This window comes from Zwartia vadi (assembly GCF_030410375.1).
In the GTDB taxonomy this organism is placed as follows: Bacteria; Pseudomonadota; Gammaproteobacteria; order Burkholderiales; family Burkholderiaceae_B; genus Zwartia; species Zwartia vadi.
In genome coordinates this window covers 1-56661 of sequence record NZ_JAUHHE010000018.1, presented here as the reverse complement: position 1 = coordinate 56661, position 56661 = coordinate 1, and the positions used below count along the sequence as shown (strand labels likewise).

Annotated in this window: 54 protein-coding genes; 22 read left to right on the top strand and 32 right to left on the bottom strand. The window is 51.3% G+C overall.

Going from position 1 to position 56661, the window contains the following annotated elements:
- Positions 1-68 precede the first annotated feature (68 nt).
- Positions 69-1031, top strand: coding sequence for a DUF4238 domain-containing protein (locus tag QWY27_RS14025; RefSeq protein ID WP_290199046.1), 963 nt, complete (start codon positions 69-71; stop codon positions 1029-1031).
- 226 nt (positions 1032-1257) lie between these two features.
- Here QWY27_RS14025 and QWY27_RS14020 read toward each other — a convergent pair whose 3' ends face one another.
- Both QWY27_RS14020 and QWY27_RS14015 read right to left on the bottom strand, forming a co-directional pair.
- On the bottom strand, positions 1258-3552 hold the full coding sequence (locus tag QWY27_RS14020) for an AAA family ATPase (RefSeq protein WP_290199045.1): 2295 nt from the start codon (positions 3550-3552) through the stop codon (positions 1258-1260).
- Positions 3553-4241: 689 nt separating this feature from the next.
- Complete coding sequence (locus QWY27_RS14015; RefSeq protein ID WP_290199044.1) at positions 4242-5072, bottom strand: DUF932 domain-containing protein; 831 nt, start codon at positions 5070-5072, stop codon at positions 4242-4244.
- A gap of 300 nt (positions 5073-5372) precedes the next feature.
- Here QWY27_RS14015 and QWY27_RS14010 point away from each other — a divergent pair, with 300 nt between their 5' ends.
- The gene (locus QWY27_RS14010) at positions 5373-5609 is read left to right on the top strand and encodes a hypothetical protein (protein WP_290199043.1); all 237 of its coding nucleotides are present in this window, start codon (positions 5373-5375) and stop codon (positions 5607-5609) included.
- A 166-nt stretch (positions 5610-5775) separates the two neighbouring features.
- Here QWY27_RS14010 and QWY27_RS14005 read toward each other — a convergent pair whose 3' ends face one another.
- The 12 genes from QWY27_RS14005 to QWY27_RS13950 form a co-directional block, all read right to left on the bottom strand.
- The gene (locus QWY27_RS14005) at positions 5776-6183 is read right to left on the bottom strand and encodes a DUF6573 family protein (RefSeq protein ID WP_290199042.1); all 408 of its coding nucleotides are present in this window, start codon (positions 6181-6183) and stop codon (positions 5776-5778) included.
- A 222-nt stretch (positions 6184-6405) separates the two neighbouring features.
- Complete coding sequence (locus QWY27_RS14000) at positions 6406-6633, bottom strand: DUF4357 domain-containing protein (RefSeq protein WP_494338399.1); 228 nt, start codon at positions 6631-6633, stop codon at positions 6406-6408.
- 3 nt (positions 6634-6636) lie between these two features.
- Complete coding sequence (locus QWY27_RS13995; RefSeq protein ID WP_290199040.1) at positions 6637-6954, bottom strand: hypothetical protein; 318 nt, start codon at positions 6952-6954, stop codon at positions 6637-6639.
- A gap of 6 nt (positions 6955-6960) precedes the next feature.
- Complete coding sequence (locus QWY27_RS13990) at positions 6961-7293, bottom strand: GIY-YIG nuclease family protein (protein WP_290199039.1); 333 nt, start codon at positions 7291-7293, stop codon at positions 6961-6963.
- 87 nt (positions 7294-7380) lie between these two features.
- Positions 7381-7752, bottom strand: a complete 372-nt coding sequence (locus tag QWY27_RS13985) for a type I restriction endonuclease subunit R, EcoR124 family (RefSeq protein WP_290199038.1) — start codon at positions 7750-7752, stop codon at positions 7381-7383.
- 69 nt (positions 7753-7821) lie between these two features.
- Positions 7822-9135 carry a 5-methylcytosine restriction system specificity protein McrC gene (locus QWY27_RS13980; protein WP_290199037.1) on the bottom strand — a complete coding sequence of 438 codons (1314 nt, stop codon included), beginning with the start codon at positions 9133-9135 and terminating at the stop codon, positions 7822-7824.
- 3 nt (positions 9136-9138) lie between these two features.
- The gene (locus QWY27_RS13975) at positions 9139-10278 is read right to left on the bottom strand and encodes an AAA family ATPase (protein WP_290199036.1); all 1140 of its coding nucleotides are present in this window, start codon (positions 10276-10278) and stop codon (positions 9139-9141) included.
- Entirely contained in the window at positions 10268-10861 is a 594-nt protein-coding gene (locus QWY27_RS13970; protein WP_290199034.1) for a hypothetical protein, read from the bottom strand. Before QWY27_RS13970 ends, QWY27_RS13975 begins: the two co-directional genes overlap by 11 nt.
- Positions 10854-13085, bottom strand: a complete 2232-nt coding sequence (locus QWY27_RS13965; RefSeq protein WP_290199033.1) for an Eco57I restriction-modification methylase domain-containing protein — start codon at positions 13083-13085, stop codon at positions 10854-10856. The genes QWY27_RS13970 and QWY27_RS13965 overlap by 8 nt, the downstream gene beginning before the upstream one ends.
- The gene (locus QWY27_RS13960; protein ID WP_290199032.1) at positions 13063-14175 is read right to left on the bottom strand and encodes a DNA adenine methylase; all 1113 of its coding nucleotides are present in this window, start codon (positions 14173-14175) and stop codon (positions 13063-13065) included. The genes QWY27_RS13965 and QWY27_RS13960 overlap by 23 nt, the downstream gene beginning before the upstream one ends.
- Positions 14172-14408 carry a hypothetical protein gene (locus QWY27_RS13955; RefSeq protein WP_290199031.1) on the bottom strand — a complete coding sequence of 79 codons (237 nt, stop codon included), beginning with the start codon at positions 14406-14408 and terminating at the stop codon, positions 14172-14174. The genes QWY27_RS13960 and QWY27_RS13955 overlap by 4 nt, the downstream gene beginning before the upstream one ends.
- A 127-nt stretch (positions 14409-14535) precedes the next feature.
- A complete protein-coding gene (locus QWY27_RS13950; RefSeq protein WP_290199030.1) occupies positions 14536-15558 on the bottom strand; it encodes a hypothetical protein in 1023 nt (340 codons plus the stop codon).
- A gap of 172 nt (positions 15559-15730) precedes the next feature.
- On the opposite strand from QWY27_RS13950, the gene QWY27_RS13945 reads away from it, so the two are divergent.
- A complete protein-coding gene (locus tag QWY27_RS13945) occupies positions 15731-16381 on the top strand; it encodes a DsbA family protein (RefSeq protein ID WP_290199029.1) in 651 nt (216 codons plus the stop codon).
- A 998-nt stretch (positions 16382-17379) separates the two neighbouring features.
- Here QWY27_RS13945 and QWY27_RS13940 read toward each other — a convergent pair.
- The 3 genes from QWY27_RS13940 to msuE all read right to left on the bottom strand — a co-directional run bounded on the left by QWY27_RS13940 (position 17380) and on the right by msuE (position 20083).
- Positions 17380-18405: a methionine synthase gene (locus QWY27_RS13940; RefSeq protein ID WP_290199028.1), complete on the bottom strand. Its 1026-nt coding sequence runs from the start codon at positions 18403-18405 to the stop codon at positions 17380-17382.
- 62 nt (positions 18406-18467) lie between these two features.
- Positions 18468-19451, bottom strand: a complete 984-nt coding sequence (locus QWY27_RS13935) for a DUF1852 domain-containing protein (RefSeq protein WP_290199027.1) — start codon at positions 19449-19451, stop codon at positions 18468-18470.
- A 65-nt stretch (positions 19452-19516) separates the two neighbouring features.
- Positions 19517-20083 carry an FMN reductase gene (gene msuE, locus QWY27_RS13930; RefSeq protein WP_290199026.1) on the bottom strand — a complete coding sequence of 189 codons (567 nt, stop codon included), beginning with the start codon at positions 20081-20083 and terminating at the stop codon, positions 19517-19519.
- 110 nt (positions 20084-20193) lie between these two features.
- Here msuE and QWY27_RS13925 point away from each other — a divergent pair, with 110 nt between their 5' ends.
- The 6 genes from QWY27_RS13925 (at position 20194) to QWY27_RS13900 (ending at position 28742) form a co-directional block, all read left to right on the top strand.
- A complete protein-coding gene (locus tag QWY27_RS13925) occupies positions 20194-21111 on the top strand; it encodes a LysR family transcriptional regulator (RefSeq protein WP_290199025.1) in 918 nt (305 codons plus the stop codon).
- 578 nt (positions 21112-21689) lie between these two features.
- Positions 21690-22643, top strand: a complete 954-nt coding sequence (locus QWY27_RS13920; protein WP_290199024.1) for an IS30 family transposase — start codon at positions 21690-21692, stop codon at positions 22641-22643.
- 188 nt (positions 22644-22831) lie between these two features.
- Complete coding sequence (locus QWY27_RS13915; protein ID WP_290199023.1) at positions 22832-23671, top strand: sensor domain-containing diguanylate cyclase; 840 nt, start codon at positions 22832-22834, stop codon at positions 23669-23671.
- An 85-nt stretch (positions 23672-23756) separates the two neighbouring features.
- Positions 23757-24200, top strand: a complete 444-nt coding sequence (locus tag QWY27_RS13910; protein ID WP_290199022.1) for a helix-turn-helix domain-containing protein — start codon at positions 23757-23759, stop codon at positions 24198-24200.
- Between the two features lie 802 nt (positions 24201-25002).
- Positions 25003-25971, top strand: coding sequence for an IS5 family transposase (locus QWY27_RS13905; protein WP_290199021.1), 969 nt, complete (start codon positions 25003-25005; stop codon positions 25969-25971).
- Positions 25972-26198: 227 nt separating this feature from the next.
- On the top strand, positions 26199-28742 hold the full coding sequence (locus tag QWY27_RS13900) for an autotransporter outer membrane beta-barrel domain-containing protein (protein ID WP_290199020.1): 2544 nt from the start codon (positions 26199-26201) through the stop codon (positions 28740-28742).
- Positions 28743-29388: 646 nt separating this feature from the next.
- On the opposite strand, the gene QWY27_RS13895 is transcribed toward QWY27_RS13900, so the two are convergent.
- The gene (locus QWY27_RS13895; RefSeq protein ID WP_290199019.1) at positions 29389-29754 is read right to left on the bottom strand and encodes a hypothetical protein; all 366 of its coding nucleotides are present in this window, start codon (positions 29752-29754) and stop codon (positions 29389-29391) included.
- Between the two features lie 15 nt (positions 29755-29769).
- On the opposite strand from QWY27_RS13895, the gene QWY27_RS13890 reads away from it, so the two are divergent.
- Entirely contained in the window at positions 29770-30090 is a 321-nt protein-coding gene (locus QWY27_RS13890; protein WP_290199018.1) for a hypothetical protein, read from the top strand.
- Between the two features lie 54 nt (positions 30091-30144).
- The gene (locus QWY27_RS13885) at positions 30145-30648 is read left to right on the top strand and encodes a hypothetical protein (protein ID WP_290199017.1); all 504 of its coding nucleotides are present in this window, start codon (positions 30145-30147) and stop codon (positions 30646-30648) included.
- Positions 30649-30651: 3 nt separating this feature from the next.
- Here the strand turns inward: QWY27_RS13885 and QWY27_RS13880 are convergent, their stop codons facing one another.
- A complete protein-coding gene (locus QWY27_RS13880) occupies positions 30652-32106 on the bottom strand; it encodes an alginate export family protein (RefSeq protein WP_290199015.1) in 1455 nt (484 codons plus the stop codon).
- Positions 32103-33566 carry a DUF1254 domain-containing protein gene (locus QWY27_RS13875; RefSeq protein WP_290199013.1) on the bottom strand — a complete coding sequence of 488 codons (1464 nt, stop codon included), beginning with the start codon at positions 33564-33566 and terminating at the stop codon, positions 32103-32105. The genes QWY27_RS13880 and QWY27_RS13875 overlap by 4 nt, the downstream gene beginning before the upstream one ends.
- Before the next feature lie 178 nt (positions 33567-33744).
- Here QWY27_RS13875 and QWY27_RS13870 point away from each other — a divergent pair, with 178 nt between their 5' ends.
- The 4 genes from QWY27_RS13870 (at position 33745) to QWY27_RS13855 (ending at position 36313) form a co-directional block, all read left to right on the top strand.
- The gene (locus QWY27_RS13870; protein WP_290199011.1) at positions 33745-34671 is read left to right on the top strand and encodes an SDR family NAD(P)-dependent oxidoreductase; all 927 of its coding nucleotides are present in this window, start codon (positions 33745-33747) and stop codon (positions 34669-34671) included.
- Between the two features lie 22 nt (positions 34672-34693).
- Positions 34694-35467 (top strand): hypothetical protein, encoded by a 774-nt coding sequence (locus tag QWY27_RS13865; RefSeq protein ID WP_290199009.1) that lies wholly within the window; start codon positions 34694-34696, stop codon positions 35465-35467.
- A gap of 192 nt (positions 35468-35659) precedes the next feature.
- Positions 35660-36025: a Rap1a/Tai family immunity protein gene (locus QWY27_RS13860; RefSeq protein ID WP_290199007.1), complete on the top strand. Its 366-nt coding sequence runs from the start codon at positions 35660-35662 to the stop codon at positions 36023-36025.
- 54 nt (positions 36026-36079) lie between these two features.
- Positions 36080-36313, top strand: coding sequence for a YMGG-like glycine zipper-containing protein (locus QWY27_RS13855; protein WP_290199006.1), 234 nt, complete (start codon positions 36080-36082; stop codon positions 36311-36313).
- Positions 36314-36533: 220 nt separating this feature from the next.
- On the opposite strand, the gene bioB is transcribed toward QWY27_RS13855, so the two are convergent.
- From bioB to QWY27_RS13830, 5 genes are all read right to left on the bottom strand, one after another.
- Positions 36534-37556, bottom strand: coding sequence for a biotin synthase BioB (gene bioB / locus QWY27_RS13850; RefSeq protein ID WP_290199005.1), 1023 nt, complete (start codon positions 37554-37556; stop codon positions 36534-36536).
- Positions 37553-38245, bottom strand: a complete 693-nt coding sequence (bioD, locus tag QWY27_RS13845; protein ID WP_290199004.1) for a dethiobiotin synthase — start codon at positions 38243-38245, stop codon at positions 37553-37555. Before bioD ends, bioB begins: the two co-directional genes overlap by 4 nt.
- Complete coding sequence (locus QWY27_RS13840; RefSeq protein ID WP_290199003.1) at positions 38242-39465, bottom strand: aminotransferase class I/II-fold pyridoxal phosphate-dependent enzyme; 1224 nt, start codon at positions 39463-39465, stop codon at positions 38242-38244. Before QWY27_RS13840 ends, bioD begins: the two co-directional genes overlap by 4 nt.
- Positions 39455-40771 carry an adenosylmethionine--8-amino-7-oxononanoate transaminase gene (gene bioA / locus QWY27_RS13835; RefSeq protein ID WP_290199002.1) on the bottom strand — a complete coding sequence of 439 codons (1317 nt, stop codon included), beginning with the start codon at positions 40769-40771 and terminating at the stop codon, positions 39455-39457. The genes QWY27_RS13840 and bioA overlap by 11 nt, the downstream gene beginning before the upstream one ends.
- A gap of 699 nt (positions 40772-41470) precedes the next feature.
- Positions 41471-41674: a hypothetical protein gene (locus QWY27_RS13830; protein ID WP_290199001.1), complete on the bottom strand. Its 204-nt coding sequence runs from the start codon at positions 41672-41674 to the stop codon at positions 41471-41473.
- A gap of 392 nt (positions 41675-42066) precedes the next feature.
- Between QWY27_RS13830 and QWY27_RS13825 the strand changes: the two genes are divergently transcribed.
- On the top strand, positions 42067-43041 hold the full coding sequence (locus tag QWY27_RS13825) for an AAA family ATPase (RefSeq protein ID WP_290199000.1): 975 nt from the start codon (positions 42067-42069) through the stop codon (positions 43039-43041).
- Between the two features lie 23 nt (positions 43042-43064).
- Positions 43065-45620, top strand: coding sequence for a S8 family peptidase (locus tag QWY27_RS13820; RefSeq protein ID WP_290198999.1), 2556 nt, complete (start codon positions 43065-43067; stop codon positions 45618-45620).
- 565 nt (positions 45621-46185) lie between these two features.
- Here QWY27_RS13820 and QWY27_RS13815 read toward each other — a convergent pair.
- Both QWY27_RS13815 and QWY27_RS13810 read right to left on the bottom strand, forming a co-directional pair.
- A complete protein-coding gene (locus QWY27_RS13815) occupies positions 46186-46653 on the bottom strand; it encodes a helix-turn-helix domain-containing protein (protein WP_290198998.1) in 468 nt (155 codons plus the stop codon).
- Positions 46654-46690: 37 nt separating this feature from the next.
- Positions 46691-47811 (bottom strand): IS3 family transposase gene (locus tag QWY27_RS13810; RefSeq protein ID WP_290198997.1). Its coding sequence is split into 2 segments (ribosomal slippage): positions 46691-47550 and positions 47550-47811, totalling 1122 coding nucleotides; the frame shifts between segments, so codons are not numbered across the junction.
- Between the two features lie 243 nt (positions 47812-48054).
- On the opposite strand from QWY27_RS13810, the gene QWY27_RS13805 reads away from it, so the two are divergent.
- The 5 genes from QWY27_RS13805 to QWY27_RS13785 all read left to right on the top strand — a co-directional run bounded on the left by QWY27_RS13805 (position 48055) and on the right by QWY27_RS13785 (position 52736).
- Entirely contained in the window at positions 48055-49119 is a 1065-nt protein-coding gene (locus tag QWY27_RS13805; protein ID WP_290198996.1) for a hypothetical protein, read from the top strand.
- A gap of 99 nt (positions 49120-49218) precedes the next feature.
- Entirely contained in the window at positions 49219-50793 is a 1575-nt protein-coding gene (gene istA / locus QWY27_RS13800; RefSeq protein ID WP_290198995.1) for an IS21 family transposase, read from the top strand.
- Between the two features lie 16 nt (positions 50794-50809).
- On the top strand, positions 50810-51589 hold the full coding sequence (istB, locus tag QWY27_RS13795; protein ID WP_290198994.1) for an IS21-like element helper ATPase IstB: 780 nt from the start codon (positions 50810-50812) through the stop codon (positions 51587-51589).
- A 94-nt stretch (positions 51590-51683) separates the two neighbouring features.
- Complete coding sequence (locus tag QWY27_RS13790; protein WP_290198993.1) at positions 51684-52181, top strand: DUF3141 domain-containing protein; 498 nt, start codon at positions 51684-51686, stop codon at positions 52179-52181.
- Positions 52182-52187: 6 nt separating this feature from the next.
- Positions 52188-52736: a hypothetical protein gene (locus QWY27_RS13785; RefSeq protein WP_290198992.1), complete on the top strand. Its 549-nt coding sequence runs from the start codon at positions 52188-52190 to the stop codon at positions 52734-52736.
- Between the two features lie 228 nt (positions 52737-52964).
- Here QWY27_RS13785 and QWY27_RS13780 read toward each other — a convergent pair whose 3' ends face one another.
- The 5 genes from QWY27_RS13780 to QWY27_RS13760 all read right to left on the bottom strand — a co-directional run.
- A complete protein-coding gene (locus QWY27_RS13780) occupies positions 52965-53612 on the bottom strand; it encodes a M23 family metallopeptidase (protein WP_290198991.1) in 648 nt (215 codons plus the stop codon).
- Between the two features lie 201 nt (positions 53613-53813).
- Positions 53814-54230 carry a DUF411 domain-containing protein gene (locus QWY27_RS13775; protein ID WP_290198990.1) on the bottom strand — a complete coding sequence of 139 codons (417 nt, stop codon included), beginning with the start codon at positions 54228-54230 and terminating at the stop codon, positions 53814-53816.
- Between the two features lie 360 nt (positions 54231-54590).
- Positions 54591-55754: a cytochrome D1 domain-containing protein gene (locus QWY27_RS13770; RefSeq protein WP_290198989.1), complete on the bottom strand. Its 1164-nt coding sequence runs from the start codon at positions 55752-55754 to the stop codon at positions 54591-54593.
- On the bottom strand, positions 55741-56001 hold the full coding sequence (locus tag QWY27_RS13765; protein WP_290198988.1) for a DUF2933 domain-containing protein: 261 nt from the start codon (positions 55999-56001) through the stop codon (positions 55741-55743). The genes QWY27_RS13770 and QWY27_RS13765 overlap by 14 nt, the downstream gene beginning before the upstream one ends.
- A 456-nt stretch (positions 56002-56457) precedes the next feature.
- The coding region (locus QWY27_RS13760) for a hypothetical protein (RefSeq protein WP_290198987.1) at positions 56458-56661 on the bottom strand (204 nt) is incomplete at its 5' end.

The window sequence follows — 56661 nt, the reverse complement described above, 5'->3', positions numbered from 1 at the left end:
GCGTTGTCTTGTACGCAATCGGATTGGGGCTGCCTGATCCATCGTGAACACTTCTCCACTTGTTTTTAGTGGAGACATGTTCACTTAACCCCGACTCAGGGGCAACATGTGTTCGCCAGACGCTTACATTGGAAAGTGCGTACGGTGCAGCGATTCGTTCAATTCGTACCCCAGGTTATTCGTTTCAAGAAGATCACAAGACGTTGCTCCGTAGGTTTTGGCTATTTCAGCATCTCCGGACTGAGGCTGCATCGCGTCGCTCGGTAGTGATGGCAGCAGAGCTTCAAAATCTAGCTCAGATAAGCTCGGAAGCTTTCACACTCGACTTCAGCCAAGCAGTTCAAACCGCTATGCGAGTCTTTGCCGACGAGATGGAGGCTATCGACGGACTGAAGATTTGCCTAGTGCGCAATCGAACCAACCTGCCATTCGTCACTTCAGACGACCCGGCAGTCTTAACGAACCGATGGTATTTGGAGGACAGGAGAGCTACAGGCCAATCATTTGGCATGCAATCGTCAGGTGCCTTAGCGCTTCTGCCGCTTACTCCGAAGATACTCTGTGTTGCATATGACAGTGACGTATACAGTATCGAACATAATCAGGGGTGGGCGGAAACAAAGAGAGAGAACGACGTTCGAGCCTTCAATCAGCATCAACTCCTCAACTGCTTCGCCAACGTCTATTTACATGATGCAGCACATTCTTCGGAACTTTTCACCCAGTACGATATTGTCGCGACAATGCGCTTGCCCGCGCGTCATAGGTTTCACGTTGCGATCCGTGACAGAGCTGAAGGCGAGTACACACGCTACCGTGCTGTTACGCTGGAGGAGGCTCTTTCCGCCGGAGACGATACTCTTATCCACCCTCAGGCTCTGCACTACACACCGACGCTTTGGCCAGCTATCGTTCGGTGGCGATCGCCAGGTTCTGTGTTCACCAACGGCACTGGCGTGAAGTACGTCCGCCGAGAAATCGCAGCAACAATTCATAGTCACCGGCAATTTTGGCGTGAAGATGCAAGATGACCTCGAACGCATTGTTGGTCAGCTCGGCACAGGAATGTGGTGCTACGGTTGGATTTAGTCTAGCGATTGCAATCCCAGTTTTTGCCGGGTATTAGAATCGACTTAGCTAATTTTCGATCTTAGCCTTTGCCAGCCGTCGGTTATCGACCCAATGCCGACACTCAAGAGGTCGAGAGCAACAAATAGGGGCGAACACTGCCACTCTCGAACAGACGTTGTTCTGAGCCTACCGCCTGGTAAAAGCCAAGGTGCGCTGCGCGAAGTTGACGAGCGCCTGGTCATTGATGACCTGGATTGCCCACGCGGGGTTGCTGTCGTGGTGGAACTGGTTGGAGTAGTCCAGCAGCGCCCGAAGCTCCACGATGTCGGCCTCACTTAGGATCTGGCCCGGGGTGTTCACCCGTTGCTCGCAGATGCCGATGAACGGTCCGAGAAGTCCACCTGGCTGGAAGGTATTGGGGTAGGCAACGCGTGCGAATGCCTCAAGAATGGGACGCAAGGCTGCAGCGACCTGTCGTTCGACTGCCGGATTGGCGGCTTGCAGATATCCGGTCACGAGCTCGTGACGCCGATCATGCTCCGTGATGCAGTCCTGACGGACATCCCATGCGGCGAATGTCGAGCCCGCTGCTGCGCGAATCAGCCTGATGGCGGAGCGGTCCGATGTGTTCGCGCCCTCCCACAGGTTACATAAAAAAGGCTTTGAGTGCGAAAGCACAATCACCTGGGCAACTCGAGGAAGCATGCGGCGAATCTCCTGCACGGTAGTCAACGAACGGTGCTCGTCGAGGCTTGTCATGGGGTCGTCGATGACCACTATCTTCTGAGCGAGCTGCTGGTCTTGCTCCAATGATGCGAAGAAGAACGCCAACGCAAGTGCATTGCGATCCCCAGCGCTGAGTGTGTTGCGGAACGAAGGACCTGCATCGGCCGTGTGGGGCACCACTGCATTATTGATCAATACGTTATACGAGCAGGCTGATCCCCCTCGCGTATTGACTGAATCGACTTGGTCAAGGCGAAACCCGGCGTTAAAACGTCCGAGGTAGTCGTTGAGCACTATTTGATAAGCCGGAAAGATATTCTGCCGGTAGTTGTCCAAGGCGATGCGCGCTTGATCTCTCAAGTTTTCTGTTCTGGTCTTCGCTGCCTTTTCTTCTTCGTACGCCGCACATTGCGGAGCGACGTTTTCGGAGTAGCGCGCACGTGTGATTTTCAGCCGCGTTAGATCGGCTGTCAGATCAACGACATTGGCCTCGGCTGCGCGCTCCTTGACGAGTGCGATCTGGCCATTGCTGGCCGTCAAGGACTCGGAACAGGCAGTGACGGCCACCTTGACCGCCTCGTAGTTCGCGATAGCGGCCATTGCAGCCTCAGGCAGGATGCTGCCTTCCAATGGAGCGGCCTGCTTTGCGGTGAGCACTTCTGCTATTGCTTCCCGCGCTTCTCCCCATGCGCGCGTAAGCACCGTGATGTCGACAGTGATCTCGGGCACCTGCACGAAGGCGCCCCAAAAGTTGCGACGCTGTTCCGCTTCTCGTAGTGATCTTTCAAAGGTGAGCGCAGCAGGCGCGCCGTGAGTATCGTTCAGCTCTCGGACCTGCTGCTCCACGTCGCGCTTCAATTGATCGTAGGCCTCGCTGAAGTAAGCACGGTAGTGGCGCAATAGGGGCGAGTTAGCTAAATCTTGAGCACAGAAGGGGCAGATTTCGTGATCCATGCCAGTGGAAGCGGCAGCGATACTCTGCATGCCATCACTGACCCACGTGGCGCCTGCTCCACCGAGCTTGACTAGATGGGCCTGGACTCTGTGGGCAGCTTCCGCCTCAAGATCAGGCAGCGTCCGGGCTAGAAGCGCGTTGATAGCCTGGATGTCGAAGCTGGGCAGGTTGAGTGCGATAAACGTCGCAGCCTGCCGTACCGCATCGGCCGACCTTGCCGCAGCCAAGTCTCGCTCGCCATCCTGGATAGTGACGTCGATGTCGGCTAGCGCAGGCAAAGCGCAAAACGCATCGACCGCCATATTGCCGCGTGCCTCCACCGGTATCGCGTCGCCGAGTGCTCGTAAAGTCCGGTTGTGATCCTCGATACTAGCCACATGGCCTTTTAGAGCGGCATTCAGCGCAACACCCTGCTCGCCGAGGATCAGTTCGTGCAGGTTCTGCCGGTGTGACGTGCCGATCTCAATGCCTGCGCACACGTTCTGAGCGACAAAGTGATCATCGAAGACGGCGATGCCGGGCAGCGTACTTGACCAGACGGCATTCTGGAAAACCACTGGCGGACCCGCCCTCGGGGTCAAGACCAAGTGAGGAGGCTGCTGCGCCCCGAGGCGATGGCGCTCGGTGACGAGATGAGGGTTACCAGTGCCCGCTGATCTCAGAATGGAGGAGAGCGTCGTCTTGCCGCGGCCGTTCTCGGCATAGATCAGTACCAAGCGAGTCAGCGGGAACTGCGCCCCTTCACTTACGGAATCGAATTGCCCCACGTTTCGAAGCAACTTGATGCGATCAAGGCTCATGCTTGGCCCTCCGATCGCCCGATTGCGCCTATCATGCTCGCCTCCCTCGCTTTGTCGAGCGGGCTGCTATTGGCCCGCATTCTGGCTTATTCTAGACCGATGCGCAGAGCCGAGCATCGCTTATGGCATTTGTGCTCACTGACAGCTCTTGGCTGTTATCAGACCTTCAACAGTGCGCTTTGGAAAGAAACTTCGCTCTGGTCGTCAGTCCAGAGGCAGCTACATCCTCAATACTTATCCATTCGTTAATCAGCGGATCCTCAAGCCGTGACGAGAAAGTCTTCAAGTGCACCAACAGAGTATCCAACTGATGCCCAACCCAGGTCAGAATCGTCCCCTCGCACTCGCGCCCGGACTAGCTCGGATAACTTGCTTACACTGCAAACCACAACTGAGCCACAGGAAAGGCTAAACAAATCATCAAGGTAAACCATACCTCAGATTTGCTGAGGCCACAAACATCTGCATCAACAAATCGTCAGATCCTCGCCCTACCTAGGCTATCTCAACCCCACCGGGGTGCGTCATGTGTGACGCCTTTAAGGGATTAAACACGGTTTACGTTTCAGACCGACAAGGCGTCAGCAGGCACACTAGTGACTGCAAGGTCTGGATCCTGGGGCCCGGCATAGCCGGGCAACACTTGATTGCACCACCCATAAAAAAGAGGGGTTACCCCCTCACACGTATTACCCAGTTTTTAATTGCCGCATGCCATCAGCTAGTAACCACAAAGCCCGATTGAGTTTGATGTTTTGATCGATGCCTAGTACTGGCCGTGTCTTTTGACGACTGCCATTAGCGGTACGACCTGACAAACCACCCTTGGTCAGGTTTTCCTGTGTACGGTTAAAGACGCTCCAGAGGTCTGGCTTGGTGTCTTCGGCACGCCTCGATAACAGAATCTGGTTTTCTGTAACGGGTGCTGGCTTTTGTGGATCGTCATATTTCAGTGACAGCGCCGCACGCGCGAACACTTCCGCCTCGCCATCGTCCAGGGTGATTTCCTGCATCAGTTCGCGAGATTCCCTCGCATTGTCAAAGCCACTCAAAACCCTGTATGCGCCTTCGACTACCTGAGCAGTCACGTCCCCCTTGTGAGGCACTCTGACATCGGCCACCGTTTCACCGCAAACAAGCCCATTACTGCATACAAATCGAAACATGCCTGCCAGCATCTGGTAACTGCTGGTGCCGTCATGCGAATTAAGCAAAATAATCTCGTTGGCCTCGCCGCGATCATTGATCTGGCCAGCATGGCGCAAGCGGATCATATGTTTAGTGAAATCGCGCCGGTCTTCATTTCGTACCCGGGTCTGGGTAACCATAAAGGGCTGAAAACCTTCCTTGCGCAACTCATCCAACACAGCCACGGTCGGGATGTAACTGTATCGATGCGAACGGCTTTCATGTGGTGCGTCAGCAAAGATTGACGGGACCACCGCACGGATTTGATCATCGGTCAAAGGTGATGCACTGCGAAGTACTGGGGAACGCGAAGCGAAGCGTGATGCCAACATTTTTTACTCTCCTGTCGTAAATGGTTTATCTGTTCACTGCACACCGGATTCCAAGATTCGGAGCCCGTCCTTTCGGCGGTTCTGTGCAGTTGGCACGAGGAACCCGGCTGGCTTGGTTGCCACCGTCTTTCCTGAGTTCATCGCCCGCGACGGTCAGGAGCCCACGAACGTGGACCGTCAAGGAGATAAGCAGCAGGTAGGTGCGGCCCGCAGGCTTGCCGAGGACACGGCCTGATGCGCCTTGATGGCCCACGGCCACGGGCTACAGTCGGGGAATAGGTGATGAGATCGGGAAAGACAATGGCAACTGCCGCGACCCAAAGCTGTCGACTGCACGCAAGCAAAGCGCGCAGGCCCGGATCACTGTGCCGGGCCGAAGGCGTCAGGGATGGAAAAGGCCGGCAAATAGCCGGTCCCGTCAGGGATGAGCGAACAGCGAACCTGACACAGCCCAGTCCGCATAGCGGAGACGCTCAGGATAAGTTCAATTACGATCAAGCTCAGACAACACAATGCAAGCAGCACTTGGTGTCATGAACAAGTCACATCGGAAGTTCTCAAATATTCAACATGGAGAAGGGCCGCTACTCATGAAGCAGCATGATGCCATTCAAAAACGTGGCAATGATCATGATGCACAAATATCCAAACATCAAAACCCGGCGATCAGTGGTAGACCAACCGGGTTTTGAGCCCTGCTACGCTAGCATTCGCCGGGCAGCGAGATTGTGATGACGGGCTCGCCGGTATCACCCGGACCGATTTGCATGACCAGTGATCTACGACGCGGCTTTAGGCTTTTGCCGGTCACTGGCACACGGTAAAGATCAAACACCGTGCGTGACATGCCCTCACAGTTTCGAGCAGCGAGCATGGCCACATACACCACGGCCCGTAGCCGATCCTTTTCGTCTTGGAATGTCGCTTTACGATCGGCCGTGGCTTTTGACCACTCAACACAATCGGACCAGGCAGTTCTGGTCATGGCCACTGGTGCCTTGAAACCTGCTTTGACGGTAGCCTCGCTGATATCGACAAGCATCCCGTCCGCCATCGCCTGGCTGCGGGTATAGCAGTTGACCAGGTGATCTTCAATGGCGAAGAATTCCATTACAAACTCCTTAATGTTGTTGCTGTTTTGCTCCGGAGCTAATAGTTTTGACACACTGCAACATAAAAGTTCCTCAGTATTTTTCCTGAGAGAACATGCCAACCTGCCAACGGAATCTAACAATGCGAAGTTGTGCTCAATATCGACAAAATATTTCAGAGCACTTGGCCGAGGACGAACGGCCCGCAGAAACTTCATTTCTGGGTGGAATTGAGCACATAGTTACCTCAGCCCCTGTTCGGACACTGACGCCAATTCGGAACTGGCCTCGATATCTTTGAGTGATTTCCCGTCGACGTCTTTCCAAACTGCTGGACCCTGGGCACTGCCACCCATCACAATAGCCGCAGCAGCACTAGGGCTGGAGAATTCAACATCCTGGGCAAACACATAAAAGTTACCCTGCAATACTAGACTCCCAGCTTGGCACAACTTGTCGCGTAGCCTGATGATCTACTTACCACTGTTGTAGGTAGCTTTTTGATAATCCTTAACGACGCTGGACTCTTTGAACACCGTAAAGCCGTTGGCTGATCTGACCCCAGTCGCCTTTGCACCCTTACGTGCACAATAGAGGGCGTTGTGCAGATCAATCGTTGATGCCGCTACAATCGTAGGCGTCAAGAAATTACACCTCAAAACCGGCAACAGCTGGGCCACCCGCGACAGAAAGACCTCCATGTTGTGCAGATCCGATTCCGGCAGCTTGGAGCCGCCACCATTGCCATTGACCAACTTGCACTTACCCACATCCTGAGCAATTTCGATCAACCAGCCTTACAAGTAGCTCATATGTGCCTTGGTCAAGTTTTCGCCTTTGCTGAATACGGCAATGACCGAACTCCAAAACTCTTTCGACAGGTGCTGCTTCAGTCGGTAGGTCACCGATTCAGCTTCGCCGATGTAAAGTAGCGAAACGCCAGACTCTTCATCATCGCCAATCAGAAAATACACACCGGGGGTTTTGATATCCTCGCGTGACATTAAGTGCTTGGGCTCAGATCTAGGCGCCGCGACGGCCTTTCCAGACCAGTTAGAGATCTCTGCCGTGCGGATGCCTTGAGCGTTTCCGAAAGGAGGGAACAGTTTGATGGTGGCTGATTTGTTCATACTTATCCTTCAGACCTGCCCACCCACGCCCTTGAGCTTCTCCACAAAAGCGGCGATTTTCTGAAACATGCTCTGCTTTTTGGTCAGTTACTGCGGGTTCAACGGGCTCATTTTGGGCAAGACGGCATTGAGCTCGGTACCGCTGTCACTGGCAAACTCCCGCTTGAGCGAGGTGGTGATATAACGCCGTGTTGCCTCGGCATTCAGATTCTCGGCGCTGATCGGTTCCTGCGCCTCACGCTGCTGTTCCGCTTGGGCAAAGGTGAAGAAGGCTTCAATCACACCGGCTTTATCACCAATCTGGTCCAGATCGGTCTGATTGATGAAATCCACGAGCAAGCTCTCTTTGGCGCGGTTGCCCAGACTAGCGCGAATCACGCGATGCACTTCATCGACCAAATCTGCTTTGGTCTTGGACTTCTTGTTATGATCGAAGATCAGCTGCAGGATGTAGTCCAAGTTAATTTTAAAATCAACAACTTACAGTTTAATTATTTACTGACACCATGAAAAATACCAGTCAAAAATTTAATACTGCTCGGGATGGCAAGACCGAAGACCGGCGCTGAAATTCGACGAGAACGCCCGCAATCCACCGACTTTTGACACGCCACGGCACTCGATCTGGAGCCCCAAGATCTGCACAGCGTCCACTTGAATCCTTTCAAAGACCGTGCAGGTGCCCACAGATTGTGGATAGTCTCCTGGCTGCGCAGGATAGGCTAGCGCCACCAAGTTGCATTCGGTAGCTTTCGAGAATGCCAAGGCCTCGTAGATGTCTGCCTCACTGATGCGAAGCTGCCCCTTCTCCACGTGGCCCTTGTACTTGGCATCCAGCAGCATCCTTGGGCGTGTGCCTTCGGGCTCAATTACGCAGTCTGGATACACCGAAAGCTTGCTCACAGCACCCGTGCTGATCTTGGTCTTGGTTCCCAAGGGGAAGCCTCGTTGAGGCACTACTGCATTGCGACCAAAGCCCAATCGAGCAGCAACCGTCAACAGGTCTTCCCACACTCGCCACGTATCAACCAAGTAGCCCGGTGCATGCGCCTGGCCCTGCTTGTAGTTGAGGCCCAAGCCTCCAAGCACATCAATGGAGAGATCATGCAGTGGCCTCCACGCTCTGTGTCGTGCAGGAATGGGTTTGCGACGATTGGCAGGGGTGTTTTGGGGCGAGAGGTCTTCGATCAAGCGCACCAAGGAACTTGCAGCCGACGGGTCGCTCACCTCAGGCAGTAGCTCCTTGGCCGCAGCCACGATGTCCCCGTTCCAACCGTTCTTCCGATCAAAGCTGATGAGCTCTTGCTCAAAGCCATCGGGAGACGGAAAGATGAGGTCCACCGGGTCGGGGTCCCCATCAATGAAAAAGTCTGCCTCGCGTACTCTGCGGTAGCTGCGCAGTGGGCGCCGCTTTCGTGCCTCGTACATGCTCGTGATGGAACGCGCCACCAACGTGGAAAGGTCCCGTGGTGTGCCTCCTGAGGCCGAGAGTCGTTCAGAGGCCAATAGGCGCCCATGCCTTGAAAGCGTGGAGAGAAAAAAGAAGTCCTCGCGCCACGCAGCATCGGCGTCATCGAGTCCCAAGAACTTGGGCGCGACTTCCAATTCCAGTGAAGGCGCCATGCGAATGAGGCCCGCAAAGTCGATGGCCCGTGTGCCCTTGGCATCCACACTGATGGGGTTGTAGTTGAGCCGGAGGCTCGATGCAACACGACTCCCAGCCTCCATCAACAGGCTGTTGGCCTTCGTGAGATCTACCCCAATGGCGTCAACAATCTGACGGCTCAGGTCTACGGGTACACCGTACTCAACAAGGGACAGCCGTGTTCGGGTGTGCACCACGCGCTACCCCCGAGGATTGGCAAATGCCCGCAGTGCTACGTAAATGTCGCCCTCAGCAAAATTCGTGGGGCCTTCAAGACGAAACCGCAGGTCATCGGCAAAGGTCGTCTCGGTGAGCTTGAACGGATTGAAAGCTGGGCCATCAAGTGCATTGAGGGTAGCAGCAATGCCACGGGTGTCCCCGAAGAAAACTTCTTCCACGTGCGCTCGCACCTTAGCCCAACCCACGCACAGGGTGCCAAGAGCCTCAGGAAGTGCCAGCGTTTGGGGCTTCACATCCGACATCAACACGCCATGCCCGATCTGGAACTCGGGGCCACGCCCCAAAGCAATTTGGGCATTAACTGCCACCCATGCACGAACCGACGCCTCCAAGGCATCACCCACGTTGGCCGGCACATCAGGCAGTGGATTAGCGCCCTTGGCGCCAAGCCCATAAAAGGCTCGCAGCGCTGCTTCATCGGGCTCCAAACGCAGAGGCTCCCAACGGCGCAAGAACGCCACATCCAAAGGCTCCACCGACGCATCCGCTTGGTTCATCGCCGCCAGGATGTAGAGGTCATGGGGCAACGCGTACTCAATCACTTCGCCAGAGGCAGGATCGAGCATTTCAAAGAACTGCGTTTCGGCGCGCTTGGACCCATCAGAGGCCAGACGTTTGTCGGACTCAATGGCCACAATGGCACCACCAAAGACCTGCACTGCTGGCCCTCGGTTGATCTCATCGATGATCAAGAGGGCTGCGCCATTTGCGCCCTTCGCATGCTCACTGGCACGGTACAGCGTGCCCTTCACGATGGAGAAGTCTGGGTCTCCCGCTGCCTTGTTGACTGCCGGAGTGATACCCGACACGAAATCGCGGTACTTGGAGTTTTGGTGGAAGACTGTGCGAAAGATTTTGCGGTCCATCTTCGTGGGCGCAGGAATATCTTTGACAGCACCAGCGGCAGGTGGGATCGGGATGCCACCCACGGGATTGAGCTTTGGCGCTCCACCTGCTGGAGCAAGTCCAAAAGCCGTTTCAAACGCGAGTGCAACCTCAGCCAGAAGCGTCGACTTACCCGTACCGGGCGCGCCAGACACCAGCACGTTGCGCGAACGCGCGAGCAGCTTTAATACCTGTTTGCAGTCTTCACTTGCCATTGCAGTACCTACCCTCGTTGGTGAAGTCTCGGTAGCCAATGACTGCTTGATTTACAGGCCGAGCAGCATCCAAGCAATCCAAAAGCTCTTTGGCCACCACGGGATGCCAAGCATTGGGAGTACGCAACGATTTCTCTTCGGCATAGTGTGGCCACAGTGAATCATCGTCGAGTTGGATAAGCAAAAGCAGAACGCGATTTCCAGCGCCAATCTTCACGTGGCTTGCATCAAAACACGGGTACTCATGCACACGTGCAATACGCCCTTCCGAAGGGCGCACATCAGTGGGCGGCTCAAAGTACGCGTCTTTGCTATGTGTGTTGCCTTGGGCATCGCGCCAAGAGAACGCCCCTTTGAACACGTCGATCATCACGTTCTGACCGCCACGCTTACGGGCTTCTTTGACCGTCTGCGGGAACATTGGGCGAATCACAGGCAAGAGGGTCTTGTAGGAGCCGAATCGGAAATCTCGAGCTCCACCGCCAGTGTCGGCATCATTGGACTTCGCTCGAAGCTTTCGCAAATCCCCCTCTACAAGCTCTTTGTAGAAGATGCGGGCCACTTGCCCTGCCTGGTTAGCCATGATTTTGGGTTCCTTCTTCTTCGATTTCTTCGCCCCCAAGGGCGAGCTCTGAGGGCACATAAGCCATTGCCCCCAATGCACGTGCCGCCACCGCACGGCGTGACCAAACTGTAGACCGACTTCCTGTGCGTTTTGCCATAGCGGCCAAAACAGTGTCTCGGGTAATCGTGGACTTAGCCTCTCCCGGCAGTCCCAATTGGCCCCGATCCAAAATCGGGAAGTCTTGAAGCGCCAGTTCCATGTCCTTTAAATCGAGCCCGTAGGCCACGGCCACTTCGGCATCAATTTCCCCCCGAAGCTGCGCCATGCGCTCGTAGGTTTCACGGGTAGCCCCAGCGCCATCGAGTGTGCGCAGCTCGCGTGCAGCGCTCACCAGCTTCTTCCACGGCAAGCCCTCTTTGGCCAGCTTTGGCATGGGCACGCTTTGCAGCAGGAAGTAGTTCACCGTGGTGGTGAGCACGCGCCGAAGCATCCAGTCAAAAGCAAAGCTGTTGGCGATGGACACCCACACCAGCAACCGCTCTTCCGAGGGGTCATCGGGAAATAGGATCGTGGGTACTTTGTTGCCACAGACCACCCCAGCTGGAATCAACGAGGCCATGAGCGAGCGCTCATTGGTTTGACCTGCAATATCGCAAAAGCCCACGCGCAGCACATCCGCACGGTGCTGGTTTGCACGGGGCATGTCGCTAGGGAGAATCCAAAACTGAGGCGAGAGGCGCGAGCCTCCGATGGGGAAGGTTTCCCACAATGCGCTGCGGCCGGTGCCAGAAACGTGGCCTTTCACACCAAAGCGATGTGCCTGCACCATGCGCCCTTCCACCAACGGTAGAGCGCTTGGGGTGGCGCGACTCAGGAACTTGGGGCGCTCCTTGGTCATATCGACTTCACGGCAGAACTTCGGAGTCCAGCCAAAGCCCGGCTCTTCCCAAGACACACCGGCTTCAGCGATCTTCGAGAAAAGCTTCCACTCGGCAACGCTACGGACCTCAGGAAGGCTCAAATCGTCCCGAACTGCCGCAAGTGCTGCACGTCCAATGATCGCGGTGCCCGTCGTCTCCAACCCAGTGGGAGTGCCCCGTTCGTGCAAGAGCGTGATGGGCTCACGCTTGCTCTTTTCAGAGCCCGCTTTGGTGAGGACCACAGCCAGAAATTTAAAACGCGTGTCGATGGCAAAGAACCGAGCACGGTTGTCGATGATCGAGAGCGACACGCTTTGGCTGGCGCCAAAAATCTTTTTCCGCATGACCTGAGTGCCTTGCGAACGAATGAGGCCACCGGGGATCAGCGCAGCCACAACCCCCTGCCCTTTGCAAAGTTCAAAAAAGAGGTCCGTGAAAGCGATGTAGAGGTCTGGCTCACCATTGCCCAAATCTGGGTAGCGCGCCAAGAGGCGCCGAGAATAGTTGGAAACCTCATCGCGCTGCTGGGCAAATCGCTCTTCATCAAGCCCATAAATCTGTGCTCCGTAGTGACGCTTGGTGCCTGAGGACTTCAAAAACTCATGCCGTGAGAGCTTGACCTTCTCCCATGGGGGGTTGCCGATCACCGCATCAAAGCCCTCGGGGGCCATCGCAGCCCAGACCTTGCGATCAGCCATCAAGCTATCGCCACAGTGCCAACGCGCACGCATGGCTTTGAGAGCCGATACATCGTCGGTAAAGGAGGCCAGTGCCAGCAGTGCTGCGCGCAGTGAATTGGCCGAAAGGTCCGCTGCACACACGCCATGAGCCAGCCAATGAGCAGTCTTGGCTCGGTCCCTGCCACACACCGCATGGGTCAGTGCTGCAAGCAAAATTCCCGCACCACTTGCCGGATCAATCACCCGGCTCTTGTGGGTGAGCTTTGGGGCTGCAAGCTGTGCCAACCGCGTGGCCAATCGAAAGTCTGTGTGATACGCGCCCGTGCTCTTTCGGTCCTGTTCATGTAGGGCTTCGCGTGCCAAGGCACTCAGCGCCAATGCAGGATGAATCGGTGAGCGCTCGATGGCACTCGCCACAGGTGCAGCAAACTCCAAAAGCTCTGCTGCAGAGCTCTTGCTTTTAGTTCCAAACGCCTCATGAAACGCTGCCAGGTCGAACCCACCAAAGCGCGCTGATACCGCCTCCAACACTTGAAGACGAAGCTCAAAGCTCGCTGGCCCATGACCTCCACCCACAGCCCTTGTGAGGGCTACTTCTGCTGGGGACAGGTACTCCGCTTCAACGGGACGCGGTGCACTCATGCAAGCTCTCCACAAGGATGCGTTTGGTCGCTTTGACGGCCTTTGGTTGGGTCTTGGGAAGCTGCGCTATGGAGCGCTCCACCACCACCAAAAACTCGTCCACGTCAGACGCTGTGCTGCTGGCAACCTTGTTTGGTCGATAGCGGCCAATAGCCCCTAGCGGGTGCATCGTGGACTTGCCAATCTTCGAGAGCTCTGCCTTCATGTCTGGCATGCTGATGTGCCCTTCACTGCTGTAAGAGAGCAGCACCTTTTGAGCCTTCAAGCCACTGACCAAACGCGAAAGTGTTCTGAGCGCTCGGGTCTTGTAGCAAAAGTCCGAAGCAAGGCCTTTCCAAGGACGCAGCCCTGCAACGCCCTCAACCTCAGGCTCATCACCCAGAGCTACGGTTTCAAGAATGTGGTAGTAACTTGCGTATTGGCGCTTGGTGTAAGGAGGGTCCAGGTACACCAAGTCTTCTGCGGCATTGGGCACGTCAAACACATCCCCTACTGCAGCCTCCACGCGCACACCACTGGATTTGAGCTCGCGGCAACGCATCGCAATCTTGTCTTGCGATTGGCTGGTCCACTTGGAGAGGAAGCAGCCAAAGGTGCCGGCAATGTTGGCCACACGATTGAGCGCTCCAAAGAGGTCTGCAATAAGCAGGCGCTCTTCCATTTCTTCAATGGTTCCGGCCTCCACCCACTCTCCAATCAATGCACGCATAGCGTCGATACGCGCTGCGTTCTCTTGGGTGAAGTAGCGCCGTTCAAGACCACAAATGTCCATCGATGCGGGGCTGTACTCGCGCCACATGAAGCCGTGCTTCGGCTTGGCAGCATTGAGCTTGGCGATGGCCTTGGCGTAGCCCCCGAGCTTCTTGAATGCCGCTTGCTCAGTGCTGATCAGACGTGCTCCTGCGGAAATCACCGCAGAGTGCAAGCTGTCGTTGATGCGCACGTTCCAGCCGAGGTCAGCGGCAGCTTCAGCCACCACTCCCGTGCCGCAGAAGGCATCCACAAAGAAGGCACCCTGTTTTGGGTGCCCCATGTAGGCCGTGATCTGATCGATGAGCCGAGACTTCGAGCCGATGTAGCGGAAGGTCATGCCGCAGCTCCCTCGTGCGCCCTGCGGTCAGCACGCGGCCGCTTGTGAGCAGGAGGGGTAGCATTTGGGCCAGGGGGCACGATACCCTTGCGGTCGCAGTAGTCACCCAACAGCACTTCCAGCATGTTCACCATGCTGCGTTGCTCGTGGCCTGCCGCCTCCTTCAAGGCCTGCTTGAAAGTCGGGGAGACTCGTAGATTCAAAGTCTCGCTTTTATTGTCTGTGAATCGCATACGTGCCCCGCGGTTGTCTGTGCAATCGCGTTATATTATCCCGAAAACACCATGCTGGGGATATAAACCGGAATCGCCGAAAATTCCGTTACGCGCATGAAGCCGGGCTAAAAGCGTAGTCTGTCAGTCAGTGCTTGAGCAGAGTTACCACCGTGCCGACGATGGTGGCCACACCGACCAAGGCGGCGACAGCAAACGAATCCCATGTGGCGAGGTGCTGTGCCTTTTGAAGCCCGAGCATTTTCAGCTCGGTTTCTTGACTAAGATCGTGATATTCACGAAATAGCCGTTCAGCTTTATGGCCACTTAAGCGTCCGTAGCCCACCAAGCGCCGAACGATGGCACCGTTCTTTTGCTCGACCCAGGCTTGGTCATTCTTCTTGTAGGCTCGGGATCGCGTGAACTCAATGTCGCTGTCCTTGCAGAACTCGACGACGGTGTCGTTCATGAAGGCACTGTCATTGTCGGTATCCAGACCAAGGAAGGGCATGGGCAGATCCGCCTTCACCCGCTCGTATGCCTCAACTATCAGTGTTTGGTTCCGGGTCAACAAGGCCATGCACTCTGTCCAGGCTGTGGCAATGTCGGTCATAACTAGCGAATGGACGTAGTAGCCATCGTATTTAGGACCACCACAGTGCTCGACCATGTCACTTTCAAAGAAACCAGGTGGCGGGTCATTCCAATCATTGAAGGTCCGTACACGGATGCTGCGCCGTACCGCGGTTGCCGCGCCAGTCCTTCGTTTCCTTTTATGACTAGCGGCCTGTCGGGTATCTGATAGCACTCGATCGATTGAGGATGCGCTTATTTGAAGCAGCTTGGTCTTTACAGTAGGGTCCAGTGACAGCTTGCCGTGCCGCTCAAGCGCCTCGATCAGTATGGGTATCTGTACCTTCAAACGCTTGCCACAAAGCCGGTCACCAGCCTCCCAAAGCAACACCAGGGCTTGTTTGACCGCTTCGTCGTATGTCCGATCTCGTGGCTTACGCTCAGCCGGCGTGTTGGTTTGATTCAAGATTCTGATGGCGTGCTTGCGGTGATAGCCGGTAAGACCGACGAATTCCTCGAGAATCGTCCGCTTCTCTGATGGATTACCAGCACCATATCGCAGCTTTGTAGCGGCAATCAACTCCTTGCGTGTAGACATGCTCAATCGCCTCCCCATAAGTGCCACCCACTAAAGTCATTAATGGGTAACAAATTACGTGAGGCAACGGCTCCCGGCTAGTAACAAAAAAGCCGAGTCAATGCGCCCTCTTGTCGCTGGCGGCATTTACCACGCTCGCCGTTCTTCTTATCGTTAAAAAAGGTCCTTTCAAGTGAAAAAAAAGACTCTTCTTGTTCTCACCAGCATCGTCGCGGTTATGGTATTTGCCGTAAGCGCATTCATGTACGAACAGAGCCAGCTTCGCAAGCAGAACGCGGCGAATGTCACGGTGAGCGAGCTCGTTCGAATGCATTCGCCAGTTTTCGGCGCAGCTAGCGCCAAGGTCACGATCGTCGAATTTTTTGATCCATCCTGCGAAACGTGCCGGGCTTTCTACCCCGGCGTCAAAGATCTCGTCAACGCCCATGAAGGAAAGGTCAAACTCGTCATTCGCTATGCCCCTTTTCATGAGGGCTCCGAAGACATGATCAAGATTCTTGAGGCGTCCAGAATGCAAGATAAGTACTGGCCGACTCTCGAGACGGTTCTGCGCATGCAGCCCCAGTGGGCCTCGCATGACAATCCGCAGCCAGATCTAATTTGGGGCTTTCTCGAGGAAAGCGGTTTGGACGTTGAAAAGGCACGTAAAGACGCGGGTAAGGAAACCGTTGCGGCGGTTATTGAACAAGACAAGACAGATCTTCGTACCTTGAATATAAAACAGACGCCCACCTTTTTTGTCAATGGCCAGCCTTTGCCTAAATTTGGCTATGAGCAGCTTAAGGCTCTAGTGGAGCAAGAGGTCAAGTCGGCCTATCCCTAAAGCCCCACTTTCGATCCAACACACTGGAACGGAATAATATTTTCCGTACTTTCGGACGCGGCGCAATACGCCGCAATCGTGCCGGCCCTTTCAAAATGCAGCTTCGCGAACAGTGCGTTATTGGATTCTAGCGACCTGCGAAGCATGGCGCTCTATTTATTTATTATTACTCATGGACACGGTGAAACTTTACTTAATGGTGCTCAGCGCACTGCTCTGCTACGCCTTGGTGTCGGGATATCGTTATCTGTTCGAAGCAAAATTGCCAGTTAAAGACAAGGACTTCAACCTTGACACTATCACGAAGGATCGAGAGCATCTACCGCCAAAAGCGCGCGCAATCATCAGAAAAGCCTACTCTGCAAACCGAATGTCGCGGTGGGAAAGATTGTATTTGAACCGCCGCCACTCGAAGATGGCCACTTCACACGCGTCTGCTGCGGGGAAGGCAAAACTATAGCGGCATCAATGAAGCCTCTGTACGAGGTTGGTGAGTCATGAAAAACATTCGCGCGTTTAGCAATTCAGTTGCTTCGCGTGCGCGTAATCACATAGTGGCAGTACCCTCGCCCGTCACCCGTGCCATTGGGTCTATTTTTTCGTTCACATTGTGAGCCGATTTTCGAATTCGCCCTCAAGAGTGTGGCCCGCTTACTGTCGATGCTTCAGGCCGACGCGCATCGCGCGCTTGCCCCAGAATTTCCCAACCACCCTTGAACGCAATAGCGACGACCACCAGTCCTATTAACAGGTCGGGAAGAGATGAACTCAACCAGAATAAACGGAGATTTGAACGTCTTTGGCAGTCACCTCATTTAGAAGGCATTATTAAATTACCTTCGGCGCTGTACCCGCTGATTGTGACTTCTATTCGATTAATATTATTTCCTGAGTTCATGCCAGAACTATTCACCGAAGATTTTTCGACGAATAGTTGCATAGCGATTGATTACGTTTCTTGGAAAAGCTAATAGCGTCCTTGATTCGTATCCTGCTGATCAAGTTTTGGAAAGCCGCTCCTTTGCCAGCCTCGTGCCTTCAGCTAATGCTTGAAGCTTGCGCAAAGCTACTTCTCGCCCCATCGGCGCCAAGCCACAATTCGTGCACGGGAACAACCGCTCCTTCGGCACAAACTGCAGCGCCAGGCCGATGGAATCTGCCACTTCCTCAGGTGTCTCGACCACGTCGCTGGCCACATCAATGACGCCTACCATCACATCCTTACCTTCCAGCAGTTTCATCAGATCAGGGGGTACATGTGAATGAATACATTCAAGGCTCACCTGGTCGATGCTGCTGCGGGCCAACGCAGGAAATACCGTTTCGTATTGGCGCCATTCGTCTCCAAGCGTGCTCTTCCAGTCGGTGTTGGCTTTGATGCCATAGCCGTAGCAAATGTGCACCGCCGTTGTACAGCTCAAGCCCTTCGCAGCGCGCTCCAGCGCCTGCACCCCCCAATCAGCCGCATCCTTCATGTAGACATTGAAGGCGGGCTCATCGAACTGGATGATATCCACACCATCTGCCTGTAATGCGAGCGCCTCCTGATTGAGTAATTCTGCAAACGCAAATGCCATCTTGACCTTGTCGCCATAGAATCGATCTGCCACGGTATCAACAATAGTCATCGGGCCAGGCAATGTGAATTTCAACTTCTTTTTCGTATGCGCCCGCGCCAGCTGCGCTTCGAAGGCATGCACGCGACCTCTCAATCGTAGGGCCGATACCACCTGCGGCACCATCGCGTCATAGCGGTTATCTCGGATGCCCATCTTCACTTTATGCTCGAAGTCTATGCCATCAATCTGCTCAAGGAATCCGTGCACAAAATGTTGGCGTGATTGCTCACCTTCACTCACGATGTCCAGGCCAGCATCTTCCTGAGCCTTGATCCACAACAGGGTCGCATCGGCTTTGGCCTGAAGCAGTGCGTCGCCCTCAACCCTCCACTGAGGCCAAAGCTTGTTAGTTTCAGCCAGCCATGCGGGCTTAGGTAAACTCCCGGCTATCGAGGTTTCAAACATATGAAAATTCCTTGTAATATATATAAGTATGGAACGTGAATTGTTCCGAATAAATCAAGCATTTAATGCGCGAAATCAGTCACCCACTGCTCAAGTAAGTTCTTGTAGGGATTGATGAAGTGCTCTTGCGCAAATTTTCCTTGATTAACGGCTAGTTGGGTGCGCTCCTCCCGGTCGTAGACTATCTGCGTTGACGAGTAATCCTGACATTCCAAGCTTGGGCGATATAGTCTTCCCGCAGCAGAGTTTGCGTTGTAGATTTCGGGACGATAGATCTTCTGAAAGGTCTCCATGGTGCTAATTGTGCTGATCAGCTCAAGGTTTGTGTAGTCGCCCAGTAAATCACCGTAAAAGTAGTAAGCCAATGGTGCAACACCATTGTGCGGCATGAAAAAACGAACCTGCATTCCCATTTTTGCAAAGTAACGATCGGTCGGAGACAGTTCATTCTGTTGATACTCAATCCCCAATACCGGATGCTGATTCAAGGTCCGCTGGTAGGTCTTGCTAGTCGACACGCTGATACAAATGACTGGTGGCTTGCTAAACCGTTGCTTGTAAGTGCTAGAGCAAGAAAATTGTTGGAACAGCTTTCCGTGCAAGTCTCCAAAATCATCTGGAATACTGAATTCCGAGCGATCCACATTGAAGCTCGGCAGCAAGATGCTGAAGTCGTAATCGCGCACGTAGGAAGAGAAGTTGTTTCCCACGATGCCATCGATGCGCTTGTTCGCCTTCTTATCGAGAATGCTGGTATTGAGCATTTCGATCAATGGAAATGCAGTCTCGCTACTTCCAGAACCGAGACTAATCTCGACAGAGATAATCTCCAATTCAACAGCGTATCGATCTCCCAATGCGTTATCCCATTGGGCCAGATTATTGAAGCGATTGTTGATCATCTCCAATGTGTTGCGCAAATTCAGTTGCCGACTCGTGCCTCGTGCCAAGTTAGCAAAATTCGTGGTGAGACGCGTACTGTCCGATGGAGAATAGTTCTCATCGAAGCAAATACTTTTCAGTTTAAAAATGAGATCTTGGTTCATAGTGATTTAATTTTTGAGTATTTAAAGATAAGAAATGGCCAATTTCTGTTTCAGGCCACAGCTAATTACTCGACCAAAGAGTGCTTGGCTTTGCGCGTCAACTCCAGCAATGGTTTTGCTCGTTGCAACGCCAGTTTGATCCTCTTGATCAGGTCGGCGTCCTGCAATCGATAGTTGAAAAAATCTTTGTCAGTCGCATAAATGCCTAATGGCAACGTGCGGGCCTGGAAGAAACTGAAAAGCGGCCGCAACTGGTGCTCGATCACCAATGCATGGCGCTCGCTGCCACCGGTAGCAGCCAACAAAATCGGCTTATCGATCAAGGCGTCCTGATGAATAAAATCGAAGAAGTGCTTGAAGAGCCCCGTGTAGGAACCGCGGTAGACCGGAGTTACGACCACTAACATATCAGCTTGTTCGACAACAGCAAGCTTGCGCTCAACTACTTCTGGCAATTGAGTTCGCCAGATCGCTCCAGCAAGCAGCGGTGCGAGTTGCCCAAGTTCAACCATATGTTCTTCGCTTGAGATTTCTTCGGCGATTAAACCCAATATGTGCTCGGCCAAGGCTACAGACTTGGAAGGGCTTTGTAGACCACCAGAAACCCCTACTACACGAAGAGAATATGTCATTTTCGTTACCAATCAAAGATAAAACAGATGCCATGATTGATATGCTAGATTCCACAACTCATGAAGTAAAATGGTTATTTCTCATATATCCATGAAAAATAATCATTCAAATGATCGAGCGCATTCATTTAAGAATCCTTCAACAGGTCGAGACACAAGGCTCGCTGACTGCCGCTGCGGGCATGCTGCACCTGACCCAGTCGGCTCTAAGCCACACCATGAAGAAACTTGAGCAGCAACTGGGCAACGACATTTGGTTACGAGAAGGACGAAGTCTGCGTCTAACACAAGCCGGTCAGTATCTACTTACAGTAGCAAACCGGGTGCTACCGCTCCTGGACCTAGCCGAAGAGCACCTTGAACAGTTTGCGAAGGGCGAGCGAGGTACGCTACGCATCGGCATGGAGTGCCACCCTTGTTACCAGTGGTTACTCAAGGTGGTATCACCCTATTTAACCGCTTGGCCCGACGTGGATGTGGATGTCAGACAAAAATTCCAGTTCGGAGGGATTGGCGCGCTTATAGGTTACGAAATCGACTTGTTGGTCACTCCTGATCCACTTTATAAACCTGGTTTGAAGTTCGAACCTGTGTTCGACTACGAGCAGGTACTTGTTGTGGGCAAAAATCATGCATTGGCTTCGACAGCATATGTAAAACCCCAGCAATTAACCCAGGAGGTACTCATCAGCTACCCAGTGGATATAGAACGCCTGGACATCTATAGTCAATTCCTGTTGCCAGCCGGGATCACGCCCAAGCGACACAAGACCATCGAAACCACCGACATCATGCTGCAGATGGTAGCCAGCGGTCGCGGCGTGGCCGCTTTGCCTCGCTGGCTAGTCGAGGAATACGCAGCCAAGATGGGTGTGGTACCCGTGAGGTTAGGCGCACGCGGTATCGCCAAACAGATATACCTAGGAGTAAGGGAAGCAGATACAACTATAGATTACGTTCGTGCTTTTATTGAATTGGCTCGTCAGCCTCGTGAAGCGATTGGCAAAGTCTGCATTTCGAGTGACTGAGCGATTGGCTTGACCGGTATATCCTTTGCAAAGATATATCTCGAATTTCCTTTAGGGGTGTACTTATAATAGCCAACGGCATGTAATGCTTCGGCTCCTAGCATTCTAATGCGTATCTGGCTAGTCCATGTTTAAAACTGAAGTAGTCCTCTGATTCACATACAAGAACTATTTGGATTTATTCGGTGCGAAGGACTCAGGAATAGTTGTAAAAAAATTTGAATTAATTATTTTCCGTTTTGTGTCAACCCTATCAATATGGAGTCAGACAATATAGTTTGGGATGCGATTTAGGACTAGTCGATAAAATCATCTTGATTACTTTGAACTGGTGATATTTTTTGTTACTTGCAAATCTTGCCTAACAGAATGCTGCATAAACCTCATCGCTCAATTTTAATTTTTCTAAATCGAGTATTTTTGAGAGGCGCATATCATCGACCCACTTTATTTGTTACTGCGGGTCTTTTTCATTATTGGTGGATTCAATTACGAAGTGCAACTTTGATTAATTAGGCAGGTTGGCTGAGAGTGTTCTAGCATCTCAGATTTCTCGACCGCCAAGTCAAAGTTACCTTATGAGCTATAAACATCTCAGCCAAACTGAACGTTATCAGATTTATGCACTTATGAAAGCTGGACAGAGCCTCCAAACGATTGCCCAGATACTGGGTCGACACAAGTCGACAGTCGGTCGAGAGGTTCTGCGTAACTCTGGATTGCGTGGTTATCGACCTCGTCAGGCTCAGATCCTCTGTCAGCAGCGATCCCAAGCGAGTCGCAATGCCTTTCAAATCGACCAAAGGACGAGAACCTTGGTCGCTGAGCGACTGAATCTGCAGTGGAGTCCTGAGCAGATTGCGGCTTCGCTGCCTGTCAGTCATGAAACGATTTACCGACACGTCTATGCCGATAAGGCACTTGGTGGCGTACTTTGGAAGCAGCTGCGCTGCCAGAAAAAGAAACGTAAGCGTTACGCTAGTGGACGAGACCGTCGTGGTCAGATCGTTGGCAGACGCCCCATTGCAGAAAGACCTGCTTATATTGAAATGCGCTGTCAGGTGGGGCACTGGGAGGGCGACACTGTGATCGGAGCCGGCCACAAACAAGCAATCGTGACGCTGGTAGAGCGTAAAAGCGGGTTTGCAGTCCTCGCGCACGTCACCCGTAAAACATCTGATTTGGTTAGTCAGGCGATCATCACAAGTCTCGCCCCTCTGGCGCAGCGCGTCAGAACAGTGACTTACGACAATGGAAAAGAGTTTGCGGATCATGCTGTGGTAGATGATGCGTTGAAATCGACGGCTTACTTTGCTGATCCGTTTGCCAGTTGGCAACGCGGTTCAAATGAGAACTTTAATGGCCTATTGCGCCAGTACATTCCTAAAAAACGACCCTTATCGACCGTGACTGCGGATGAACTTAAAATGATTCAAGATCGTATCAATCACCGGCCACGTAAACGATTAGGTTTTAAAACTCCGTACGAAGTGTTTCACCAGTCTTTAAACCGTGTTGCACTTCGTACTTGAAACCGCCATTTGATTTTTAGTAAGGACGCTCTACGTTCCAATCTCTATACCAAAAAATTCATTGATAGGAACGAGCCTTAAATCGCGTCATTAACCAATATTCAAATTATTGAAACAGCGGTAGAAATTAATTTAAATAAATCTCATTGATTTTTACGTTCTGTAAATTATTTTTCTTACTATTTGCTATGGACCAATTTTCAGCGTTTGTCACATTGCGAGAGCTTTTAAAAGCTACTGCGACGTTTTCAGGGGAATCTTTTCTTAGGGAATCGTCAAGTGCTATCGCACGTCAACTTTCTGCTGATTTTGTTTTCATTACGCGTCTTGTAGAGGCCCCTTCTGATACTGTAAAAATGCTAGCAGCATGGCGTGATGGAGTAGAAGTGACGGGATGGGAATTCGCATTATCTGATACGCCTTGCGAACTGATTTATCAGCAAGACCTCGGGGAAGAATGGAATACCATGCGCGTTGGATCAGCAGTTGGGTTAGCGGAAAATGTTTGTAATCGCTTCGCTTCAACTAGGCAGACATCTTATCAGGCATTTATTGGTGTGCCATTATGGGATTCACATAACATAATGATGGGGCATGTCGCCCTCTTCTTCAATCGCAGTCTGGACAATGATGATGAATGTAAAAGAATGGTAGAAATAGTTGAGCTTTTTTCGCTTAAAGTTCAATCAGAATTGAATCGAATGTTAATTGAGCAGGAGCGAGAACGTATACTTCAGGAATTGAAAGATGCGAACAATCGATTGACGCATGAAAGCGTTACTGACTCACTCACTGGCTTATACAATCGACGTTATTTTACTCAACGAATTCAAGAGTTACACGCGCGCTTTAAAAGATCTGCTGAAACTTTTACGTTAATCTTGCTAGACGTGGATCGGTTCAAAAATATCAATGATACTTTCGGACATGATGCGGGTGATACAGCCCTTTGCTACTTGGCTAATGCCCTAAGTCAAAATATGCGATCAAAGGTCGAACTCCTCTTTCGTACTGGGGGATGCAGCTGACTCCACTCTCTATGAGTGACATGAAGTGCTTCACACGTTTGAGTCAATCGATATAATGCGCAGTTCACCATATCCTGGAACTGCAATGCCAACATTTGCGAATAAATTCAAGGGCGAGGTCAGTCGTCTCGCAAAAAAGGAAGTCAAAGCTGAGACCCAAGCGCTAAAAAAGACGCTCGCAGCAAACCGTGGCGAAATCGCCTCTCTGAAGCGAAGGCTTGCTGATCTAGAATCGCTTGTTAAAAAAATCTCCAAGGAGTCGAGCCGCTCAAAATCAGTTCAAGTAACTGAGGACGTTTCAGGGGCTAGTTTGCGCTTTCGCGCTAAAGGCTTTACTGCTTTACGCAAAAAGCTTGGGATCAGTGCTGCTGAAATGGGTAAGTTGTTGGAGGTCTCAGCGCAGAGCGTGTACCACTGGGAATCGGGCAAAACCAAACCCCGTGTACGCCAGTTGGAGGCCATTTCTGCTGTGCGCAAGATGAGTAAGCGTGAGATCACGGCGAAACTGAATGAACTGTCAGATCAGTAGATCGCATGACTCTCAGTTGTATGCCTTTACAGAGGTGTGCATTTTCGATTTGTTGCGCAAAAAGAGAAGCCCCACAGATCGAGGCATCAACCTGATTGACAGTATTTGAGAGTTTCTTTTGTGACTAGTCCAGACCTTGTCGAAAATACTCCATGCGATTAGATAGAATTTAACAATGCCTTGCTAATTGCGTGGTCTTAGGAAACTCCAGTAAGTCTCCTAAATTTTTTGTTTTTTGATGCTCAGAGCAGGCTTGTCTGTACGAATAGAATAATGAAAATATCTCTTAAGATTAATCGATACATTTCTTTTTTGAGTTTAGTTGCTGCTTGCACGTATTATTCACTCGCAATTTCATGTCCCATTACTGTATCAGGTAGCAGCTCCACGCAAATAAACGACTCAGGCCAAGCACATTGCGTCATCACCATTAATGATGGAGCATCATTAACTACAGGACCCCGAGCCATTCAAATATCAGGTGCGGGCTCCAAAGTAGTCAATTTCGGAAGTATTGTTTCTGGAGCTGTAGCGATAACGACAAGTATTGCAAATATCGATTCAGTCACCAACTCCGGCACGATTAATTCGAGTTCTATCTCGAACATCAGTATCACAAGCAACATCAATTCAATCAACAACAGTGGAACTATAGCCAACACTAGTAATGGAACCGGTATTAATATCCTCAGCGGAATTGTCACTAATTTAGTTAAGAAAACTCTGAAAAAGTCCCCGAATTCATCGAACCCATGGGAAGTGTAGTTGTCTGAGTGATATTGCCAGCAAAACCGAATCGATCATGAGCCAATTGAGTTTTTCCGACATTGAGTTTGGTGCCAAGCGCAAGCTGACGCGACGCGAGAAGTTTCTCACGGAGATGGATCAGGTCATTCCCTGGGTACGCCTGGTCAAGCTGATCGAGCCGGTGTACCCGAAGGGCAAACAAGGACGCCCGCCCTACGCGCTGGAAACGATGCTGCGGATTCATTTCATGCAGCAGTGGTTTGCCCTGAGCGATCCGGCGATGGAAGAGTCTCTGTACGACAGTCAGTCGATGAGGCAGTTTGCGGGGTTGTCGCTGACACGCGGTAGCCTGCCCGACGAGACCACGATCTTGAACTTTCGTCACCTGCTCGAGCGTAACGATCTGGCCACGCGACTGCTGGCGGAGGTGAACGCGATGCTTGGCGAGCGCGGTTTGCTGCTGCGTCACGGCACGATCGTGGACGCCACCATCATCAGTGCGCCGAGCTCGACGAAGAACGAGAGGGGCGAGCGAGATCCTGAGATGCAGCAAACCAAGAAAGGCAACAACTGGCACTTCGGCATGAAGGCCCACATTGGTGTGGATGCAGACTCTGGTTTGGTTCACACGGTCACAACGACTCCAGCCAATGAGCATGACATCACGCAAGCGCACGCCTTGGTGCATGGTGAGGAAGAGGTGATCTTTGGTGACTCGGGCTACCTGGGTGCTGACAAGCGCGAGGACACGCAAGACATCAAGGCCACCTGGCATGTCGCCATGAAACCGAGCCAACGCCGGGCGATCAAGGACAAGGGCATCAGCAACACCATCGAACGCATCGAGAAGCTCAAGGCCGCGGTGCGTGCCAAGGTGGAACACTCGTTCCGCGTCCTGAAGTGTCAGTTTGGTTATCGCAAGGTTCGATACAAGGGATTGGTCAAGAACACGGCACAGATCTTGACGCTGTTTGCCTTGAGTAATGTATGGATGGTGAGAAGGAAATTGATGGCGACAGGATAGCTGCGTCCATAAAGGACGCAGCACCCCGAATCGGGGTGTGAGTGGGGCGAAAACGCCCGAATATCGAACCAAATTTGTCATCAAAGTCGCAATTTTTTATAACCAGCGTTTGAACACGAAGAAAATCACGCTCAAACGCTTTTATTCAGGACATCCTTAACACAAACAGAATCAGTGGTTTGGGTTTTGGCTCCGGAGTTAAGGTAGCTGATTTTGCAGTCGATATTGTGAACTTTACCAATGCCGGCGCAATAACGGGTGGCGCTAATGGGTACGGTGTTCATAATGTCCAAGGAGGTATTTCGATCTTCAACAATGGGCAAGGTGGTAATAGCTCCAGCCCATCCAAAACAGCGCTTACCTACAACGAACAGCTGCCTAACAGATACAACATCATTGTTAGATCGCCTAATCAGTATGGGCAAATGGTTGTAACCAATCCCTCATCTAGTTTGAGATTTGGCATTTACGCTGGGGGTGTGACTGGTGTACCTGCATCGACATTAACCGCTGGGACTTATTCAGCTGTTTTCACAGGCCTTTCTTCTTCTCACTTCAGTGGTCCAACTTCTGGAACTTATGGCTCTTATGACTGGGTGTTGAATAATGTCAGTGGTCGTTGGGATTTAATTGTGACGCTTAGTGGTGGAGGCAGCGGTGGCGGAGGTGGAGGATCTGGTGGTGGAAGTGGTGGCGGGGGAAACAGCAACTCTTCATCCACAACAAACATCACAACAGGCTCTACAGTAAGTTTGAATGCTGTCGGAGTGACCGCAAATCCTGTGCTTGCGGGTGGCACACTCGTTTTAACCAAAGGTGAACGTTCCAGACAAGCTCTATCTATCCTGAGTGAAGGTGGGATAATTAGTGCCCCAACAGCTGGGGCGGCTCAGCTATTGGGACAACTCTCAGGGTCAGGTCGGGTCACATTCAACGGTTCTGGAATGACCGTTTTGTCTGGAGTGAACACCTACACGGGTGGCACCACTGTCGAGTCAGGTACGCTGTCCTTGCTTGGCGGAACTTTGGGATCTGGTGATGTCTACGTGGCACCGGGGGCTCAGCTTGTTGGTACAGGAACCATTCCAGGTCCTGTCACTGTTGCCGGCTTGTTCAAGCCTGGTAACTCACCCGGTTATATCAATGCCAATGCAAATGTTGTCATGACGAATGGTTCGGTCTACCAGCAAGATATTGCTGGCACGACGCAGGCCTCACAAAGCTCACCTGTTGGCGCAACAGGCTACTACTCTTATTTGAACATCACAGGCGGTCAGTTCATTATTAATCCCGGCTCGACTCTGACCCCAGCTTTATCAAACCTATTCAATACCGAAGAATCTGGCTATGGCAGTACGCCCTACACACCAGTGATCGGTGATCGTTTTCGTATCATCACGGCTGATGGTGGTATCTCTGGCAAATTTTCAACGCTCACGCAGCCTGCGGAGCTGCTTAGTGACAGGCAGTTTTTGCCGTTCTACAACCTTGATGGCACGAACAGTCTTGATCTTGCAGTGATTCCTAAGTCTTATGTATCAACGATCGCTGTGAACTCGGGCAATCAGAACGCTCAGTCCGTTGGTGCTGCACTTGATCAAATGGTCACGGCGACTCAGTCTGGCACCTCGAACTCAGCACAGGATCAGCTACTGTACGCTGGCTCCACTCAGAGCGCATCAAATCTCATCAGCTACGCTCAGAGTCTCGCCGGCGAGGTCTATACAGCTGCCGTCGCTGTGATTGCACAAACAACACAGCGTGTGCAACAAGCTGTACTGACTCGAATGGGCGACACGATGGGAATAGGGTTGCCCAACATTTTGACATCGCCTGCCGGTAATACGGCGCTCATGGGAGCAAGCCATGCTGCGCTTTCAGGTGGAGCGCCTTCGCCTGCTGTCAGTACCAATCCAGACGTCAATCCCCATGCGGAGGCCAAGAGGTTTGCGAACGGTAATGTTTGGGGGGATCTAGTCTATCAAAAAGGTCATCGCACGAGCGACAATTACTCTGGCGGCTGGAATAGCAATCTTTACCAGCTTGTATTTGGCTCGGATTTCTTGACCACACATGGCATGACGGTCGGTGGTGGTCTGGCTTTATCCAATACAACGCTTAATCCAAGTTACGGCTCAGGCACCATTCAGCAGGGCGCTGTTTTTGCTTATGGCAAGTTGCCTGTGCAGGAGTACATCGTGGATGCCATGGCGAGCTTCGGTTTGAACTCAAGCGATCTGTCGCGTGGAGATGTCACGGGGTTGAGTAATGGGTTCAAAAACAAGAACATCTCTGGTCAAGACGCAATGATCAGCTTGGGCGTCAGCCGCCCGGTGGATATCGAGCATGTCCGGATTACGCCCTATGCTCGAGTGACTTGGCAGGTCGTGATGCAATCAGGTGTGAATGAGGGGAGTGCCGCGTCAGCCTTGAGTGTCAACAGCTTTACTGGCAATGGCGTACGGGGCGTGATCGGCATCGCTGCAGGATCAAAAGCCAACTCTCCCATGACGAATCCATATACTTACCGCGCCTATGTGGGGGTTGGCGCAGACTCCTTAGGAGTCTTAAATCCAACACTAAACGCTTCGATCGCAGGGATCAATACAAGCATTACCACCCCCCATGCGGGCGCTACGTTTGTTCAGGTAGGTCTTTACGGTACGGCGAAGATTGCCGAAAACGCTTATGCCTATCTCGGACTCTCGGGGGAGGCTCGCAGTGGTCAGACTCTTGGCGCTGTGAATTTTGGGGTGAGAGTTCAGTTTTAATCTTCAATAAAGTTAATCTGATCAACAAGTACGTAGTTAGAAATAGTGTGGAACTTGCAGGATCTGCGCAGACAATTTCCGAGCAAAAGCTCCAAGACGATTGCCAGTTCTCAGATATTATTAGCTGTGCTAACCCCCTTGCGCTACGGACCTTTTTTACTAGATACTTGCCCCATCATAAGCGCGAGCGAGAACTAATCAGAGAAAGGTATAAATAGCGAAAAAACGAGGAATGTGCGGAAATCAGCGTAATGGCTACCATTCGCTCTAAATCGCTCATTAGAGGCAGGTAAAACCATGTATGCTGCTAATCTGATCCATCTAAGTGTGAGCTTATATTCAGCTTCTCGATGCCCACAGTAAATGCTGATGAGAATCCAGCGATAAATCAATACGTGCAGCAGTATTGATGGGGTGGCGGAATATACCTGCGCCTCGTAATATATTGTCCTAATGCACATGGCATCACATAAAGACCTTCGCGTCTTTGCGTGACAACTAATTCTCTATAGGCCATCAACGGAAGATCTGCACCAGGCTTATCTATGTCTTTGGCTTTCACCTTGAACACATCAATAGGCTTGTCACTTTTGAGCCCAGCCTTAGCCATGATTCGCTCACCGCGCATAGGCTCGCCTTTGAATGACTAAAGTGCTGCAAACACAGCCGCCTGGCCCTCTGTAAGATTGACATGACCGTGCTCAGCAAGTACGACTGATCTAAAGACGACGGCAAAGGGACCATAAAACACATCAGCGCTTGCGTTTGGTGATTCTGTAGGTCGTCGGCCCGCAGGTTCGATAAAGGAAATTACTCCACTATAAAAGGCAAACCGCTCCTCAAGCACTAGCCATTCAATATCTTGGGCGAATGGATGAATTGTCTGACCCGAGGGCCTAGTTGTGATCACCCGTAACCCAGCGTCTCGAACACGAAAACTTTCAAGCAACCCCGGATTGCGAGTCAAGTCGTTTAGACTGCGGGCCAGCCAGATAATGTCGAGTGGGTCCAATCCGAGCAGTCTGTTGTGGTCAATGGTTGGGGTGCTTTTGTTGTTAGTAACATGATCCCAAAAGGTCATCCAGACAAAATGGTCGATGTATTGATGAATGGTCCGTTAAGTGCGCCTCCTGTTGGTACGGAGCGCGTTGAATGGGACCATGTTAAACACCAGTTCAAGCATGTTTGGACAAGAGGTGAGGTCGTACATAGAACTATTTTTGGTCAAAGCAACCTGGGGAATGGTGCTTATGCCATCATGCAGTTTGCGGAGAATGGGGATATGATTTTCAAATTAGTTGGTGGGCCTATGCTAGTGCCGCTTTCTAAAATGCAGCCGAGTAAATAATAATGAGACGATATCAAACTAGCATTTAAACCATTCACGTGATGAACTACTTGGATGAAAATCTGGGTTTCACAAAAAGAAGATCAAAACATGGAAGAATTCTCAGAGCGATTTACTAAAGTCTTCTCACTAGCCGCGTTTATTTGCAATCGGCACATCATTAACCATATGCGTCGCGTCAGCTCCGGTGTAGGGCTAGATTTAGAAACGAGCTTTATATGGGGAATTTTGGCCCATATGAACGTATCGCGCGATATGCATCCTGGCATTACTCCAGAAGATATTATGAACCCGGATGGGACATATACAGCAAAATTAACCCCTGTTCGCTTGATAGATGTTTCAGTTGTATCGAGCTTACCAAGGGAAACTGTCCGACGCAGACTGATCAAGCTCCAGGAGGCTGGCAAAGTCACCAAAACAAGCAATGGACATTGGGTGATTCAGGAAACTGGCGTGACCCAAGATGCAATCGAATTTACAATCGAAACAGCCCGACAATTGATAAACACATCAAAACAACTCGAAGCACTACTGTCACAAGTTAAGTTGAACTAATCATCAGAAGCTCATACTGATGCCTGTTCCGACAGTCACCCAATTTTTAGCGGTTCCTGACGCACTCATTTCTTTGAGTGCGTCGCTAGGCGTGTTGTATGTGATGTAAGCGCTATAGGCAATCTTAGGCGTCAATAGATGAACATATTGGAGCATATATTCATTGCTCAACCCCTTTTGCTGAGGACCAACCACAAAGTTACCATTCGCAAATTGTCCCGACTGACCGAACTGCACCGGACTGCCGATCTGGGCAACTTGTGCGTTCACAAACTGCAATTTAACGATGTCTTGCTGCGTAGGAAATAAATCAAGTGTGATTCGGTTGAACTGAACATTGGCATTGATATACGCATAGGCCCCATTTGCACCAAACCACCAGTTATCTAGACCGTTTCCGTAATAAAGTGGGTCAAATCGTCCATACACATCACTACCGGGCTTGTTACCGGAAAAATATGCAAAACCATATGATAGTCGAGGTGTCCATGGCAGCTTATCGAAAAAATATCCAACCCCGGCAAACCAGGCATAAGCCTGTATCGGGCTTTCCTCACCCGTGACACGCGTAACCTTACCTTGTTCGATGGCAAACTCGCCACGGAATGAAAACTGCGATGGCAAGCCAAGAGGTCCTTTCAAATCACTCCAGCCATGATAAACACTCAGGCCTTGTCTACCCTGCTCCAAAAAGGCAAAAGGCGCAGCGTCTCCAGGATAGAAATAATTTGAGCTGGGAACGTAGATATATGCAAAGCCAGCACGACTCGTGTCAGAGCCTTGCCACTCGAGAGAACCACCAACGAGCGTCGTTTGACTTCGGATTGATTCAGGCTCATTAGGCTGCAGCCAGAAAGCCTGTGAAACAAACTCCCCCATTCCTACCTTAGCTACTGCGGTTTTATTCCATGCGGAGCGTTTATAGGATGCAGCGTTCCCCCACTCACTACCATTGATTGCACCACCAAAAATCACCATGCCCGAACCAAGCGAAAATGGTTGACTGCCTACAGAAACATCGAGAAATCCATTTTCTTTTGTTCCAGCCCGATAACCGACAAACGCATTTTCGACTAGCCCCGCTCCCTGATTCCAGTAATCAAACGCATTACCACCCATATCGCGTGTCACACCAAAAGATAGGCCCATATACAAAACATGATCGGGTGCAAGGTCGTACGTTGCATTCAATCTTGGCTGCAACCAAAGCTCTCCCCAATTCTTATTCGTATTGAACTCTGGTGCAGGGACCCTGCTCAACCCCCACCAGGTACCACGCATCGCATAACCGTACAGATTGGCATCCAATCCCAAAACCGATTTGAAAGCCCCTGACTCCCACCGTAAGCCACCATCGGGCAAACTGGAACCTGTAGGAAGAGTCTGTGCCAGCGTTGTTGTGTTCAGCGGCGCGACAATAGCGAAAGTGAGAGCAAATAAAGCATATCGAAATCTCACTGCGCGGACACCACGGCAGGAGGAACATACTGACCCGTCACAATGCTTTGAGCCCCCACATATGCTCGTAACATCAGAATAAACTCTGAGTTGCGCGGTGAAGGTAGCCAGTTCGCACGTAATGCTGCGTCAGACGGAGCATCGGGTTGAATATAAAGCGTTAAAGAACCATCTGCATCGTATACAAGTGGATCACCCGAACGGACTAGATACTTATTTTCAACATTAGAAATCAAACGCAAGTCTGTTCGGTCATAAATTGTGATGGACCAGAATCCGAATTTTCTGGTATCTACAGGGGGGATCTGATTTCGTTCAAATCTGATTCGATAGGATGTCGCACCATCAAGCGGTTGGTGGTGAATATCCGTAAACGCATTGTAGTAAACAGCCTCGGCTGAGCTATTGACACCTATCGAGCGCAATTGAATCATTGCTTGCATCGCCATACCACCCGAACCGCCTCGTTCGCCGACACTTGCGGGCGGAATTTGCCATCCATTCCTGACTGGAAACCCTGACAGTGCAAGTGCACTCATCGTCTGGCTTGCTTTCAACGCGCCCCGTTCAAGGGCGGCAGTCATTTCAGCGGTTACAGGCAACTGCAAACCAGGCCCAACCCCCATTGGAGCGAAATACGCTGTCAATGAGCGATCTTCAACAGGCGGAGGATTTTGCGCCATGTACTGATTCGTGATCCTGAGAACGTCACTCACACTTTTAACAGTCAAAGGATTTGGTTTTAGAAACCCAGCAACATCCGGTTGAATTACCTTGGCTGAAGAATTTAAATAAACCTCCAACGGCACAAGCCGAATTTGGTCCTGAATTTTATTGACAGTCGGTACATCCAAAAGATTCCGAAAATAAATCCGCTGGTAAATCAGAATTGAATTAGTTGGTGCGCGGTAAATTCGATCGATACCCCTTGGCTGGGTTCCTTTCCAATTTGGTCCAACAATCAGATAACGCCCTGCCTTTTGTCCGACCGTGCGCGAACCGATGTAATCAAAATTGTAAAAATATGAATCGACCAAAGCAAACGAATAATAACGATCTGGAATCGCAGGTACTTCGAGAACTACTGGATGCGCGTCAAGCTCTAGAAATGTGACGCCATACAACGTGTCGTAATTAGGCATGGTATCGGCGGTTGCAGGCGAAGTTGGTTGCCGTAACAACAAAAACTGGCCAAATGGATTGCCCTGATCACCCATGTATTTTTGAAAATTACTCAAAAATTCATAACGTTGCCTGAAATGCAAAAAAGCAGGAATGGAATACAGATACCCGACAGATGCCATATCCTCTTCAAAATCAATTTTGTAGCGCTGGGCATATTCGGGACGAATGCTTGTATCAAGATACAAAGGATTCCATTGAGATAATTCTCTGGCCTGCGCAGCAACCGATGCAATCAGCACATACATAACGCCAGCTAACAAACACAATCGTTTCATTGAGGAATTACCTAGATTGATAGGAATACAAATTACCAATGCAACCTTGCTCTGGCAAGCCCTTTCCGCCCAATTTGGGCGAAGCTGCATATCCTAATTGATCGCTTTGCGACAGAATGACGTTACGCACGCGTCTGTTTTGCGCTCCCCCCATTTCGTTTAATCAATAGAGGCTTCCATGATCAAAGCCAGCCAAAAAGATGTGAAACCCATCGATCCAGCATATTTTGTACCAAACAGATTCATCAATAAAACTATTCTGATTACAGGTGCAGCAAGAGGTATTGGACGTGCTACAGCAATTCGCGCGGCACGGGAAGGTGCGAATGTTGTGATTGCGGACCTGCTCGATCGCCAAGGGTCTGAAACTCAAAAGATCATTTCTGATGAAGGAGGTCAGAGTACTTTTGTTCACGCAGACGTGCGCAATAATGCCGACAATCAGAAAATGATCGATCATGCGTTAGCTATTTTCGGTAGTCTTGATTTTGCAGTCAATGCAGCTGGGGTCATGGATGGTATTCCTCCAGGAGACACCTTTGATCTGGATCAACAACGTGATTTGTTATTCGCCCCCATACACGAAGCAAGCGACGCCTATTGGGATCAGGTGATGGCTGTCAATATCACGGGCATGTTCAAATCCATGCGAGTTGAATTACGCCAAATGCTTACGCAGGGGCAAGGCGGTGCCATTGTGAATGTCGGCTCAATTGCAGGACTGATCGGTCTTGGTGGGTCACCCGCATATGTTGCAAGCAAACATGCGGTGACAGGAATTACACGCAATGCGGCGATCGATTACGCACCCTATGGTATTCGCGTGAACTCAGTCAATATGGCCGGTACACAAACCCCTATGACCGATGCCGCATTCAAAAAGGTCATGGCGCTTGAGCAAGAGCGTGCTGCAGATCCACTTGCGGCGGATATCCCTAATACATCGATGGCCAAAACACTAAGTTTGTTAGGCATATCAGATATGAAAAATCGTATGGCCACGCCTTGGGAGCAAGCATCAACCATCTTATATCTCCTGTCGGATGATGCATCAAACCTGACAGGAGCCACATGGGCAACTGACGGGGGATGGACAACCTACTAAAACAAAAAAGGTAATCATGGCGATGAAATTCGTTCAAGTCCTATTTCTTTCCTGCTGCTTTTATTATTTAGATAGCAATGCACAAAGCGTTCAGTCTCGTGGTGTGAATCCTGCCGAAATCGATACACGCATAGATCTGATCAATGACTTTGTTCGCCTGAACGGAGGCGGAAACTCGAACACAACGACGGTCAAATTCGATAAAAAACTGAACGATCAAACTGGCGTAAATTTTGAAATGCCTTTTGCGATCAACATCAATTCACCGGGCTTCAACACGTCAGGAAACGGCGATCTGTTTTCGCGATTCAGATACATGGTTCCGCTAGGAGGGTGGACAATTGGAGCGTCAGCCGAGGTCGTCTTGCCTTTAGCCAGCTCTGATGCTCTTGGCAAAGGCCGTTATTTGTTGGGTGTTGGCGCACTTGCAGTCAAACCTTGGTCCAACCGATTCATTACTGCATTCGTCGCTAAAACCTCAAATTCAATTGGTGGATACAACACCTCACTCAATCAGCAAACAAATGTGACGAGCGCTTCGAGTGATCTGCAAAATTACACCGTGAGAGAAATACGTTTTATGCCAATTTTCATATTGGACAACGGCTGGGCCTTAGTTGGCGAAGCGCGTCAATCATGGGGGCAACTACCTGATCGCGCGCAATGGACTTTTTTCAAAGTCGATCTCAACAAACAATTTACAGCGAACTGGGCAGCTACCATCGGAATCAATAAAACATTTGGTGATCTGCAGGACATGGGTGGCGTCAGTGCATCCGTTAAGTACTTTTTCTAATGTAAAGTCACAAGGAGTAAATGGCGAGCGGAATGAAATCGAAACGGCATGTTTCCTCAAAAGCGATATCGATTCTCACCCAAATTGGGCGGACATAGCTTGCCAGTGTAAAGTCACTTTGGTAACTTATTTCCTTCTGATATTTATTCCACGCTTGACTTGAATGATCAGGCTGTAACCTGAGAGCAATCGATGAAGAAAATAATTGCCCTAACCTGCCTAGCTTTTGCTAGCGCTTCGACCGCCATGGCGGAACAACAGCCCAAAGCATCAACGTCCACTGCGCAATTAGTTTCTATTTGCCAGCAGCGAAGTGATGTTGCTGCGCAGAACTTCTGCCACGGCTTCGGACAGGGCGTCTTTGAAACATACCTGATTTCGCGTCACGAGAAAAAGGCGCCACCTTTTATCTGCGCTGAGGGCACAAGACTAAGTCGTCAGGAACATCTTGATAATTTCATCCAATGGACAGCTGCCAACCCGAAGTTCAACCAGTTGTCGGCTGCAGATACGATCCTGCGCTACCTTGGCGAAACCTACCCCTGCAAAAAGGGCTAAGCATTGAATCGCCCTCTCTCGACTAACAAATTCAGGAAAATTAGGATTCACACAATGAAAAAAGCATTGATGATTTTGCCACTCTGCACTGCGCTGACGTTGTCCACCGGTTGCAGCAATATGAACGCATCCCAGCAATCAACCCTTTCTGGTGGCGCAATCGGCGCGGCCGCAGGTGCTGGTATCACCGCAATTGCCGGTGGGAACCCTATCTGGGGTGCTGTTGGCGGCGCAGCAGCCGGCTCTCTAGGTGGCTATCTGTGGGACAAGAACAAAAACAGTAACTAAGCTGACTGGATCAGGTGCAACGTTTGTCACAGAGTCCAGCCGAAGGCTGCCGATATTGCAAAATATTTCCATCTGTGACTCTTGCATGATTCTTTACAAAGCCTCCTATTCAAATTGATGCTTGTTTTACTGTTGCGTAATTATTGTGCGTGAGACAAGCAGATGGCCGTTATAAGTGTCATGCTCGCACAAATAACAGCCATAACGATTCTCAGGGTGGTTAGTTGATGACTTTCAGCTTGCTATCCGTTTCGGTAGCACAGTGCATACCCAAACGACTCAAGAGAAGCCGATCCTTCTCAGCCTGAGGATTGCTTGTTGTCAGCAATCGATCTCCATAGAACATGCTGTTAGCACCTGCCAGGAAACACAGGGATTGCAAACTTTCTGGCATATCTTCCCGCCCTGCTGACAATCGAACCATGGATCGTGGCATACAGATACGCGCAACGGCGATCATGCGGACAAACTCAAATGGGTCCAATCTCTGAGTTCCTGCCAACGGGGTGCCTTCTACTTGCACCAAATTATTAATAGGCACGGATTCAGGATAGGGAGCCAGGTTAGCGAGCTGGACAATCAAGCCGGCGCGTTGACGACGCGTTTCCCCCATACCGACAATGCCGCCGGTGCACACTTTGAGCCCTGCATCTCGAACACGCCCAAGGGTATCGAGTCGATCCTGATAGGTTCGGGTCGTAATAATCTGGCCATAGAATTCGGGGGAAGTGTCCAGATTATGGTTGTAGTAGTCTAGCCCAGCGTCCTTAAGTTGATCAGCCTGCACATCATCAAGCATGCCAGCGGTCAGGCAGGTCTCCAGCCCCAGTGCTTTGACTTCGCTTATCATTTCTCCAATCTGTTCGATGTGACGTTGTTTGGGAGAGCGCCATGCCGCTCCCATGCAAAAGCGCGTGGCTCCACTGGCTTTGGCCGCACGAGCCGCATCCAAAACCTCATCAAGCGGAAGTAATTTTTCGGCTTTCAGGCCAGTATCGAAATGAGCGGATTGCGGGCAATATTTGCAGTCCTCTTCACAGCCCCCTGTCTTGATGGACAGCAACGTGGAGAGCTGAATCGCATTGGGGTCAAAATTTTCTCGATGAATCTGCTGCGCACGGAAGATCAGGTCGTTGAACGGTAGCTCAAACAATGCAGCCACTTCATCAACCGTCCACGGTTTGGTGTTAAGGCGATCAGCATCAGTCGTCGATGTCAGCGTATTGATTTGATTGGTGTTCATACGATTTCCATAGCCTGACGCAAGGCGCTCAGGCTCAAATGAGCGGCAACAGCCGCAGGATTGGGATTTTGCAAGCGAGGCACCTGCCCCCAGCAAGGAGCATTTAGTTCGGTCGACAAAGCAGCCAGATTATCTTCAATATAGAGCATTGAGGGATCAACGGTATTGGCAACCCAGCCAGCCAAATTCAATCCACGTGAGTAAATGGCCTCAGCGGTCAGCAAAGCGTGATTGATGCATCCAAGGCGTACGCCCACCACAAGAATGACTGGCAAATGGAGATCTGCGGCCATGTCAGCAGTATCCCAGCCAGAGATAAGTGGCACTCGAAAACCACCAACACCTTCAACGAAACCGATGTCACAAAGATTCAGCGTCTGCTGCACGACTGCAAGCAACGCTTCGGGTTTAATGATGACCCCCTCGAGTTTGGCCGCAATGTGAGGCGCGCAAGGCGTACGCAGCTGCAAAGGCCCAACCTGTTCGTCCGTCAGTTCAAGATTGGAGGCCGCACGTAGACGTAGTACGTCCTCGTTGATCCAGCGATTGTCCACAAAATCCTGGCCCGCAGCCAGTGGTTTGATGGCTGCGCTGCGCAGTCCTATACTGGCCCCCAGATGGGTCAGACCAGCTGTGATTGCGGTCTTTCCAATTTCCGTGTCGGTTCCCGTAACGAAAAATCCCCTCATGAGCTCTCCATGTATCGCGCTGCCGCTTGCAGCGACTGCAACAGTCGGTCGATGTCACTTGCAGTATGGGTGGCACACAAAGTGATGCGTAATCGCGCTTGTCCCTCAGGAACCGTAGGCGGACGAATGCCTGGAACACGCAATCCTGCCTTTTCCAGTTCGGAGGACAAAATCATCGTGACGTCGTTTGAGCCAACGATGAGGGGTTGAACTGGCGTGGGTGAATGGGTCAAGTGCCAACCAAGATTGGTGTGACGATCCAGCAAGTTGGTCAAGCCTTCACGTAATTGGTTTTGCAATACCAATAGGTGTCTGCGGCGTTGTTGGCCAACATCTCCCTCGATGAGGTCGAGGCTTGTCAGCATCGCATGGCTGACTGCCGGCAAGGAGGCGGTTGTGAAGATGTAGGTGCGAGCCACCTGTATCAAATACTCGATGACACGCTCGTGTGCAGCCACAAAAGCTCCTGACAGACCAGCCGACTTGCCCAGAGTGCCAACCAGAATGATGCGCTCACTGGATAACTTAAAGTGTTCAAGAGCACCTCGTCCAAGCTCACCCAGCACACCAAAGCCATGGGCATCGTCGAGAATCAGCCACGCATCATGCTTTTGAGCTAACTCTAATAACTCTGGCAAAGGACCGATATCACCGTCCATGCTGAAAATGGTGTCACTAATAATGAGTTTGACCTTCGCTGTGCTGATCATCAGAAGATTGCGCAACTCGGCTACATTGCAATGGGAGTAGCGACGAATGGGCGCTTTGGCCAAGCGCATACCATCAATCAGAGATGCGTGATTAAGTTCGTCAGAAAAGAACTCGGCCTCAGAGTCTCCCAAGGCGGTAGTCACCGCCAGATTGGCCATGTAGCCCGTACTAAAGCTCAAAACGCGAGCTCGCGGAATGTGAGGGGAAAACCAGCAGGCTAGCCTGTTTTCAAGTTGCTCATGTGCCAGCGTATGTCCGCTGATCAAATGCGAGGCTCCAGAACCACCCGCCCAAATTTGCGCACCTTCGGCCAAAGCTTCGGCAATACGTGGGTGGCATGCCAATCCCAGATAGTCGTTTGAGCAAAACATTAGCCTTTGCTGGCCGACACCATCTGCAATGCGAACATTTTGATGGGGTGATGTCGGCGATTCTGCAGCGCGCAACACCCTGGTTAAATGCTGCTCAGCTATAGCATCGAGTTTCTTTGTCAAATGCTCAAGCAGCATGATGCAGAACCTCGTTTAAGGTAACACTCACTGTATGCGCCAAAAAATCCGCCGTCGCTTGATCTATGACGTAAGGTGGCATCAGGTAGACCGTGCTACCGATCGGTCGGATCAACAACTCATGGTGTCGTGCAGCCAAATGAAAGCGCTCACTGAACCGGTCGCCAGAGTCTGTAACATCGAAAGCGAGAATCATTCCCCGCTGTCTGAAATTCTTGACTCGGGGATGATTGGAGAACGATGAAAATGCATCAGTCAATGTTGAGGCTTGGACACGATTGGCTTCTATCTGACCCGCATCAAATCGATCCAGGACCGCATTCGCTGCAGCACATGCCAGTGCATTACCTGTGTAGGAGTGCGAATGCAGGAATCCTCGGGACACGTCCTCACTCCAGAATGCACGGTAGACGGTTTCGTTAGTCAATACCAGTGACAAAGGTAATGTTCCACCGGTAATACCTTTGGAAAGAGTGACGAAATCTGGCCAGTGCTCAGTGTCAACTTGTTCCCAGGCAAAGAAGGTTCCTGTACGCCCGCAACCAACCGCAATCTCATCTGCAATCAAGTGAACGCCGAACTCACGGGTCAGCGCGCGCACCTTGCGCAAGTACTCAGGTGAGTGCATGACCATTCCGGCAGCCCCTTGAACCAGCGGCTCCACGATCACCGCAGAAATATACTCACCACGCTCGTCGAGCAAGCTGCGCAAGGCAGAAAACGCTGCATCCTCATTGTTCAGTCGGCTATCCGGTGATTCGACGATGTGCGCACGCATCAACAGCGGATCATAGGCATCACGGAAGATGGCAACGTCGGTCACGGCAAGTGCACCGATGGTTTCGCCGTGATAACCGTTCTTAAGGCAAACAAATTCGCGCCGAAGTATTTGTCCCTGATTGCGCCAGCTATGAAAGCTTTGTTTAAGCGCTATTTCAACCGCACTCGCACCATCAGAGGCAAAGAAAGCATGTCCAAGCGCCCCACCTGTGCGGGCGCTCAGCCTCTCGGCCAGCTGGACTGCCGGCTCGTGCGTGCAGCCTGCCAACATGACATGCGGCAGCGTGTCCAGTTGGTATTTGATTGCTGCGTTGATGTCAGGTTGTGCATGACCGAACAGATTGACCCACCAAGAACTGTTGGCATCGAAATAGCGCCTTCCTTCGGTGTCAAATAACCAAGGGCCTTCGCCACGAACTATTGGAAGTGGTGGTAATTGCTGCGCACGCGCCATCTGTGTGCACGGGTGCCATACCGCATCAAGACTGCGCATGGCCAAAGACTTGTTTAGTGAAGATAAGGTCATAACACTCAGTAGGCAAGTAAGGATGGGGTAAAAACGATACCGATGGCATTCAGGCAGAGTTTTTACACCACCGAGTCGACCAAGCTGCATATGCCCTTAAAACTTCGATGTGAAGGATAAGGGCATATGTACCTTGGCGCGCAGGGTGAATGTTCGTCGCTGTACCAGAAAATACCCTCACCCCATGGTTATAGTACATGGCGAAACAGCGTCATCTGGCGAGGCATGAAATACACCGCGAGTATCAACTTTTTTAGTTATAGCCGATATTCAAAAGATCGTACTTTATTGTTGAAAGTGGTGCAGCTATACCGCTGCCCCTAAGCGTGTGCCTGGACTAATCAGAGGGAGATGCGAATAATTGAAAAACGAGGATTGTGCGGAAATCAGCGTGATAACTACCATTCGCTTTAAATCGCTCATTAGAGGCAGGTAAAGCCATGTACTATCCACGCCTGAGGAAGCGAGTTTATATATAACTTCAGCTTCCACCACCAAATACAGAAGGGTGAATCAGCGAAAATGGTAGTAAATGGTAGTAAAGAAATTTGTGATTTTTTGTGTTTTTTTTCTGCCTACCCAAACTATAGTACAAACCGCACTCCTTGATACCTTTATAAATCAATGAGTTATGCGTGTGCCACGAGATACAAACGGCCCCTCATTGAGGGGCCGTTTTGTTTCTAGCCTCCTAATTTGTTATCCGGGTAATTTAGCGAGTGTCTGCAGCAATGTGCGGCGGTTTTCGTCTTCAGATAACGTTGCGCCATTGGCTTGCGCCTCTTTAGACCATTTGCTCGCCCACCCCATCACTTCCTCAGCATTGAAACGAATGAGTTTGCCAATCCTGGTATGCGGAATACCCAAAGCTTTACGAACATTAGAGTGAGTAAGCGTATACATAGGCAATCCCATGACTGCAGCGAGCTACCGAGGAGTCAGCCACTTCGTGTCAGAAGCAAGAATCACATCACTCGCTTTTTGCCAGGTTGATTCGTACAAGGCATTGTTTTCAAAATGTTGTATCTCATCCAAGGGATAGATCACCCGTTTAGAGAGTATGCGTTGCTCTTTGGGCAAACTATTTGGCTGGATTCACAGGATAAGTTGCTGAGGTCTGACTAGGCGGATAGGAAAACTCTATGCTCGACCCTGTAATCCTTTCATTTACCCTCGATTCCCAGCTTTGGCCAACGACGTGATCCCTTGGAAAAACTGAGGCCTCACAGCTTTCTTCACATGAGAAAGGCGACCGAAGAAGATGCTCAACTGGTATCATTACAGTCGGAGAACTTATGTCCAGAGCCGACCTAATTGTTAATCTAGTGCGAGCGGGTAGCCAAGGCGATCAAGGCTTGTTCAAGTCTACTGTCGAAGCCATGGCTGCCGAGGAGCGCGCCAAGCATCACAACAATCTAGCTGACAGGCTGGAGGAGAACCTGCGCGTGACCAATGCTCGTCCCAAGGCAGCTGAGGTTGTACGCAGTTTCGATGGTGGACATGGCGGGCTTTTGTATGAAATCGAGCCGCGTAGAGCCTTGTCGTCTGTGCTGCTGCCAGCGGATGTTCTGAAGGCGACATCCGAGCTGATTGAGGAACAGCAAAGACGCGATATTTTGCGCTCCTATGGGCTCGAACCTCGACATCGAGTGCTGCTCTCTGGCCCACCGGGAAATGGAAAAACAACATTGGCTGAGGCGATCGCCCAGGAGTTGATGGTTCCGCTGTTCGTAGTGCGTTATGAAGCCGTTGTCGGTAGTTTTTTGGGTGAAACCAGTGGAAGACTGAAGCGGCTATTCGATTTTGCGCGCACGCACCAGTGTGTCCTCTTTTTCGATGAGTTTGATACTCTCGGCAAAGAGCGAGGAGATACACACGAAACAGGCGAAATCAAACGCGTCGTCAGTTCCCTGCTTCTCCAAATTGACGCATTGCCAAGTCATGTGGTGATCGTGACTGCAACCAACCACTCAGAGTTACTTGATCGCGCTGTTTGGCGTCGCTTTCAACTGCGACTGAGTCTGCCGGGCCCGACCCTCGAACAGAGAACGGCTTGGTTTGATCGATTTCAAGAGCGTTTGGGTTGTCCACTTAGCATGTCGCCAAGGACTCTTGCCACGAAGCTCAAGGTAAACAGTTTTTCGGATCTTGAACAGTTCTGTGAAGATGTGCATAGGCGTTATGTTCTAACGCTTCCGAACTCCGACATTCATGCTGTTATTAGTGATCGTCTAGAACAATGGAAAAATAGAGTGTCATCCGACGCTTAGTCCGATACAACAAATGGCGCAGGATGAGCGAACAACAACCACTTCTGCTATTTCCTCGGCCCACATCATCCGAACGGGAAAAGCGCGCCCCAGGGTGGGCTCAAGTTCACATTCCCTCAGCTCCACGCCAAACTGAGAGACTGACACCGAAATTTGGAACACTGCAGTCGGCTTTTGATGCCCGACGAATACAGCTACAAGCAACTACGCCAGCGGACGACCCAGAGTTAGTCGTCGTCTTCGAGACCGTTGGCTCCGTTGAGAAGTTCATCGGGGCAGTTCAGCGAACGCCTGGACTGGAATGGCTGCTTGAAGCTGATGAGTCCGACCTTGAACCAGACGATGACTTCTATGATCAACGTGATCGGCAGAAGAACTTGGATGGGCGTATTTACCTCTTGGGTAGCAACCAACAAGCGCTCGCTGAGGTCATCAATCTCTGGAATCGCTACAAAGAAGACACGCAGGTTCAATTGGAGCGTGGACTCGCCAAATGGAAGGATGTTTTCAAGCACTTGAGGGACGTGCGCTTCTGGGGCATTCAGGACCGTATCGGTCAAGACATCCGCGAGTATTGGGAAAGTCGGCTTGAAACTGGAGAGGAGACAATACGCTTTGAGATAGAAGCGTGGTGCTATTTCTCCCCTGAAAAGAACAGACGGGCAGCGGAAGATTTGGCTCGCCTTCTCAGCGAAATTGGTGGGCGCATTCTCAGTGCGGCTCTAATTCAAGATATAGCCTACCACGGCTTCTTGGTCGAGGTGTCTGCGTCTGGGGTGCAAAGCCTCCTCAGTGAGAATCCTCCCGCTCTAGTACTGTCAGACCGCGTGATGCTTTTCCGGCCACGCGGTCAAGCGTTGCCCGCTCCAGAGGGAGACGAACTTCGATCGCCTGAGGTGCTTGCCTCTACCATACCACCATCTGGGCAGCCAATTGTTGCCATACTCGACGGTCTTCCTATTCAAAATCATCCGCTGCTTTCCGGTCGACTTTCCATAGACGACCCTGACGGATGGGAGTCGGACTATCCAGCACGAGATCGCGTACATGGAACAGCCATGGCCTCCCTTATCTTGTACGGAGAGTTAGATGGATCTAGGGTGCCATTGACCAGGCCGATCTATGTTCGACCCATTATGCGTCCGGACCCTGCCGATATGAATGATCCAAGGCAAGAGTCAACACCTGATGACTTACTGCTGATTGATCTGGTGCACCGGGCTGTGAAGCGGATATTTGAAGGAGATACAGGTAGTTCGGCCGCCGCACCAACTATCAAGGTTATCAATCTATCGGTCGGGGACCTACTCAAACCGTTCGATACCGAATTATCGCCATGGGCGCGACTTCTGGATTGGCTCTCATCGAAATATCAGGTCCTTTTCGTTGTGAGTGCAGGTAATGTGTCGGCACAGATCTCCTTGCCGTTGTCGCGCGGAACGTTGTCCACGCTACCAGTAGAAGCACGGCAGCGACTGGCGGTACCCGCTCTCGTGGCTGATTCTGTCGGGCGCCGAGTGCTGACTCCTGGAGAGTCCATCAACGCCATCACAGTTGGATCAGTGCATGCTGACGGGGCAACTTTCGTACAGACGTCTGATCGCTTCGATCTGTTCCCTGACCATGGGATATCGCCTTACTCTTGCATCGGTCACGGCTTCCGGCGGGCAGTCAAACCGGACATTTTGATGCCGGGTGGGCGAGTGCTACATCGTGAGAGACACAATGGCAATCCTGACATCACCGTGTTGCAGATCATCAATACGTCCGCGGCACCAGGGCACAGGGTGGCAGCTCCGCCAAATTCAAGTGGTCAAAATACGAAATACGCACGCGGCACCAGTAATGCTGCGGCTCTCGCCACCCGGGGAACTGCACAGGCCCATTCTGCAATTGAAGTGCTGCGAACTGGAAGTCCCGACCGTCTCCCAAATCGCATGGACGCAGTATTGCTGAAGGCTCTGCTTGTACATGGGGCAGAATGGGGAAACCTTGAGGCGCAAATCATTGATGCACGGCCAGAGATTACTGACTGGAGGCAACGTCAAAGTCTAGTCACGCGTTTTGTTGGGTACGGATTGTCGGACATTGATCGAGCAATTACCTGTACGGAGCAACGCGCAACCTTGCTTGGAACTGGAGAACTGCGGGATGGCGAAGCACTTGAATTCCGAGTTCCTCTCCCGCCTAGCCTGAATGCCAAAATGGTGAAGCGGCGGCTGACCATCACCTTAGCTTGGATGTCACCGATTAATCCTAGGCATGCGAAATATCGTGCAGCACGCCTTTGGGTCAAGCCTCCAGACGCTGATTTCAGTGTCTCTCGAATGAATTGCGACTGGCAGCGAGTTCAGCGGGGTACGGTGCAACACGAAGTGCTCGAGGGAGCATCTGCAATCCCCTTCGTTGATGGCGCCGATTTAGTTTTTAAGGTCAACTGCGCAGAAGATGGTGGCAAGCTTATTGCTCCAGTTCCGTTTGCACTATGTGTGACACTTGAGGTTGGTGAGGGCGTCGACTTGCCGATCTATCAAGAAGTCAAAGAACGAGTCAGTACCCGAGTTACGGTTTCAGGATAACTTGATCGGACCAATTTGGTGTAAGCATTTTCAGGATTTCAACTAGCAATAGAGGGTTAGTATGAGCAAGCGATTTGTTCACAACAATAAAGAGTTTGAAATTAAACGAGTAGAGATAGATGACGAATATCACGTGAGCGCACATCATGAAAATAGGCAGGTTGGACCTACATACTCAGTCAGTAAGGTGATTGAGAGTGATTACCGTATTCAAACGGGGGGTAGCATGGTGCATGAGCTTGAAGAAATAGCGCAGAAAGATGTAGAGCGAGGCTTTTACATTTCGTAGAGCAAAATGCCATCAGTTCTGCAGTCAATGCAATGTTCGATAACTATAGAAAAATTGGCTTGGTCTTGTAGTCTACCGAGTGGCTCGTTAGCAAAAATCCGAACTGATTCGAAAGAGGTAAATCTCCGTTATTCTGGACTTTGTTTGCCAGTATCCCGAGAGCTTACTGCTTCGCCAGCTATCGTTTGGGATGAGCGTTTAATGAGTTACGCGCGTGCCACGAGATACAAACGGCCCCTCATTGAGGGGCCGTTTTGTTTCTAACCTCCTAATTTGTTATCCGGGTAATTTAGCGAGTGTCTGCAGCAATGTGCGGTGGTTTTCGTCTTCAGATAACGTTGCGCCATTGGCTTGCGCCTCTTCAGACCATTTGCGCGCCCACCCCATCACTTCCTCAACATTGAAACGAATGAGTTTGCCAACCCTGGTATGCGGAATACCCAAAGCTTTACGAACATTAGGGTGAGTAAGCGTATACATAGGCAATCCCATGACTGCAGCGAGCTGCCGAGGAGTCAGCCACTTCGTGTCAGAAGCAAGAATCACATCACTCGCTTTTTGCCAGGTTGATTCGTACAAGGCATTATTTTCAAAATGTTGTATCTCATCCAAGGGATAGATCACCCGTTTAGAGAGTTTTAGAAAACGCGGCCCTCGACCTTCGCTGCGCCAGCGTTGAAGTGTCTTGGGACTCATCCCCCAGCGCTGGGCAAGTTCGTTTTCGCTGAGTACAAGTTTTTCCATTATGGAACTCCTGGTAGCGTAGACTTCCCTGTCAAGGCTACAACTCTAAAGTAGAGACGTCCGATTTAAAAACCCTGGGTTTGAATACTGCCGGCGGCAGGTTTCCCAAAGACTCATGCGGTCGATACTCGTTGTAATCGTTCAACCACTCATCGGCCAAGGCCTGCACCTCTGAAAGTGTATTGAACAGATTGGCATCGAGTATCTCTTGCCTAAAACTTTTATTGAATCTCTCAATGAATGCATTTTGATTAGGCTTGCCAGGTTGGATAAAACGCAACTCCACTCCGTGTTGCTCAGCCCATTCTGTAAATGCGTATGAAGTAAGCTCCGCACCATTGTCGAGCCTGATTGCCTTGGGTGCGCTATACACCTCAATCAGCTCATCCATGATCCTGACTACTCGTGCTGCAGTGATTGATCTGCCAATCTCAATGCGCAACGCTTCACGATTGCCTTCGTCAATCACGTTAAATGTTCTGAAGGGATGACCGTCGTATAGCATATCGCGCATAAAGTCTAAAGACCAAACGTAGTTCAGCTCCTGGACAAGATCTAGTGGCTGCGCGGGTCGAGTGATGACGCGTTTCTTTGTCCGTCGCTTCAAGTTCAGTCTCATCTCGCAATAAATCCTGTGTACACGCTTATGGTTAAAGGAATAGCCATCTAAACGCATTCGATCAAAGCATTTCCAGAAGCCCCAGCGGGCGCGGGATCGCTGGGCGAGGATTCCGTTTAAAACAGCAATCACTTCGCGATCTCGCTCCATTCGATCTACCCTTGGCCGATACAACACCGTCCGCGACAGACCCACAATCTTGCAGGCCTTGGCCTTTGACAGGCAGTAGTCAGTCACCATGACCTCTACTGCTGCCTGTTTTGCGGCCGGCGTTACAACTTTCGGCCTAAAACGTCTTTGATTGCAGCGTTCTCTAGCGCAAGCTCTGCATACATCTTTTTTAGCCTGCTGTTCTCCGCTTCGAGTTCCCGCACTCGTTTGAGTTCGTTAATCGTTACACCAGAATACTTACTCTTCCACTGGTAATACAACGCATTACTGATTCCGTGTTTCCTGCAGATTTCAGCCACCGGTAAACCAGCATCCCCTTCAGCCAAAATGGCCACAATCTGACTTTCTGTGAACTTGGACTTCCTCATCCCTAACTCCTGTTGGAACGGAAGTCTCTATTTTCGCTTTGTTGCTCAAAAAGGGAAGTCTACGGTAGTAGTTAAGGAGTTCACATTGAGTATTAAAGAGGCGTGGAGTACAAGATTTTAGTATTCCAATCACTTGCGCTAACAATCGATCGCTGTACTTTTGTAATTCTCCAGAATCGACTCTAAACGAACACCTGGCATCCGATGTAATGGTCAATTTATTCCGAAATGTATACTCATCCAATGAGAAACGCTAGCGTTACAAGAGGGTTAACACCTTCCGAACAGTATCTTGCGAGACTTTGCGAGTCTGCATTTCTCTTACTTTGGGCTCATCCAAACGTATTCACTGATGAAGGTCGAAGGAACGGAAAAGGCGTAGGTAAAGAACTATGTGATTTGATCGTTGTATTTGGGGATCAAGTTATTATTTTCTCTGACAAACATTGTGAGTACAAAGAGACTGGTAATGACAAAATTGACTGGGAACGCTGGTATCGAAAAGCGATCAATAAATCAGTTCGCCAGCTTGTTGGTGCAACCTATTTTATAAAACGCTTCCCAAATCGACTTTACTTGGACAAAGAATGCCAGAAGAAGCTTCCACTGCAAATCGAAATTACTAGCTGCACTTTCCATTTGGTTGCGGTGACACGGGGATCAAAGGATGCATGCGAACGATTCTTTGGTTACCAGAGTATTGGGAGTCTGCGCTACTTTGGAGACGTTGAAGGTGACCAAATACCTTTCACCGTAGGGCCAATTCGGACTTCTCATGGGCTGGTACATGTCTTTGATGAAAACACGCTTGACATCATTTTCAAAGAGCTTGATACGGTTGCTGATTTCGTTGGGTATTTGAATAAGCGCACTGAACTGCTATCAAGAGACAACTTAACTATTATGGTGGATGGTGAAGAGCAATTACTTGCAATTTATCTTAAGAATACCCACGAGGGTGAGCACCACTTCAACATAGAATTTGAGTCAAATAGTAAGTCGATTGACGGTGTTTACATTAGCGAAGGTCATTGGGAATCGCTTCAAAAAAACCCACAGTATCTTGCCAAGAAAGCAGCAGACAAGATTAGCTACCAATGGGATTGGTTGATAAATAAATTTATTGATGTTGGCGATCCTACGCTCTTGGAAATGACTGATTTTCAGCCCGCGCATGATATCGAACCTGCTGTTAGAGAAATGGTGTCAGTGATCGGTGTAATGGAACCACCCGTGATCGTAAATATAGAGCCAGTGATGATCGAAATTATGGAGCCAATTGGTGATCGAAATTATCGAGCCAGTTAGTGATCGTAAATATGGAGCCAGTCTAGTAGGCTGATTCGACCCCTCCGGTTTGTTCAACGCCATACTTTTCCCTTCAGCGACACGTTGCGGGAGGAGGAGATGGCAAACCGGAGAATCGACATGCACGAGTACAGGGAAGTCATTTACCGACTTCGACAGCAGCAAAGCGAGCGGGCGATTGCCCGCTCGGGGATCATGGGGCGGCACAAGACCAACGAGATTGGCCAGATTGCCAGACTCCGAGGGTGGCTGGATCCAGAAACACCTTTGCCAGAGCTGGCAGCCATCGAGCAGGCCTTGCGTGAGCACCGTGCCCAAGGCAAATTGCGTCCAGTTGGTCGGCAAAGCGGGTTGAGCAGTGCGCATCTGACACTGATTGCCCAATGGTTTGAGCATGGTGTGAATGCGGTAGCGATCCATGCTGCGCTGCAGCGTAATCATGGCGTGCGATGCCACTACTCCTCGGTGCGTCGTGCCGTCAATCAATTGAAGGCTGCGCAACCCCAGGTTCGCCCGACGATGATTCTGGACTTCAAGCTTGGAGAGGCGGCGCAGGTTGACTTTGGAGCCGGTCCTTTCCTGCCAGACCCGACCAGCGGCAAGCCCAAGAGAACCTGGTTCTTTGTGATGACGCTGTGCGCCAGCCGCCACCAGTACGTGGAGTTTGTCTGGGACCAGACCGTGGCCACCTGGCTGCGCTGCCACCAGCGTGCCTTCGAGTTCTTTGGCGCCACCCCGGCGCGGCTGATCATCGACAACCCCAAGTGCGCCATCATCAAGGCGGTGCTGCATGAGACCGAGGTGCAACGTGCCTACGGGGAGCTGGCCCAGGGCTATGGATTTCTGATTGACCCGTGTCCTCCAGCAGATCCGCAGAAGAAGGGACGAGTGGAGTCTGGCGTGAAGTACGTCAAGCGCAACTTTCTGCCCACGCGCCAGTTTCGCCACCTTGCAGATCTGAACGAACAGGTCACCCATTGGGTGCTTCATGTCGCTGGGCAACGCATCCATGGCAGCACCTACGCCAAACCGCTGGAGCAATTTGAGCTGGAGCGCCCCTACCTGAAGCCATTGCCTGAGCGCAGGCCCGATGTCTATTGGTATGCACAAGCAAAGGTTCATCGCGATTGTCATGTTCAGCATGAGCGCTGTCTGTACTCCGTGCCCTATCGCCTGGTGGGGCGCACAGTGCAGCTTCGGCTATGCGCCTCGACCGTGGAGGTCTTTGACGGCCAGGATCTGGTGACCACTCACCCGAGGGGCCAGCGCCCTGGACAGCGTCAAACCATCAACGATCACATGCCCGAGGCCGCAGTCGCCTGGCTCATGCAATCGCCCGCCTGGTGTCGGGAGCAAGCTCAGGCGGTTGGTCCACACTGTCACGCGTTGATCATGAACCTGTTTGGTGATCGCATCTTGCAACGGCTGCGTACCGTGCAGGGGGTGTTGCGACTGAGGCATGAGTTTGGTGACCACTGGCTTGAACTGGCGTGCCAGCGATGCGGCGTTGTGGATTCCATCTCCCCGAAGGTCATGCGTCATGTCATTGAACAGTTACAGGATGAGGCCAAAGCCGGACTGTTGCCTGACACCGGTGCAGAATTTGGTGCCTCCTCAGCCTACCAAGGCAAGGGGCGCTTTGCCCGCGACACTCGCCAGATGATGTTGCAGTAAGAGGAGAGCTGCCATCATGAAACCAACGACTGCCACCCAGCACCACCCAGAAGTCGCCCAACAGCTGCGCCTGCTCCGTCTCTCAGGCGTGACGGACTCGCTCGACATTCGGATTCGGCAAGCCATTGACGAGAAGCTCAGCCATTTGGAGTTCCTGCAGATGCTCTTGGGAGATGAATTGGCTCGCCGCGACCAAACCCGAAGCGCGCTGTTGCTCAAGAAAGCCTCTTTGATCTCCAGCAAAACGATTGAGCAGTTCGACTTTGCCGCTTGTCCGACCCTCAACAGAAGCCTGGTCAGTGACTTGTTGACCTGTCGCTTCATGGGCGAGGCCTGTCCGGTGCTCATCTGTGGTCCGACCGGCACGGGCAAGAGCCATCTGGCTCAAGCCATTGGCCATCAGGCCATTCGTCAGGGCAAGGACGTGCTGTTCATCACCCAGAAGTCACTGCTTGGCTACTTGCACAAAGCCCGGATCACGGGTCAGTACGACCGCAAGTTCGCCAAGCTGGTCAAGGTGAGCCTGCTCATCATTGATGACTATGGCTTGTACCCCATGACATCGCCCCAGGATGAGGACTTCCATGAGCTGGTAGCCCATCGCTATGAGCAGCGATCGACCATCATCACGAGCAACCTGGAGTTTGGTGAGTGGGACCAGGCATTTGCCAGAAACAAGCTGCTGGCCACAGCAACCCTGGATCGTTTGTTACACAACGCTTACCGACTGACCTTGCAGGGCAAGAGCTACCGAAAGCCTCGTGACGTTAAAAAAACAGACGTTGCGCGTGGGTAAAAAACAGGCGATTATTGCGGTACCGGAAGGGGTAAAAAACGATCAAAAAGTGGCTCCATAATTTCGACAACCGGTGGCTCCATTATTTCGATCAATGACAGTCAGCCGTAAAGAACATCACAAATTCACTACCAATATTGACTTGATCGACGTGTTACCCGCAGGCATATATCGCGCAACGATCACAGAGCCCGCACAGAGAAATGTTGTGGCACCTATCAATAACTTTGAGCTATCAATTGAGCCAACTAATGTGGCCAGTGCGCGTGAGATTGTTCAGCCGGATCCAGAGAGCGACCGGCGCTTCAACGCTGTGGCGCAACTCTCGAAGATAAATTTAGGGCTGTACCGCCAATTTTTGCAACCATGGGTACGTCACACATTTACGCCGCAGGCGGCGCAGTGGTTACAGGCCATGCATCCGTTGAAGGTCTCTTACGAATGGTGGTCGGACCACAATCCGTTGGCACCACAAATTGCTGAAGCAGCAATCAAAGTTCGCGAGCAGCGCGTAACGATTGATGAGGACAATCCTTTTCTCCAGATGCAGCGGATTGTGTCGAAAGCCATTACCCAGACGCTCGACCAGTGACGAGATATGCGGGATTCGGGCTATGAGCGGGCTTTTGAATGGATTTACGACTCGCCCTGGATGCGCATTCTCGCTGGACAGACAGGTAGTGATGAGCCAGCCCGCGCGGTGCCTTGCACTTCAGTTGATCACGATACCTTGGTTCAGCAGAAGCTCGCAAAGCTACGTGCCGAGCTCGCCGAAGGCGGCGCGGTCGAGGCAGGCATCCGAGCCCTGATTTATATTCACCGCTTTTGTAGTTCGATCGATGAGCGGCGCGCGAACCTGATGCTCGAACTACATCAGCCAGACTGCCACCGTGGCTTTGACATGGCTTCTTTCCGTCATACGGTGCGCCGCCAAGCCAACATCATGCGGCTTGACGAGGTGGCCGCAATTGTGACCCTTCCCCAGTTGCTGGCCCGTGACAATCCAGCCCGCATCCGAGAGATCGCGTACGCTATCGAGCGTACACGCGACTTTGCGCCGCTGTCCGCAGCAGAAGAGTCAGGTCTGTCGCAGATGTTGAAAGTTTTCGAAGTTGCTGCCGATAGCCCCGCTTTGAGGCTACCTTAGAGCTGGTAAGAACTCACCGCGCCTGCCGAGAAGCGTGGAATAAAACTCAGTAGTACCCTGTCACTCGGCTACAACGCGCTCGGCATACCGCTTGCAACAGGAGTGCTGTACCCGTTCACCGGGCTTTTGCTTTCGCCAATATTTTCGGCACTGGCAATGAGTTTGGGGTCAGCGGCAGTGGTCTTCAACACCCTCCGACTACGAAAATCGGTATGAATTGAAAGAGTGTTAATCCTTGCCGACTAACACTCGTTCAATGCGTGGAAATTCCGCCTGTGCAAGCAACAACTGTCGCTGAACGTCTGTGCCGTCAATCGGATCATTGCCAGCGTACAGCTGGTTTGCACTTGACGGGTCGATCGGTTCATTGTTCAGCCGAACCTCGTAGTGTAAATGGTTGCCAGTGGCTGTTCCGGTCGCACCCACATAGCCGACCGTCTCTCCCTGAGGAACCACCGATCCCTTCTTCAGATTTCGGGCGAATCGACTCTGATGCGCGTAAAGTGTTGAGAAACCCGCCGAGTGCTCAATAATGACGACTTTTCCGTAGCCGTTCTTGCGACCAACAAACGCTACAGTGCCGTCAGCGGTCGCTCTGATCGGTGTTCCTTTGGGGGCCGAATAATCGATGCCATCGTGGTGCTTCTGTTTACTTTGAACGGGATGAAAGCGCAACCCAAAGGGAGAACTGACCTTGGCCTTCGCCGCACTAATTGGCTCAGAGAAAAACGCTTCACGCAACTTCTCTAGTCTGGGCGTTTTGGCAATCGTGCCTGATACAGCGGGAAGCTTAAACTGTTCAGCAATAATGGAGAAACTCGATGCCTCTGCCTTTACGTTGAAGACGGCAAGTGAAACCATCGAAAAGGCGATCATGCCGACAATTCGAAACGAGTTTTTCAGTTTATACCCAGGAATAAAGGATGCAATTTTACGCTGCGGCATAATTCAAATGTTTCTCTTAAAGATACTTTTTTGCCCGCGGCTCCTATACCGCAAGCTGGCGAAGGGAGAGAACGGTCAGCCTTTTTCTACTGAAAAAACGACATCCGCCACAGACCCCGTATCGGGCGACACCTAATCTCTGGAGAAAGGCTTGCCGGCGAAGTCAACCGTAACAAGGTTTCCATCAAGCTCGCCCATCCCTGGCGCATTCAAAGGCATGCCCGGTGCCGAAACACCTCTCACTGATGAGTCTGCCAACAGCTTGTTCACCGCGCTCGCCGGCACATGACCCTCGATAATCTGACCTGTACCCTCGACTACGGCGGTGTGGCATGAACTTAGCGTCATGGGTACGCCCAGCTTCTGCTTGATTGAAACCATACTACCCGTCTTGATGGCGTTGACTTCAAAGCCGGCATCACGCATATGATCGACCCAGCCGGAGCAGCACCCACAATTCGGATCCTGGTAAACGGTGATAGCATTCCCAGCTGCGTGGGAAAACGAAGTTGTGGTCATGAGGGCGACCGCGGCGAACAAAACTCGCATAAAAAAACTCCATATAAAACTAGCGTCGGACGCAGGGCGACGGCCGCTAGCGCTATTGGCGCCGCTGCGATTAAACGAACTGCTTTCACCAGCTACCACCCATACAGATTAATGGAAACCAACTAATGTGATCTGCACCTGCTGTCAGTCGCGTTACCTAGAGATTACATTTTTGTCATGTTTCTGCAGCTGCCTTCGATGAAAAAATTTCTCTGAGAGACCAAGGGGTGATTTATCCTCTTAATTGGGCCGCAGCAAAGGTGGTTTCGAAGAGCATCGAACAACGCACAACAGAAACAGAGAAAGGCGCTTCCCGGGCGGCTACCGCAGTTCCGCAGTAGCCGCCCGGTAGACTGTGCCCTACGGGAGGGCACGATAAGTGATGCCATTTGGAGCGGAACCGACCTTATAAGTCCCGACTACGGCCTGTGTAGCTGTGTCGATGGCGCTCACGGTATCGGCCTTATTGTTCGTAATGAACACCCACTTGCCATCATCACTTGCCACCACCCCGTGCGCCCCCATGCCCGTCGTTACAGTATCCACAACGCGCTGTGTCCCAATGTCGATTACAGACACCGTATTATCGGGATCGCTATCACTGCCTTGGTTGGCCACGTACATTTTTCTGCCGTCTGGCGTGGAAAAAAGCTGAATCGGGTTGCGCCCCACTTGGATCTTACCGGTGACTTCCCGAGTACCCGTATCGATGACGGCAACACTATTCTCATCGCGCAGTGACACATAAACCTGTGCCCCATTCGGCGTAAATGCGACCTGAACCGGCGCTTTCCCTACAGGGATGCGTGCAGACTCTTTCAGATTCTCCGCGTCGATTACCGACACGCTATTGTCAGTAACGTTCGCTACGTATAGCTCACGCCCATCCGGGCTGAGACGCAACCCATGGGGGTAACTGCCGGTAGGAATTTCGGCGACAACGGCTTTCCGGCTGATGTCGACTACCGTTACCTGGTTCGCATCAGCATTGGTTATAAAGGCAAGATCACCACCCTTGCTAGTGACGACGTGGGCAGGATGGTCGCCTGAAGGCAGCGTCGCGATGAGTTCGCCTGGCTTGCTTGCATCCAGGAGCACCAGCGCCGCTTGGGCACCGTGGCCGTGCGTAGCTGCTGCGGGTGTTGACTGGCTCTCTACACCACCATGGCCTCCATGCCCCTCCGAAGGTGCGCCAACGGCCAGGAGAAATTTGCCATCAAGTGATATTTGGACGTTATGAGGGACGACGGGTATATCAACCGTACGGACTTCGCCTGAGCTTAGTGTGATCGCGCTGATGGAGCCATCGCCCTCGTTAGCGCTATAGACGACTCCGTGGGCTGGCGAGGCAGCATTCGCCACTCCTATGGTGGCAGCGAGTATAGCTGTAATCAAGCTAATATGGAACTTCTGCATTTCAAACTCCAGAACGGAAACAGCCAGGTGTTGGTGAGAGGACAGCCAACTGCAAGTGGGACTCTGTTGAACAACCGTAGACAAACCGATCCGCTCAACGTCGTTCATCGACAATGTTGCTCGTTTCGGACAGCGGCACCGCTGGTGCCTCACGCTGCGTGGTCTCTTGTTCTTTGTGGCAAGAGTGCATGCCTTTCATCATGAAGAACATCATCAGGGGGCAAATCAGAAAGAACAATGCTGGTGCCAAGGCTGTGATCAATTCACGGGCGGCGGGAAAGGTGGCGTAGGCAACGGCAATCACAGCGGCCAGGCCGGCCCCCGCTTTTAGCATCATCTTGATATCGCATTTCATGGTGTATTTCCTTGTGTGAGTTGCGGTGATCGCTAAGCTGCATGGTCAGCGTGACGCGACCATAAGAAGCAATGTAACTGGGCAACGCTGTGAAAACCGTTGCGATTCGATTACATATTTGTCACCCACACCGGAGCTGCACGAAACACAGCAACTTTTAAGGCCCAGCACCTCACAACACATATCTTTGCCGCCGTTCTGCCACAAACCAACACAAAGCACCTAAAGCACCATTACAAAAATGTAATCATTTCGTCATGATCCTGTTCGGAGGCGTATCCTAGACTGCGATGTACTGGCCAGCCTTAGCCAAGTTCACTGCATTACCGGCTATGAACCTTCCACGCAGCCTGAACCCGGCAGTAACTGTCGAGCATTATTTTTGCCGCAACATCGCAGACTCATGAACACGCATGCTGCTGGCTTACGCGCCGATGGAAACGTTTATCGCTACCACTAAGCGATGAAGTCCGTAGCAGTATTTTTTAAGCGCCACAACCAGGAACCTGAGGAATGCAGCCATGAAACTGCTTCGTAAGCGTCTGCCGAACACATATTGCCAGAGCACTTGTTTTGATGATTGATTAGGGCATGGTAACTGTTGGCTGCCAGCGATGTGGCAACAACTCTTGAATCTGGCTGGCTTTCTGGGTCGGCAGT

Bases quoted from the DNA above. Each gene is read 5' to 3' on its own strand.
- QWY27_RS13775 (WP_290198990.1), bottom strand. From the start codon at position 54,230: ATGCGAGTTTTGTTCGCCGCGGTCGCCCTCATGACCACAACTTCGTTT.
- msuE (WP_290199026.1), bottom strand. From the start codon at position 20,083: ATGACATATTCTCTTCGTGTAGTAGGGGTTTCTGGTGGTCTACAAAGC.
- bioB (WP_290199005.1), bottom strand. From the start codon at position 37,556: ATGAACACCAATCAAATCAATACGCTGACATCGACGACTGATGCTGAT.
- QWY27_RS13940 (WP_290199028.1), bottom strand. From the start codon at position 18,405: ATGTTTGAAACCTCGATAGCCGGGAGTTTACCTAAGCCCGCATGGCTG.
- QWY27_RS13830 (WP_290199001.1), bottom strand. From the start codon at position 41,674: ATGTATACGCTTACTCACTCTAATGTTCGTAAAGCTTTGGGTATTCCG.
- QWY27_RS13885 (WP_290199017.1), top strand. From the start codon at position 30,145: ATGAAAATCTGGGTTTCACAAAAAGAAGATCAAAACATGGAAGAATTC.
- QWY27_RS14020 (WP_290199045.1), bottom strand. From the start codon at position 3,552: ATGAGCCTTGATCGCATCAAGTTGCTTCGAAACGTGGGGCAATTCGAT.
- QWY27_RS13990 (WP_290199039.1), bottom strand. From the start codon at position 7,293: ATGAACAAATCAGCCACCATCAAACTGTTCCCTCCTTTCGGAAACGCT.
- QWY27_RS13815 (WP_290198998.1), bottom strand. From the start codon at position 46,653: ATGGAAAAACTTGTACTCAGCGAAAACGAACTTGCCCAGCGCTGGGGG.
- QWY27_RS13955 (WP_290199031.1), bottom strand. From the start codon at position 14,408: ATGCGATTCACAGACAATAAAAGCGAGACTTTGAATCTACGAGTCTCC.
- QWY27_RS13780 (WP_290198991.1), bottom strand. From the start codon at position 53,612: ATGATCGCCTTTTCGATGGTTTCACTTGCCGTCTTCAACGTAAAGGCA.
- QWY27_RS13870 (WP_290199011.1), top strand. From the start codon at position 33,745: ATGATCAAAGCCAGCCAAAAAGATGTGAAACCCATCGATCCAGCATAT.
- QWY27_RS13865 (WP_290199009.1), top strand. From the start codon at position 34,694: ATGAAATTCGTTCAAGTCCTATTTCTTTCCTGCTGCTTTTATTATTTA.
- QWY27_RS13965 (WP_290199033.1), bottom strand. From the start codon at position 13,085: ATGAGTGCACCGCGTCCCGTTGAAGCGGAGTACCTGTCCCCAGCAGAA.
- QWY27_RS13805 (WP_290198996.1), top strand. From the start codon at position 48,055: ATGAGAAACGCTAGCGTTACAAGAGGGTTAACACCTTCCGAACAGTAT.
- bioD (WP_290199004.1), bottom strand. From the start codon at position 38,245: ATGAGGGGATTTTTCGTTACGGGAACCGACACGGAAATTGGAAAGACC.
- QWY27_RS13840 (WP_290199003.1), bottom strand. From the start codon at position 39,465: ATGCTGCTTGAGCATTTGACAAAGAAACTCGATGCTATAGCTGAGCAG.
- QWY27_RS13905 (WP_290199021.1), top strand. From the start codon at position 25,003: ATGAGCCAATTGAGTTTTTCCGACATTGAGTTTGGTGCCAAGCGCAAG.
- QWY27_RS14010 (WP_290199043.1), top strand. From the start codon at position 5,373: ATGGCAACTGCCGCGACCCAAAGCTGTCGACTGCACGCAAGCAAAGCG.
- QWY27_RS13975 (WP_290199036.1), bottom strand. From the start codon at position 10,278: ATGGCAAGTGAAGACTGCAAACAGGTATTAAAGCTGCTCGCGCGTTCG.
- QWY27_RS13825 (WP_290199000.1), top strand. From the start codon at position 42,067: ATGTCCAGAGCCGACCTAATTGTTAATCTAGTGCGAGCGGGTAGCCAA.
- QWY27_RS13910 (WP_290199022.1), top strand. From the start codon at position 23,757: ATGCCAACATTTGCGAATAAATTCAAGGGCGAGGTCAGTCGTCTCGCA.
- QWY27_RS13820 (WP_290198999.1), top strand. From the start codon at position 43,065: ATGAGCGAACAACAACCACTTCTGCTATTTCCTCGGCCCACATCATCC.
- QWY27_RS13935 (WP_290199027.1), bottom strand. From the start codon at position 19,451: ATGAACCAAGATCTCATTTTTAAACTGAAAAGTATTTGCTTCGATGAG.
- QWY27_RS13785 (WP_290198992.1), top strand. From the start codon at position 52,188: ATGCGGGATTCGGGCTATGAGCGGGCTTTTGAATGGATTTACGACTCG.
- QWY27_RS13790 (WP_290198993.1), top strand. From the start codon at position 51,684: ATGACAGTCAGCCGTAAAGAACATCACAAATTCACTACCAATATTGAC.
- QWY27_RS14005 (WP_290199042.1), bottom strand. From the start codon at position 6,183: ATGGAATTCTTCGCCATTGAAGATCACCTGGTCAACTGCTATACCCGC.
- QWY27_RS14015 (WP_290199044.1), bottom strand. From the start codon at position 5,072: ATGTTGGCATCACGCTTCGCTTCGCGTTCCCCAGTACTTCGCAGTGCA.
- QWY27_RS13950 (WP_290199030.1), bottom strand. From the start codon at position 15,558: ATGTCTACACGCAAGGAGTTGATTGCCGCTACAAAGCTGCGATATGGT.
- bioA (WP_290199002.1), bottom strand. From the start codon at position 40,771: ATGACCTTATCTTCACTAAACAAGTCTTTGGCCATGCGCAGTCTTGAT.
- QWY27_RS13860 (WP_290199007.1), top strand. From the start codon at position 35,660: ATGAAGAAAATAATTGCCCTAACCTGCCTAGCTTTTGCTAGCGCTTCG.
- QWY27_RS13770 (WP_290198989.1), bottom strand. From the start codon at position 55,754: ATGAACGACGTTGAGCGGATCGGTTTGTCTACGGTTGTTCAACAGAGT.
- istA (WP_290198995.1), top strand. From the start codon at position 49,219: ATGGCAAACCGGAGAATCGACATGCACGAGTACAGGGAAGTCATTTAC.
- QWY27_RS13960 (WP_290199032.1), bottom strand. From the start codon at position 14,175: ATGACCTTCCGCTACATCGGCTCGAAGTCTCGGCTCATCGATCAGATC.
- istB (WP_290198994.1), top strand. From the start codon at position 50,810: ATGAAACCAACGACTGCCACCCAGCACCACCCAGAAGTCGCCCAACAG.
- QWY27_RS13970 (WP_290199034.1), bottom strand. From the start codon at position 10,861: ATGGCTAACCAGGCAGGGCAAGTGGCCCGCATCTTCTACAAAGAGCTT.
- QWY27_RS13765 (WP_290198988.1), bottom strand. From the start codon at position 56,001: ATGAAATGCGATATCAAGATGATGCTAAAAGCGGGGGCCGGCCTGGCC.
- QWY27_RS13915 (WP_290199023.1), top strand. From the start codon at position 22,832: ATGGACCAATTTTCAGCGTTTGTCACATTGCGAGAGCTTTTAAAAGCT.
- QWY27_RS13925 (WP_290199025.1), top strand. From the start codon at position 20,194: ATGATCGAGCGCATTCATTTAAGAATCCTTCAACAGGTCGAGACACAA.
- QWY27_RS13855 (WP_290199006.1), top strand. From the start codon at position 36,080: ATGAAAAAAGCATTGATGATTTTGCCACTCTGCACTGCGCTGACGTTG.
- QWY27_RS13920 (WP_290199024.1), top strand. From the start codon at position 21,690: ATGAGCTATAAACATCTCAGCCAAACTGAACGTTATCAGATTTATGCA.
- QWY27_RS13875 (WP_290199013.1), bottom strand. From the start codon at position 33,566: ATGAAACGATTGTGTTTGTTAGCTGGCGTTATGTATGTGCTGATTGCA.